The following is a 56,449-nucleotide window of genomic DNA, read 5'->3' as shown; positions in this document are numbered from 1 at the left end:
CTGCTGGTCGTACCCGCCCTGCGGGTGCTGGCCCCAGTCGCCGTACTGCTCCTGCTGCGACTGCTGCGGGTAGTGCTGCGGCTGGCCGCCGTAGGGGGACTGCTGGCCCACGTGGGCCTGCTGTCCTCCCCACCCGTCGTCCCCGTACAACGGGTCCTCCGGGTGCCACGGTTCGGAGCCTGGGCCCCGGCCATACTCAGTCATCGATCCCCTAGAGCCGCGAGGCGGCGCGTCACGCGGCTGGTGGGCCGACCGACCGTTCCGCCTCTTGCTGTGCGGTGGCTGTTCGAAAACCATCGCATCGCGCGGAACGTTACCGTATCGCGATCAGATGACTACTTCGACGCCCTCGCCGGGTGGTTTACCTGACACCCGTTCGGATTCCAGCGCCTGCTGGAGGATGATCACAGCGGCTGCCTGGTCGATGACCGAGCGCCCCTTCTTGGATTTCACCCCCGAGGCCCGTAGCCCCTGACTGGCCGTCACGGTCGTCATCCGCTCGTCGACCAGCCGGACCGGCACCGGTGTGACGCCCTTGGCCAGCTCCTGGGCGAAGGCCCGGACCTTGACGGCGGCCGGGCCCTCGCCCCCCTTGAGGGAGCGCGGGAGTCCGACGACTACCTCGACGGGTTCGTACTCCTCGACCAGTTGCCGCAGCCTGCGATGGGCCGCCGGGATGTCCCGGCCGGGGACCGTCTCGACCGGGGTGGCGAGGATCCCGTCGGGGTCGCACGAGGCGACCCCGATGCGGGCGTCCCCGACGTCGATCGCGAGTCGACGTCCTCTGCGCATTTCCGACCGTTTCCTTACTTGGCGGTCTCGGTCACGAGGCGTTCGACGGCGTCGATGGCCTCGCCGACCGCGGCCGGGTTCTGGCCGCCGCCCTGGGCGACGTCCGGCTTGCCGCCACCGCCGCCGCCGAGCGTCCTGGCGGCGGCACGGACCAGGTCACCGGCCTTGAGGCCGCGGTCGCGGGCGGCGTTGTTGGTGGCGATGACCGTGAGCGGCTTGCCGTTGTTGACCGTGAACAGGGCGACCACGGCGGCACGTCCGCCCTGGATGCGCCCGCGCACGTCGAGGACGAGCTTGCGCAGGTCGTCCGCGGTGGTGCCGTCCGGGACCTGCCCGGTCACCACGGCGATGCCGCGGATGTCCTTGGCGGCCTCGACGAGACCGCCGGCGGCCTGGAGCACCTTCTCGGCACGGAACTTCTCGATCTCCTTCTCGGCGTCCTTCAGCTTGCCGAGCATCGCGGAGACCTTCTCCGGCAGCTCCTCCGGACGGCCCTTGATCAGCTCCTGGAGCTGGGCGACGACCGTGTGCTCACGGGCCAGGAAGTTGTAGGCGTCCACGCCGACGAGGGCCTCGATACGGCGTACGCCCGAGCCGATCGAGGACTCGCCGAGCAGCTTCACCAGACCCAGCTGGGAGGTGTTGTGCACGTGGGTGCCGCCGCACAGCTCCTTGGAGAAGTCGCCGATGGTCACCACGCGGACCCGCTCGCCGTACTTCTCGCCGAACTCGGCGATGGCGCCCTGCTTCTTGGCCTCGTCGATGCCCATGATGTCGGCGCGCACGTCGAGGTCGCGGGCGAGCACCTCGTTGATCTTCTGCTCGACGTCGGTCATCACGGCCGTCGGGACGGCGGACGGCGAGCCGAAGTCGAAGCGGAAGCGGCCCGGCTGGTTCTCGGAACCGGCCTGGGCGGCCGTCGGGCCGAGGGCGTCGCGCAGCGCCTGGTGGGTGAGGTGGGTGGCCGAGTGGGCGCGGGCGATGGCGGTCCGGCGCCGGGAGTCGATCGTGGCGTGGGCCTTGGCGCCGACGGTCACCTCGCCGACCTGGACGACGCCCTTGTGGACGTAGACGCCCGGGACCGGCTTCTGGGTGTCGCGGATCTCGATGACGGCACCGGAGTCGACCCTGATCCGGCCGGTGTCGCCGATCTGGCCGCCGCCCTCGGCGTAGAACGGGGTGCGGTCCAGGACGATCTCGACCTCGTCGCCCTCGCCGGCGGCCGGGGAGGAGACGCCGTCGACGAGGATGCCGACGATCGTGGTCTCGCCCTCGGTGTCGGAGTAGCCGATGAAGTCGGTCTCGCCGGTCTTGTCGGCGATCTCGCGGTAGGCGCCGGCGCCGGCGTGGCCGGTCTTCTTGGCCTGGGCGTCGGCCTTGGCGCGCTCCCGCTGCTCCTTCATCAGACGGCGGAAGCCCTCCTCGTCCACCGAGAGGCCCTGCTCGGCGGCCATTTCGAGGGTGAGGTCGATCGGGAAGCCCCAGGTGTCGTGGAGCAGGAAGGCCTTGTCGCCGGCGAGCACGGAGCCGCCGGACTCCTTGGTCTCGGTGACGGCGGTGTCGAGGATGTTGGTGCCGGCCTTCAGCGTCTTGAGGAAGGCGTTCTCCTCGGCGACGGCGACCTTCTCGATGCGCTCGCGGTCGGTGACCAGCTCCGGGTACTGCTGGCCCATCATGGCGATCACTGTGTCGATCAGGTCGAGCACGACCGGGCCGGTGGCACCGAGGAGCCGCATGTTGCGGATGGCGCGGCGCATGATGCGGCGCAGCACGTAGCCGCGGCCCTCGTTGCCGGGGGTGACGCCGTCGCCGATGAGCATGACCGAGGTACGCATGTGGTCGGTGACGACGCGCAGCGAGACGTCCGAGGCGTGGGCGTCGCCGTAGTGGACGCCGGTCAGCTCGGTGGCCTTCTTGATGACGGCCATGGAGGTGTCGATCTCGTACATGTTCTGCACGCCCTGCAGAATCATGGCGAGACGCTCCAGGCCGAGGCCCGTGTCGATGTTCTTGCTGGGCAGCTCGCCGAGGATCTCGAAGTTGTCCTTGCCGATGCCCTCGCCGCGCTCGTACTGCATGAAGACCAGGTTCCAGATCTCCACGTACCGCTCGTCGTTGACGGCGGGGCCGCCCTCGACGCCGAACTCGGGGCCGCGGTCGTAGTTGATCTCGGAACACGGGCCGCACGGGCCGGGGACGCCCATGGACCAGTAGTTGTCCTTCATGCCGAGGCGCTGGATGCGCTCCTTCGGCACGCCGACGACCTCGTGCCAGATGCGCTCGGCCTCGTCGTCGTCCTTGTAGACGGTGATCCACAGCCGGTCCGGCTCCAGGCCGTAACCGCCCTTGTCCTGGGGCGTGGTGAGCAGCTCCCAGGCGTACTTGATGGCGCCTTCCTTGAAGTAGTCGCCGAAGGAGAAGTTGCCGCACATCTGGAAGAAGGTGCCGTGCCGGGTGGTCTTGCCGACCTCTTCGATGTCGGGGGTGCGCACGCACTTCTGCACGCTGGTGGCGCGCGGCCACGGCGGCTTGACCTCACCCAGGAAGTAGGGCTTGAAGGGCACCATGCCGGCCGGGACGAGGAGCAGAGTCGGGTCGTCCGCGATGAGCGACGCCGAAGGGACGACGGTGTGCCCGCGCTCCTCGTAGAAGCTCAGCCAGCGGCGGCGAATCTCGGCCGACTCCATCAGTGGTCCTCATTCCGGTTGTACGAGTACGTCGTCCTGTCATCGGCGTACTTCGGGTTGCTGCGGTTCTCGATGGCGGCGAACCGCCGGGGTGCGGGGAGTTCGGGGTCCGCGTTGATACCGAGCGCGTCGCCCAGTTCCTCCTCCCGCTGTGCCATGTTGTCGCGGACGTCGAGCGCGAAGCCGACCGCCCGGTCCTTGATCCGGTGCCCGGTCTCCAGGGCCTTGTGCGCGGCGGTGGCGGCGAGGCTCTCGGGGGTCAGCTGCCTCAGCTTGCGGTTGACCTTGGTGGTGGCCCACACTCCGGCGGCGACACCGGTGGTGAACCAGAAAGTACGGCGGAACATATGACCTGGCTCCTACTTTCGCCGGTTCTTCCGCCGGGCGGCCGGGACCGTCCGGCCCACGATCACCGTACGCCCGGGCTCCTTCACGGGCACGTCCGCCTTGCGGCCCGCCAGTGCCCGGCGCACGCCGTAACCGAAGGCCGCGACCTTGACCAGCGGGCCGCCGAAGGTGGAGGCGACCGTGGTGGACAGCGCGGAGGCGTTGGACGTGACCTCCTGGACGTCGGAGGCGATCGCGTCGACCCGGTCGATCTGGGTCTGCGCGGAGCGTACGGCCGCGGAGGCGTCGGCGAGCAGCGGGACGGCCTGGTCGGTCACGTCCGCCACGAGTTTGGTGGTCGCCTTGAGCGTCTGGGCCAGCCTCACGAGTGCCACCGCGAGGAAGGAGACCAGGATCGCCCAGAAGACGGCCACCAGGATCCCGGCCACCTCTCCACCGGACACCGCGCGCACCCGCTTCCCGCTCTTCCACGAAATCGATCGAGCACTGAGCCTATCGCGCGGGACGCAGGGCTCCGTACCGGATTACCGCGCGCGAGCGGCGCAGTTGCGCGGAAGCAACTGTACGGACCGAACACACTTAAGTACGCTCCGTGTCCCATGCGAGTTCCTCAGCGCCCCGGCCCTTCGGCGGACGGCAACCTGCCCCTGGAACTGACCCCGTTCGTGGGCCGCTCGGCCGAACTCGGCGAGCTGTCCCGGGTCCTGGAGTCCGGCCGGCTGGTGACGGTGACCGGAGCGGGCGGGGTGGGAAAGTCCCGGCTGGCGGCGCGGGCGGCGGCCGGCGCGGCGCCCCGGGACGGCGTCTGGCGGGTGGACCTGGCGCCGGTGCGCGATCCGGAGTTCGTGGACCAGGCGGTCGTGGAGGCGCTCGGGCTGACCGACCACACCACCCGGCTGCCGCACGAGACACTCGTCGACCAGCTGGCCGGCCGCCGGATCCTGCTGCTGCTCGACGGAGTCGAGCATCTGGTCGACGCGTGCGCGGAGCTGGTGACCGGGCTGCTGCGGCAGCTGCCGGACCTGGCCGTGCTGGCGGTGGGCCGGCGGTCGCTCGGGGTGGCCGGCGAGCGGCTGTTCCCGCTGGGGCCGCTCGGCGAGGACGAGGCGGTGGAGCTGTTCGCCGAGTGCGCCGGGCGGCAGGGCCTCCAGGTGCTGGACTGCGCCGAGGTGCGGGAGGTGTGCCGGCGTCTGGACGGGATCCCGCTGGCGGTCGAGCTGGCGGCGGGGCGGCTGCGGGCGCTGTCGCCCGGGCAGTTGCTGGCCCGGCTGGACGACCGGTTCCGGCTGTTGACCGGTGGCGGGCAGGACGCGCTCCCCCGCCACCGGACCCTGCGCACCGCGATCGGCTGGAGCCACGAACTGTGCACGCCCGCGGAGCGGTTGCTGTGGGCCCGGCTGTCGGTGTTCGCGGGAACCTTCGACCTGGAGGCCGCCGAGTACGTGTGCAGCGGGGACGGGCTGGCGGCCGAGGAGGTCCTGGACGTGCTGGCGGAACTGCTCGCCCAGTCGGTGGTCTGCCGTGCGGAGGCGGGCTCGGGCGTGCGCTACCGGATGCTCGGCACCGTGCGGGCGTACGGCGCGGACTGGCTGGCGGCCGCGGGGGACGCGGGGCGGCTGCGGCGCCGGCACCGGGACTGGTACATGGGGCTGGCGACCTGGTGCGAGCTGGAGTGGTTCTCGCCCCGGCAGGGCGAGGTGGCGGCGCGGGTCGAGGCCGAGCTGGCGAATCTGCGGGCGGCCCTGCACCACTGCCTGACCGAGCCGGACGAGGCGCATCTGGGGCAGTACCTGGCCGGCTCGCTGTGGTTCTGCTGGGCGGGCTGCGGGCGGCTCTCGGAGGGGCGGCGCTGGCTGGAGCGGAGCCTGGAGCTGGACTCGGAGTATCCGCAGTCCCGGCTCAAGGCGCTGTGGGTGCTGGGCTATGTGGCGATCCTCCAGGGCGACGCGGTGCCCGCCCTCGCCGCTCTCCGGGAGTGCCGGGCGGAGGCCGAGCTGGCCGCCGACCCGACGGCGGTGGCGTACGCGGAGCACCGCGCCGGCTGTCTGGCGCTGGTCACGGACGACATGGCGCGTGCGGAGACGCTGCTGCGCTCGGCGCTGGTGCGCTACCAGGAGATCGGCGAGCTCAACAGCAATGTCCTGATGGGCCAGGTCGAGCTGGCGATGGCCAGGGCGTTCCTCGGCGATCTGCCGGACGCGGTGCGGCTGTGCGAGGACGTGCGCCGGGTGTGCGAGGACCACGGCGAGCGCTGGGCCCGCTCGTACGCGCTGTACGTGCTGGCGTACGCGGCCTGGCAGGACGGCGAGCACGCGGCGGCCCGGAAGCTGCTGACCGACTGCCTGGGCCATGCCCACGGTTTCCGGGACCTGCTGGGTTCGGTGCTGGCGATCGAGCTGCTCGCCCTGGTGACGGCGGCGCAGGGCGACCCCACGGAGGCGGCGGTGCTGCAGGGCGCCGCCGGGCGGATGTGGCCGTCGGTGGGGCTGCCGTTGTTCGGCTCGGCGTACTACAACGCCCCGCACCAGCTGTGCGAGGCGACGGCCCGGCGGGCGCTGGGCGACGAGCGGTACGCGGAGTGCGTACGGCGGGGGGCGCTGCTGGACCGGGAGGCGGCGGTGGCCCGGGCGCTGGACTACTTCGGCGTGCGGGCGCTGGACGCGCTGTCCGCGCCGCGCGGGCCGGTGCGGCAGCGGCGGGAGGGCGGCGACATGCGGAAGCCCGCCGCCTCGCCCACCCGGAAGGGCGGGGAGACGGCGGGCTGACGCTGAGGTGCTACCCCCGGCCGGTGATCAGCGGGCGTAGTACTCGACGACGAGCTGCTCGTCGCAGATGACCGGAACTTCCTTGCGGTTGGGCTCGCGGTCCAGGCGGAACGCCAGGGCCTTGAGGTTCACCTGCAGGTAGCGGGGGGTCTCGCCGTCGGGGGCGAAGCCGCCCTCACGGGCGATCTGGAAGAGCGTCTTGTCCTTGGAACGGTCGCGGACCTGCACGACGTCGTCCGGGCGGACCCGGAAGGACGGCTTGTCGGTCTTCTGGCCGTTGACCTGGATGTGGCCGTGGACGACCATCTGGCGGGCCTGGTAGATCGTGCGGGCGATGCCCGAACGCAGGACCAGCGCGTCGAGGCGGCGCTCCAGCTCGACGATCAGCGCCTCACCGGTCTTGCCCTGCACCTTGGAGGCACGCTCGTAGGCGCGGACCAGCTGACGCTCGGAGATGTCGTACTGCGCGCGCAGACGCTGCTTCTCCAGCAGACGGACCTTGTAGTCCGAGTTCTGCTTGCGGCCGCGGCCGTGCTCACCCGGCGGGTAGGGACGGGCCTCGAAGTACTTGACGGCCTTCGGGGTCAGCGCGATGCCGAGGGCACGCGACTTCTTGACCTTGGGGCGGGACTGGTTCGCCACTGTCTCTTTCTTCCTTCTGATATTCGGCTTGTCAGGGTTGAGGGAGGTCGCAATCCGCAGCCGGGGAAACCCTCCGGATCCCGTTGCCGGGTCTGGTGGGCAGCCGCTCCCCTGGTCTGGGCACATACGTGCAGCACGCGAGTGGCCCACCGACCGGGCCCGTCGTCTGTGACCCGACGGATGGTGGTGGGCTGCCCGCGACACCGTTCGACGGTGCGCGACGCTCCTGGATCCCCCTGACGGGGGTTCCGGCCGGTTGTCCCGCTCTGACTGCGCGGGACTCGGCGCTCGGGGAAGTCTACAGGCTGCTCAGGACCGCCTGCGACCGAGGTGCTTCCTGGTCCACTCGACGGCGTCGGCGTACCGGGCCTCGGAGCCGTGCCGGGTCGGGGTGTAGTACTCGCGGTCGCGGACGGTGTCCGGGGCGTACTGCTGCTCGGCGATGCCCTCGGGCAGGTCGTGCGGGTAGACGTAGCCCTGCGCGTGGCCGAGTTTGGCGGCGCCCTTGTAGTGGCCGTCGCGCAGGTGCGGGGGCACCTGGCCGGCCAGGCCCTTGCGGACGTCCTCCAGGGCGGCCCCGATCGCGGTGGTCGCGGAGTTGGACTTGGGGGCCAGGGCGAGGGCGATGGTGGCGTGGCTGAGGGTGAGGGCGGCCTCGGGGAAGCCGATCATGGCGACGGCCTGGGCGGCGGCCACGGCTGTGGGCAGGGCGTTCGGGTCGGCGAGGCCGATGTCCTCGCTGGCCGAGATCATCAGGCGGCGGGCGATGAAGCGGGGGTCCTCACCGGCCTCGATCATGCGGGCCAGGTAGTGCAGGGCCGCGTCGACGTCGGAGCCCCTGATGGACTTGATGAGGGCGCTGGCGACGTCGTAGTGCTGGTCGCCGTCGCGGTCGTACTTCACCGCGGCCCGGTCGACGACCTCCTCCAGGGTGCCCAGGCCGATCTCGGTCCCGCCCTTGTCGAGGGCGGCCCCGGCGGCGGCCTCCAGGGCGGTCAGGGCGCGGCGGGCGTCACCGCCGGCGATGCGCAGCAGGTGCTCCTCGGTGTCCGTGGGGAGGGTGACCGCCTCCTTGAGGCCCCGCTCGTCGGTGAGGGCGCGGCGCAGCAGGCCCCGGACGTCGTCGTCCGTGAGCGGTTCGAGGGTGAGGAGCAGGGAGCGGGACAGGAGCGGGGAGATCACCGAGAAGTACGGGTTCTCGGTGGTCGCGGCGATCAGGGTGACCCAGCGGTTCTCGACGGCCGGGAGCAGGGAGTCCTGCTGGGCCTTGCTGAAGCGGTGGATCTCGTCGAGGAAGAGGACGGTCTCCTTGCCGTAGCCCCCGGTGGCGCGGCGGGCGCCGTCGATGACCGCGCGGACCTCCTTGACGCCCGCGGTGATCGCGGAGAGCTCCACGAACCGCTTGTCGGTCGCCTTGGAGACGACGTACGCGAGGGTCGTCTTGCCGGTGCCGGGCGGCCCCCAGAGGATCACGGACGACGGTCCGGCCGGGCCGCCGGAGCCCGCGCCGACCAGTCTGCGCAGCGGGGATCCCGGCTTGAGCAGATGCTGCTGGCCCACCACCTCGTCGAGGGTGCGTGGGCGCATCCGCACCGCCAGGGGGCTCCCGGTCGGGTCCTTCTCCTGGCGTTCTTCTGCGGCGGCGGTGAACAGGTCGGGTTCCACGCTGAAACCCTAAGTCACGGCACTGACAATCCGGTCCGGGCCGTCTGCGGCCCCCGTCGTCAGCTGGTCCAGAAGTCCCACCAGCGGGTCAGGATCAGCATGCCGATGATGCCGACGTGCAGGACCGGCAGCACCCAGGTGAACTCGCCGAAGAACGACTTCAGCCAGTTCGGCGTCGGCAGGAAGCCCTTGCGGATGTTGAAGGAGGTCACGTACCAGAACATGGTGATCGTGGCGACCCAGGCGAGCGAGCACCACAGGCACAGCGCGTTGATCCGGTACAGGGACTGGAACTGCAGCCAGGTGCAGAAGCCCACCCCGAAGAGCGTGCCGAAGTTGAAGGTGAGCCAGTACCAGCGCGGGAAGCGGGCGCGGGCCAGCAGGCTCATGCCGACGCAGATGACGATGCCGTAGCAGACCAGGCCGAGCATCGGGTTCGGGAAGCCGAAGGCGGCGGCCTGCTTGGACTCCATGACGCTGCCGCAGGAGACCACCGGGTTGAGGCTGCACCCCGGGGTGAACGTCTTGCCCTCGACCTTGGCTTCCAGCAGCTTGAACTTGTCGATCGTGATGACCCAGGCGGCCAGCAGTCCGGCGGCGCCGGTGATGATCAGCAGCAGCGCGAAGGCCCGGCTGCCGCCCTCGGTGCGCGGTGCCGCGGAGGCGTGCTCGGGCTCGGGCTCGGTGGAGACGTCCTTGACTGTCGTCTTGCTCATCACGCCGATTCCGTCTGTTTGAGAGTTGGAACTCCTTCGGGCAGGGGCCATTGTGCCGCACGAGGCGCCCTGTCCACCGTTCGGTGGACATAAGGAAGTACGCACGGACGTCACGGAAAGTTCGGTTCCGGCCGATGCTCGGGGACGTGACAGCACACGGATGCGAACTCGCGGTGGACGTCCGCGGGCTGCGCAAGCGGTACGGCGACGTGACCCCGGTGGACGGCATCGACCCGCGCATCCGGCGGGGCGCGGTGTTCGGCCTGCTCGGACCCAACGGCGCGGGCAACAGCACGACGGTGGAGATCCTCCAGGGCAACCGGAGCCGGGACGCGGGCGAGGTGTCGGTCCTGGGCGCGGACCCGGCGACGGGCACGCGCGCGTGGCGGTCCCGGGTGGGCATCGTCCGGCAGGACGAATCGGCGCCCGCCGAGTTGACGGTCCGCGAGACGGTACGGCACTTCGCGCGCTACTACCCGAGGCCACGCGACCCGGAGCAGGTGATCGGCCTGGTCGGTCTCGACGCCAAGGCGGACAGTCGGATCAAGGCCCTCTCGGGCGGCCGGCGCCGCCGCCTGGACGTGGCGCTCGGCGTGATCGGCGACCCCGAGCTGCTCCTGCTCGACGAGCCGACGACCGGGTTCGACCCGGCGGCCGGCGGCAGTTCTGGGACCTGATCCGGCTGCTCGCCGACGAGGGCACGACGATCCTGTTCACCACCCATCACCTGGAGGAGGCGGAGGCGCTCGCGAACCGGCCGGCGGTCGTCGCCGGGGGCCGGGTGGTCGCCGAGGGCGAGCCGCAGGCACTGCGGGACCGCTTCGGCACCGGCGCCACCGTGCAGTGGACCGAGCCCGACGGCACCACGCGCGCGGAGCACACCCAGACCCCGACCAGGACGGTCGCGGAGCTGATGCGCCGCTTCGACGGCGAGATACCCGGGCTGCGGGTGAGCCGCCCCACCCTGGAGGACGTCTACCTCCGGCTCACCGGACAGGAGAGCGCGCGATGACCACGACGACCACCGCCTCCGTGCGGGCCCGCGGCGCCGACGCCCGCCTGCCCGGCGCCTGGCCCCTGGGCCTGCGCCGGGGCGCCCTGGAGATCAGGCAGTTCTTCCGCCGGCGCGACCAGGTGGTCTTCACCTTCGCCTTCCCGGTCGTCTTGCTCTTCCTGTTCGCGTCGATCTTCCACGACGACGTCCGGGGCAGCGGCGTCACCGCGTCCCAGCTGTACGTGCCCGCCATGATGGCCTCCGGGATCATGTCCACCAGCTTCCGGTCGCTGGGCATCTCGATCGCGGTCGAACGCGACGAGAAGGTGCTGCGCCGGCTGCACGGAACGCCGATGCCGCCGTCGGCGTACTTCCTGGGGAAGATCTGGCTGGTCCTCTTCACGGGCGTGCTGGAGACGGCGATCCTGCTGGCCGTCGGCACCACCCTCTACGACGTCTCGCTCCCGACGGACGCGGGGCGCCGGCCGGACTTCGCGTGGATCTTCGTGCTGGGGCTGACCGGGTGCGCGCTGCTCTCGGCATCGCGATCAGCTCGGTGCCCAAGTCGGCGAAGAGCGCCAGCTCGGTGGTCGTACTCCCCTTCCTGGTCCTGCAGTTCATCTCCGGCGTCGACATCTCGGTGGAGACGATCCCCGGCTGGATGCTGGACGTCGGCGCCCTGTTCCCGCTGAAGTGGCTGTGCCAGGGGCTGCGCGGGGTGTTCCTGCCGGATTCCGCGAGGGTCCTGGAGCAGGCGGGCGACTGGGAGTTCGGGCGGATCGCCCTGGTGCCGGCCGCCCGGTGCGTCGGAGGACTGGTGCTGTGTCTGCTGACCTTCCGGTGGAAGAACCGGCGCGACGGATGACCGGCCGGGGTCCGGCGCGCGAGGCGCACGGGCGCGAGGCGCACGCGCGCGAGGCGGCCGGGCGCTAGGCGGCCGGGCCTGCCGGACCGGCCTCCCGCCCACCCGGCTCGGTCGGTTGAGCAGCGAGGTCGAGCTCTTCCCCGCACGTCCCCGGCAGACAACGGACCCAACGCCTCACCCACCCCACACCCCGGCCCGGCGTCCTCGTTCCTGCCCTCGCCCGGTCGACAGGGTCGGGTGGCGGGTGGGCGGGGGCGCAGGGGCCGGCCCCTGGAGACGGGACGGGCGGGGGCGACGAACGCCCCCGCCCCCGGTCGGTCCGCCGTGGTCTCAGCCCAGGCGGGATTCCAGCTCCGCCACGATCTCGTTCACGCCCACCGCCGACTGCTCGCCGGACTCCATGTCCTTGAGCTGGACGACGCCCTCGGCGAGGTCCCGTTCGCCGGCCACGATCGTGTAGCGGGCGCCGCTGCGGTTGGCGTTCTTCATGGCGCCCTTGAGGCCCTTCGCGCCGTAGGAGAAGTCCGCCGCGATCCCCACCCGGCGCAGCTCGGTGACCTTCGCGAAGAGCACGCGCCGCGCCTCCTCGCCGAGCGGCACCGCGAAGACGCTGGTGGCGGAGGGGATGTCGAGTTCGATCCCCTCGGCCTCCAGGGCCAGCACCGTGCGGTCGACGCCCAGCGCCCAGCCGACGGACGGCAGCGCGGGGCCGCCGATCATCTCGGAGAGGCCGTCGTAGCGCCCGCCGCCGCCCACCGCGGACTGCGAGCCCAGACCGTCGTGGACGAACTCGAAGGTGGTGCGGGTGTAGTAGTCCAGGCCGCGGACCAGCTTCGGGTCGTCCTCGAAGGCGACGCCCGCCGCCGTGATCAGCTCGCGGACCTCCTCGTGGTACGCCTTGCAGGCGTCGCAGAGGTAGTCGCGCAGGAGGGGCGCGTCGCCGAGCTGCTTCTGGACCGACTCCCGCTTGTCGTCCAGGACCCGGAGGGGGTTGATCTCCGCGCGGCGGAGGGTGTCCTCGTCCAGGTCCAGGCCGCGCAGGAACTCCTGGAGTGCCGCGCGGTACACCGGTCGGCACTCCCTGTCGCCCAGGCTGTTCAGCAGGATGCGGAAGTCGCGCAGCCCCAGCGAGCGGTAGGCCTGGTCGGCCAGGATGATCAGCTCGGCGTCCAGGGCCGGGTCCTCGGCGCCGATCGCCTCTGCACCGACCTGCGAGAAGTGGCGGTAACGGCCCTTCTGCGGGCGCTCGTAGCGGTAGTACGAGCCGGAGTACCAGAGCTTGACGGGGAGGTTGCCGGTCTTGTGGAGGTTCGCCTCCAGGGCGGCACGCAGGACGGAGGCCGTTCCCTCGGGACGCAGGGCCAGTTTGTCGCCGCCCTTCGTCTCGAACGCGTACATCTCCTTGGTGACGATGTCGGTGGACTCGCCGACACCGCGCGCGAAGAGCTCGACGTTCTCGAAGCCCGGGGTCTCGATGTAGCCGTAGCCGGAGTTGCGCAGCGGTGCGGCGATCGCCTCGCGGACGGCCAGGTACTTGGCGCTGTCCGGCGGGATCAGGTCGTACGTGCCCTTCGGGGCCTGAAAGGTGCTCACGGAAGTTCTCGTCACATTCCTCGTCGGGGAGCGTCGGCTTGCGCTCCCTGGCCGGCGGCCACCTGCCGCAAGTAGGCGTTGGTGGCGCGCTCCTGGCCGATGGTCGTCTGGGGGCCGTGGCCGGACAGCACCACGGTCGAGTCGTCGAGCGGCAGGCACACGCGGGCCAGCGAGGCCAGCATGTCGTCCATGGAGCCGCCCGGCAGGTCCGTGCGTCCGATGGAGCCGGCGAACAGCAGATCGCCCGAGAAGAAGACCGACGGGATGTCGGTCGTCTCGGGCATCCGGAAGGTCACCGACCCCTTGGTATGGCCCGGCGCGTGCGCGACGGAGAACTCGAGTCCGGCCAGCTCCAGCCGTGCGCCGTCGGCCAGTTCGAGGACGTCGTCCGGCTCCCCGACGGTCAGCTCGCCCATCAGCGGCATGCCGATGGACCGGCCCAGCGCCTTCTCGGGGTCGCTCAGCATGTACCGGTCCTCGGGGTGGATCCAGGCCGGTACGTCGTGCGCTCCGCAGACGGGGACGACCGAGGCGACGTGGTCGATGTGGCCGTGGGTGAGGACGACGGCGACGGGCTTGAGCCGATGCTTCAGCAGTGCTTCCTCGACGCCTTCGGCGGCCTGGTGGCCGGGGTCGATGATCACACACTCCTCACCGGCGGCGGGGGCGACGAGATAACAGTTCGTCCCCCAGGCCCCGGCGGGGAACCCGGCAATGAGCACGATCGTCCTTCGTTGTGTCGATTCGGGTGGCTGCAAGCTGTGGTCCAGAGCCTACCGGCGCTGCCGTTTCCTCAGCGAACCCATATACGGTACGGGGCGACACGCAGTGGTCGGCTCACACAGCGCACAGGACGCACGCGCACCGGTCGACATACGACACGCATGAGGAGAGAACCCGGTGGTCAGCCAGGAGCAGCGGCGGCGTCAGCTCGCCCGGGAGAAGTTCTTGCGGCAGCAGCAGCGGCGTACCAGCGCACGACGCAAGACACGCATGCGCAACTCCGTGATCGCGTCGGTGCTCGGCGTGATCGTGATCGCGGGCGTCGGGCTGTACACGACCGGCGCGTTCAAGAACGACGACAAGGCGAACGCCAGCTCGGAGACGACGCCCAGCGCCGCGCCCAGCGCCAGCAAGGCACCGGACCCGTGCGAGAAGGCCGCGGCCGGCTCGGTGAAGAAGATGAGCTGGAAGAAGGAGCCGGCGATGACGATCGACACGTCGGCGAAGTACACGATGACGCTGTCGACGACCTGCGGCGACATCGGCATCGCGATGAAGACGTCGGCGGCCCCGCACACCGTGAACTCGTTCGACTTCCTCGCGTCGAAGGGCTACTTCGACCACACCAAGTGCCACCGGCTCACCACCAACGGCATCTACGTGCTGCAGTGCGGCGACCCGACGGGCACCGGAAGCGGCGGTCCCGGCTACACGATCCCCGACGAGAACCTGAAGGACAAAAGCCTGAAGGGCGGCGTCTACCCGGCGGGCACGATCGCGATGGCCAACACCGGCCAGAAGCACACCGGCGGCAGCCAGTTCTTCCTGGTCTACCAGGACAGCCAGTTGCCGCCCAGCTACACCCCGTTCGGCACGGTGGACGCGGCCGGGATGAAGATCCTCAAGAAAATCGCCGCCGCGGGTGAGAACACGGGACAGGGCGACGGAGCCCCGAACGCGACGGTCGTGATCAACAAGGCCACGGTCACGAAATCCTGACCACGAACTGCGAAATTTCGGTCGCGCGGGATGCGGACAGGCAACCCGCCGGTCGCCTATGTTGGCCGTGACGAAACTGTGGACGATGCCCGGGGGCGCTGAGGCCCCTCGCGGGCATCATGTGGAGGAGGCGCTGTGAGCAGCGACCCGTGGGGCCGCGTCGACGAGACGGGGACCGTGTACGTGCGTACGGCCGACGGCGAGCAGGTCGTCGGTTCCTGGCAGGCCGGCTCCCCCGAGGAGGCGTTGGCCTACTTCGAGCGCAAGTACGAGGGCCTGGTTGTCGAGATCGGCCTCCTCGAAAAGCGAGTACAGACCACCGACCTGTCCGCGAAGGACGCCCAGGTCGCCATCGACCACCTGCGCGAGCAGGTGGAGGCGCACCACGCGGTCGGTGACCTGGAGGCGCTGCGCACCCGGCTGGGCGAGCTGGTGAAGACCGTGGACTCGCGCCGCGAGGAGCGCAAGGCGCAGCGCGCCAAGCAGTCCGACGAGGCCCGTCAGGCCAAGGAGGACCTGGTCGCCGAGGCCGAGCAGCTGGCGCAGTCCGACCAGTGGCGGGCGGCCGGTGAGCGGCTGCGGTCCCTGGTGGACACCTGGAAGGGCCTGCCGCGCCTGGACCGCAAGTCGGACGACGAGCTGTGGCATCGCTTCTCGCACGCCCGGTCGGCGTTCTCCAAGCGTCGCAAGGCGCACTTCGCGCAGCTCGACGCGCAGCGCGAGGACGCCCGCAAGGCCAAGGAGAAGCTGGTCGCCGAGGCGGAGTCGCTGTCGGACTCGACGGACTGGGGTCCGACGGCCGCGCGCTACCGCGAGCTGATGGCCGAGTGGAAGGCCGCCGGCCGCGCCCAGCGCGAGCACGAGGACGACCTGTGGAACCGCTTCCGCGGCGCCCAGGACGTGTTCTTCGCGGCGCGCGGGTCCGCCTTCGCGGAGCGGGACGCCGAGCAGACGGAGAACCTGAAGCTGAAGGAGGAGCTGGCCGGCGAGGCCGAGAAGCTCCTGCCGATCACGGACCTGAAGTCCGCGCGGTCCGCCTTCCGCTCGATCAACGAGCGGTGGGAGGCCATCGGCCATGTGCCGCGCGACGCGCGTCCGAAGGTCGAGGGCCGGATGCACACGGTCGACCGGGCCATCCAGGAGGCCGAGGAGGCCGAGTGGCGCCGGACCAACCCGGAGGCACGCGCGCGTGCCGCGGGCCTGACCGGTCAGCTGCAGGCCGCCGTCGACAAGCTGCGGACGCAGATCGACCAGGCCCGCGCCCAGGGCAACGCGTCGAAGGCGGACAAGCTGGAGCGTGAGCTGGAGGGCCGCCAGGCGCTCCTGGACCAGGCCCTGAAGGGCCTCCAGGAGTTCGGCGGCTGAGCAGGACGGTTCTGCGAGAGGGGCCCCGTACACGGCGTACGGGGCCCCTCTCGTCGTATGTCCGGGCGCCGCTACGACCGGTTGCGCGCCGAGGTGACCCGGTAGACGTCGTACACGCCCTCCACGCCCCGTACGGCCTTCAGGACGTGGCCCAGGTGCTTGGGGTCGCCCATCTCGAAGGTGAAGCGGGAGGTGGCCACCCGGTCGCGGGAGGTCTGGACGGCCGCGGACAGGATGTTGACGTGCTGGTCCGACAGGACGCGGGTGACGTCGGACAGGAGCCGGGACCGGTCCAGGGCCTCGACCTGGATGGCGACCAGGAAGACCGAGGACTGGGTGGGCGCCCACTCGACGTCGAGGATGCGCTCGGGCTCGCGGGACAGCGACTCGACGTTGACGCAGTCGCTGCGGTGCACCGAGACCCCGCTGCCGCGCGTGACGAAGCCGATGATCGGGTCGCCGGGCACGGGGGTGCAGCAGCGGGCCAGCTTGACCCAGACGTCGTCGACGCCCTTCACGACCACCCCGGGGTCCTGGCTGCTGCGCCGCTTGCTGCGGCGGCCGCGGGTCGGCGGGACCGACTCGTCGATCTCCTCGGTGGCCGCCTCCTCGCCGCCGAGCGCCTGCACCAGCTTCTGCACGACGTTCTGCGCGGCCACATGGCCCTCGCCGATCGCCGCGTACAGCGAGGAGATGTCCGGGTAGCGCATCTCGTGCGCCAGCGTGACCAGCGAGTCGCCGGTGAGGATGCGCTGGATCGGCAGGTTCTGCTTGCGCATCGCGCGGACGATGGCGTCCTTGCCCTGCTCGATCGCCTCGTCCCGGCGCTCCTTGGAGAACCAGCCGCGGATCTTGTTGCGGGCGCGCGGGGACTTGACGAAGCCGAGCCAGTCGCGGGACGGTCCGGCGCCGGTCGCCTTGGAGGTGAACACCTCGACCAGGTCGCCGTTGTCCAGCGTCGATTCGAGGGGGACGAGACGGCCGTTGACCCTGGCCCCTATCGTCCGGTGGCCGACCTCGGTGTGCACCGCGTACGCGAAGTCCACCGGGGTGGCGCCGGCCGGGAGCGCTATGACGTCGCCCTTGGGCGTGAAGACGAAGACCTCGTTGCGGGACAGGTCGAAGCGCAGGGACTCCAGGAACTCGCTGGGGTCCTCGGTCTCCTTCTGCCAGTCCAGCAACTGCCGCAGCCACGCCATGTCGTTGAGGTGGTCGTCCTTGCCCTTGCCGGACGACTTCGGCACGTCGGTACGGACCTTGGAAGCGCCGGCGACGGCCTCCTGCTTGTACTTCCAGTGCGCGGCGATGCCGTACTCGGCACGGCGGTGCATGTCGAACGTCCGGATCTGGAGTTCGACGGGCTTGCCGTTGGGGCCGATGACCGTCGTGTGCAGCGACTGGTACATGTTGAACTTGGGCATCGCGATGTAGTCCTTGAAGCGCCCCGGAACCGGGTTCCAGCGCGCGTGGACGGTGCCCAGGGCCGCGTAGCAGTCGCGGACGGTGTCCACCAGGACGCGGATGCCCACCAGGTCGTAGATCTCCGCGAAGTCCCGGCCGCGGACGATCATCTTCTGGTAGACGCTGTAGTAGTGCTTCGGCCGGCCGGTGACGGTCGCCTTGATGCGGGCGGCGCGCAGGTCGGCCTGGACCTCGTCGGTCACTATGGCGAGGTACTCGTCCCGCTTCGGCGCCCGCTCGGCGACCAGCCGGACGATCTCGTCGTACATCTTGGGGTAGAGGATCGCGAACGCGAGGTCCTCCAGCTCCCACTTGATGGTGTTCATGCCCAGCCGGTGGGCGAGCGGCGCGTAGATCTCCAGGGTCTCGCGCGCCTTCTTCTCCTGCTTCTCGCGCTTGAGGTAGCGCATGGTGCGCATGTTGTGCAGGCGGTCGGCGAGCTTGATGACCAGGACGCGCGGGTCCTTGGCCATGGCGACGACCATCTTGCGCACGGTCTCGGCCTGCGCGGCCTCGCCGAACTTCACCTTGTCCAGCTTGGTCACGCCGTCGACGAGCAGGGCGACGACGTCGCCGAAGTCGCGGCGCAGGTCCTCCAGGCCGTACTCGGTGTCCTCGACGGTGTCGTGCAGCAGGCCCGCCATCAGGGTCGCCGGGTCCATGCCCAGCTCGGCGAGGATCGTGGTCACCGCGAGCGGGTGGGTGATGTACGGGTCGCCGCTCTTGCGCTTCTGGCCGCGGTGCCAGCGCTCGGCGACCTGGTAGGCACGCTCGATCTGGCGCAGCGTGGCGTTCTCGATCTTGGGGTCGTTGCTGCGGACTATGCGCAGCAGTGGCTCCAGGACCGGGTTGTACGGGTTCGCGCGCTGCACGCCGAGACGGGCCAGGCGGGCGCGAACGCGGTTGGAGGAGCCGGAGCGTGGGGGCTGGCCGCTGTTGGGGCGGGCCGCGGGGCGCTCGGGCGGGGCCGGCTTGGGGCGCGAGGTCTCCGCCGACTTCTCCACCGGCGCGGACTGGGCGTGCTCGACCGGCCCACGGGTGTCGTTCTTCGTCTGCGACACGTTCGGCGCGGGCTTGGCCGCGGGCGCCGAGGCGGACTCGGGCTTGGCGGCTGTCAGTGGCTGGGCCTCGTCTGGCAAGAGGGCTCCTCGTGCGCGATCCGGGTCCCCCGGTCAGGCTCCGGAGTGCCCATGGTAGCGATCCTGGGCCATGTCATCGCCTGCAGGCCGGAGGGAGAACCGTATACGGGAGGAACACCGGAGGCTGCCGTGGGATTCCGCGGGGGTGTCGTGCGGGTGGCCCGGGGCCCCGTGGAACGCGCACGGCCGCCCCCGAAGGGGCGGCCGCCTGGTCGGTGGTACGACGCTCAGACCTGGACGCTCAGACCTGGAGGAGGGCCTCCAGCGGCGCTCCCCGCAGGGCGGGCTCCAGGCGGCCGCGGCCGCCCAGGAAGCCCAGCTCCATCAGGACCGCGACGCCCGCGACGTCGGCGCCGGCGCGGTGGATCAGCTGGATCGCGGCCTCCGCGGTGCCGCCGGTGGCGAGCACGTCGTCGACGATCAGGATCCGGTCGTCCGCCCCGAGGTCCTCGGCGTGCACCTCGATCTCGGCCGAGCCGTACTCCAGCTCGTAGGCCTGGCGGAGGGTGGCTCCGGGGAGCTTGCCCGCCTTGCGGACCGGGATGAAGCCGAGGCCGGCGCGGACGGCGACCGGGGCGCCCAGGATGAAGCCCCGGGCCTCCAGACCGACGACCTTGGTGGCGCCGGTGCGCTCGGCGATCTCCGCGAGGGCGTCGGTGAGCGCGGTGAACGCGGCCGGGTCCGCGAGGAGCGGCGTGATGTCCTTGAACATCACGCCCTGCTCCGGGTAGTCCTCGACGTCCCGGATCCGGCTGAGCAGCAGTTCCTTGATGTCGGTCACCGGCGCTTCCCCGACGGGCGGCCGCGGCCGCCGCGGTTGCGGGACGCGGGCTGGTTGCGCGGGCCGACGACGGCCGGAGCCGCGTCGTCGGGGCCTTCGTCGGAGTCGCCCACCCGGGTCTCGGCCATCTCGTCCTCGGCCGCGGCCTGGGCACGCTTGGCGAGGACGCGCTTCCTGAGCGCCTTCATCTGCGGCTCGGCCTCCTTGAGGTCGGCGACGAGCGGCGTGGCGATGAAGATCGACGAGTAGGCACCGGCGGCGAGACCGACGAACAGCGACAGCGAGATGTCGTTGAGCGTGCCCGCGCCGAGGAAGCCGCCGCCGATGAACAGCAGGCCCGCGACCGGCAGCAGCGCGACCACCGTGGTATTGATCGAACGGACCAGGGTGCCGTTGATCGAGTGGTTGGCGATGTCGCTGAAGGTGAAGCGGGTCTGCTTGGTGATGTCCTTCGTCTGCTCCTTGAGGCTGTCGAAGACGACGACCGTGTCGTAGAGCGAGTAACCGAGGATCGTCAGCAGACCGATGACCGTGCCGGGCGTGACCTCGAAGCCGACCAGGGCGTAGATACCGGTCGTGATGGTGATGTCGTGGATCAGCGCGACCAGGGCCGCGACCGCCATCCGCCACTCGAAGGCGATCGCCAGGTAGATCACCACGAGGACCATGAAGATGCCGAGGCCTTCCCAGGCCTTGTTGGCGATCTCGTCACCCCAGCTGGGGCCGACCAGGTCGGAGTTGATGGACTCGGGGTCCACGTTCATGTCCTTGGCCAGCTTGGCCTTGGTCGCGTCCGACTTCTCGGTGTCCATGCCGGCGATCTGGATGCGCAGGCCGCCCGTGCCGAGCTTCTGCACGACCGCGTCGTGGCCGGAGGCATCCTGCGCGTAGGTCTCCGCCTGGGACACCGAGACGCTGGTCTTGGAGGTGGTGAAGACGGCGCCGCCCTGGAAGTCGATGCCCATGTTCAGGCCGCGCACCGCCAGGCCGACGATGGCCGTGATGGTGATCAGGATGGAGATGCCGTACCAGATCTTGCGCTTGCCGACGAAGTCGTAGCTGATCTCGCCGCGGTGCAGTCGGGCGCCGAGGTTGCCGAGTTTCGACATCGCTCACGCTTCCTTCGGGTCGACAGGGCCGGCGGTGGGGCCGGCGGGACGGCGGGTGCGGCGCAGCGGGGCCTTGGCGCCCAGGCCCTTCGGGTCCAGGCCCGACCACTTGTGGCCGCTCGCGAAGAACTTACGCCGGGCGAAAATCGTCATCAGCGGCTTGGTGAAGAAGAAGACGACGACCACGTCGAGCACGGTGGTCAGACCGAGGGTGAACGCGAAGCCCTGGACCTTGCCGACGGTCACGATGAACAGCACGGCGGCGGCCAGGAACGACACGAAGTCGGAGACCAGGATGGTGCGCCGGGCGCGCGGCCAGGCCCGCTCGACGGCGGGGCGCAGCGTGCGGCCCTCGCGGATCTCGTCCCGGATGCGTTCGAAGAACACGATGAACGAGTCCGCGGTGATGCCGATCGCGACGATCGCACCGCAGACGGCGGGCAGGTTCAGCGCGAAGTGGATCGTGGGGCCGAGCAGCGACATGATCGTGTAGGTCAGGATCGCGGACACCAGCAGCGAGGGGATCGCGATCAGCGACAGGCCGCGGTAGAAGGCCACCAGGTAGATGATGACCAGCGCGAGGCCGATGGCACCGGCCAGCAGACCGGCGTGCAGCTGCTGACCACCGAGGGCGGCGGTCACCGTGGTGACGCTCTCCGTCCTGAAGGAGAGCGGGAGCGCGCCGTACGACAGCACGTTGGCGAGGCTCTGGGCCTCTTGCTGGGTGAAGCTGCCGGAGATCTCCGCCGAGCCGCCGGTGATGGACTGGCTCACGGTCGGGCTGGAGACGACCTCGCCGTCGAGGACGATGCCGAACTCGTTCGTCGGCTGGGTGGTGTTCTTGGCGAGCTCGCCGGTGACGTCCGCGAACTTCTTGGAACCGCTGCCGGTGAAGGTCATCTGGACCTGCCAGCCGGCGGCACCCTGCGTGTCGAAGACGGCCTGGGCCTTCTTGACGTCGGTGCCGTCGACGCGGGCCGGGCCGAGCACGTACTTGAACCAGGCGTCGCCGATCTTGCCGCAGGCCACGGTGGTGTCGGTCGGCTTGGCGCTCTTACCTGCGGTGGCGCGCTGGGCGGCCTTGGTGCAGTCCAGCGCGGTGTACTCGGCCTGAAGCTTCGAGGCCGCGGCGGAGGCACTGGCGGAGGCGCTCGCGTCGGCAGAGGAGGTGGCGGAGGGGCTCGCCGAGGAGGAGGCGGACGCCGAGGACGACGGCGTGGAGCCGGCCTTCAGGGCGTCGGTGACCGCGCGGCCCTGCGAGGTGGCCGAGGAGGACGGCGAGGCGGACGACCCGGTCGCCTTCTGGGAGCCGGACGCGCTGCTCGACGGGGAGGCGCTCGGGGAGGAGCTGGAGCTACCGCCGGCGGACGCGCTCGGGGAGGCGCTCGGCGAGGCGGCGGCGCTGGCCTCCTGGGCCAGGACCGGGCGGAAGTACAGCTTTGCGGTGGTGCCGACCTGCTGGCGGGCCTCTGCGGAGTTGGTGCCCTTGGGGATGTTGACGATGATGTTGCTGGTGCCCTGGGTCTGGACCTCCGCCTCGGACACGCCCAGACCGTTGACACGGCGGTTCATGATCTCGACCGCGGTGTTCATGTTGGTCTTGTTGATCGCGTTGGGCTGGCCCGGCTCGTTCCTCGCCTGCAGCGTGATGCTCGTACCACCGGCCAGGTCGATACCGAGACGCGGAGTGGTGTTTCCGGAGGCGAACATTCCGCCGGTGAGCGCCACGATGGCGATCAGGATGAGGGCCAGCGAGCGCCCTGGCTTGCTCTGGGCGCTCGCGCTCCGGCCCCTCTTAGGTGCTGCCACCTTCTCGTACTCCCTCTCGGGCCGCCGCGCGCCTGGTCGGTGCGGTCGGCCATCACATGGTGTCGGGATCCCGTGCGGGAAACAGACGCGCCCGGGGTGCGAGGTGCGTGTGGGATCTACGCACCGCTCCCCGGGGCACGGCTACTTCGCGTCGGAGTCGCCGTCGGTCTTCTTCGGCTCTTCGTCGGCCTTCGCCTCGGCGGTCACGGACTCGGCCGGCCCGTCGGTCTTCTCCGCGGCCTCGGCCTCGTCCTCGGCGGCGTCCTTCTTCCCGAGGTCGACGGCCTTGTCGTCGGAAGCGGCGGCAGCGTCGGCAGGCGCGTCGTCGGTCTCGGTGAGGGAGGAGGCGTCGTCCGGAACGACGTCGCTGTCGGACTTCAGGTCGTGCTCGATGCCGTGCACGATGCGGTTGTACTCGTCGTCCGTGAGGATGGCGCCGATCGCGTTCTTGGCGAAGAGGAGGTCGACGCCCGGGCCGGCGTCGAGGAGGACCGTGTCCTCGTTGACTTCCTTGACCGTCGCGTACATGCCCCCGATGGTGCGGACCCCGTTGCCGGGCTGGATCTCGTTCCGCATCTGCGTGGCCTGCTGCTGACGCTTCCGGGTGGAACGCGTCATCAGGAACATGGCCGCGATGAGGACGATGAACACGAGAAGAGGCAAGCTATTCACGGGACGGAATTTCCTTCGCGCAGCCGCGGCGGTGAGCGGCCTGGATGATGGGGGTGTGGTCGGCGCCGCCCGCAAAGGCGGCATCGGCGGAGTCTAAGCGAGTCCGCGCGCATGGAACAACGCTCAGCATGGCACCTGGGTTCCTGGGCCCGCCAATGCCCCGCCGTCACGAAGCGATCACGTCTGCGGCCGGAGCCTGGTCGGCGGGCGGCGGTCCGTCCGGGTGGGGAGTGGCCGGAATCCGGCAGCCGGGCCCGGTACACCGGGGGCTCGGCACGTTCTCACCGGCAACGGTTCGGGAGCCGCAGGGCGCGGCCACGGTCGTCGGCCGCACCGAGGACCGGGCACCGGACGCGCGCGGACCCGGACGCCGGGTTTCCGGGACCGGGGACCAGGTTTCCGGGACCGGGGGTTTCCGGGGCCGGGGATCGAGTTTCCCGGACCGGGGGTTTCCGGGACCGGGGGTTTCGGGGCCGGGGGTTTCCGGGGCCGGGGATCGAGTTTCCCGGGCCAGGGGCCACCTTTTGGGATCGGGATTCCTGGACCGGGCACCGGTTCTTCGCAGACCCGGACCCCGGATGTCCGCCGGGCCGGAGCCCAGCGGACAGTCTGTGCGCAGACCTCGCGGCCCTCTCAGACCTCGCCGCCGTCGCCCCCGGCTCGGTGTCAGGTGCCGAACAGGTCCTGCTGGCCGGTTCCGCCCGCCGCGCCGCGTGGGGCGGTCAGACCCAGGTGGGCCCAGGCCGCGGGGGTGGCGACGCGGCCGCGTGGGGTGCGGGCCAGCAGGCCCTCGCGGACCAGGAAGGGTTCGGCGACCTCCTCGACCGTCTCCCGCTCCTCCCCCACCGCGACGGCGAGGGTCGACAGGCCGACCGGGCCGCCGCCGAACAGCTTGAGCAGGGCCTCCAGGACCGCGCGGTCCAGCCGGTCCAGGCCGCGCTCGTCCACCTCGTAGACGGCGAGCGCCGCGTGCGCGATCTCGGGCGTGATCAGCCCGTCCGCCTTGACCTGCGCGTAGTCGCGGACCCGGCGCAGCAGCCGGTTGGCGATGCGGGGCGTGCCACGGGAGCGGCCGGCGATCTCGGCGGCGCCGGCCGGCTCGATCTCGACGTCCAGCAGATTGGCCGAGCGGTGCACGACCCGCTCCAGCTCGCGCGGCTCGTAGAACTCCATGTGCGCGGTGAAGCCGAAGCGGTCGCGCAGCGGGGGCGGCAGCAGCCCCGCGCGCGTGGTCGCGCCGACCAGCGTGAACGGGGGCAGCTCCAGGGGGATGGCGGTGGCACCCGGCCCCTTGCCCACGATGACGTCGACGCGGAAGTCCTCCATCGCCATGTACAGCATCTCCTCGGCGGGCCGCGACATGCGGTGGATCTCGTCGAGGAAGAGGACCTCGCCCTCCTGGAGGGAGGAGAGGATCGCGGCCAGGTCGCCGGCGTGCTGGATGGCGGGGCCCGAGGTGATGCGGATCGGGGCACCCATCTCGGCCGCGATGATCATGGAGAGGGTGGTCTTGCCCAGGCCGGGGGCGCCGGAGAGCAGCACGTGGTCGGCGGTGGCGCCACGCGCGCGTGCGGCGCGCAGCACCAGGTCGAGCTGTTCGCGGACCTTCTCCTGACCGATGAACTCGCCCAGGTCCTTGGGGCGCAGGGCGGCCTCGACGGCCTGGTCCTCACGGTCGGCGACGGCGCCCACCAGCCGCTCCGCGTCGGTGCCGGTGTCGCTCGGGTCGTCCCAGTTCATAAGTGATGTGCCTCAGCGGTGGTGGGGTCAGCGGGCGCGGTTGAGGGTCTGCAGGGCCGCCTTGAGCAGGCGGCCGACCTGGGGCGGGCCGTCGGCGGCCTCGGCCTGCGGGGCGACGGCGGTGACGGCCTCGTCGGCCTCCCGGGTCGCGTAGCCCAGGCCGATCAGGGCGGCGTGCAGCTGGTCGCGCCAGCCCTGGCTGACCGGAGCGCCGATCGCGGGCGCCCCGACGGGCTCGCCGAGCCGGTCCTTCAGCTCCAGCAGCAGCTTCTGGGCGCCCTTCTTGCCGATGCCGGGGACGGCGATCAGCGCCTTCTCGTCACCGGTGGCGACCGCGCGGCGCAGCGCGTCCGGGCTGTGCACGGCGAGCATCGCCTGGGCCAGCCGCGGCCCGACCCCGCTCGCCGTCTGGAGCAGCTCGAAGACCTGGCGCTCGTCGTCGTCCACGAAGCCGTAGAGCGTGAGCGAGTCCTCTCGTACGACCAGGGAGGTGGCGAGCTTGGTGGGCTGGCCCATGCGCAGTCCCGACAGGGTGTTGGGGGTGCACTGGACGGCGATGCCGATCCCGCCCACCTCGACGACCGCGGAGTCCGGGGCGAGGGCGGCGACCGGGCCGCTCACGAAGGCGATCATGCCGTACGGCCTTTCGTTGCGTTGGCTGCGTGCAGGGCGACGGCCTGCTGGAGTCGGTTCTGCGCGGGGGCGCGCCAGATGTGGCAGATGGCGAGCGCGAGGGCGTCGGCGGCATCGGCGGGCTTCGGCGGGGCGCTGAGCCTGAGCAGCCGGGTGACCATGGCGCCGACCTGGGCCTTGTCGGCGCGCCCCGAACCGGTGACGGCGGCCTTGACCTCGCTGGGCGTGTGCAGCGCGACGGGGATGCCCCGGCGGGCGGCGCACAGCATGGCGACGGCGCTGGCCTGGGCGGTGCCCATCACGGTCCGTACGTTGTGCTGGCTGAACACCCGCTCCACGGCGACGAATTCGGGCCGGTGCTGGTCCAGCCACTGTTCGATGCCCTGCTCGATGGCGACGAGGCGACGGCCGAGTTCGGCGTCCGCGGGGGTCCGCACGACCCCCACACCGACCATGGTGAGCGGCCGCCCGGCAACGCCTTCGACGACCCCGACCCCACACCGGGTCAACCCGGGGTCCACCCCCAACACGCGCACCGCGCCCCTCCCTTCGGTCACCTGTTTGTGCAGGCTAGCGGGTGCCACCGACAACGGCCGACATGACGACGGGCCGACGGGTGTGTCCCGTCGGCCCGCTCGGTCGGCTCAGCCCGCGGCGGCGCTACGCGTCGACCTTCTCCATGACCTCGTCGCTGACGTCGAAGTTGGCGAAGACGTTCTGGACGTCGTCGCTGTCCTCGAGGGCGTCGATCAGCTTGAAGATCTTCTTGGCGCCCTCCTCGTCCAGCTCGACCTGCATGGTCGGGACGAAGTTGGCCTCGGCGGAGTCGTAGTCGATGCCGGAGTCCTGCAGGGCGGTGCGGACCGCGACCAGGTCGGTGGCCTCGCTGAGGACCTCGAAGGACTCGCCCAGGTCGTTGACCTCCTCGGCACCCGCGTCCAGGACGGCACCCAGGACGTCGTCCTCGGACAGCTCGCCCTTGGGGACGATCACGACGCCCTTGCGGTTGAAGAGGTACGACACCGAGCCCGGGTCGGCCATCGAGCCGCCGTTGCGGGTCATGGCGACGCGGACGTCGGAGGCGGCGCGGTTGCGGTTGTCGGTGAGGCACTCGATGAGCACCGCGACGCCGTTCGGCCCGTAGCCCTCGTACATGATCGTCTCGTAGTCGGCGCCGCCGGCCTCCAGGCCGCCACCGCGCTTGACCGCGGAGTCGATGTTCTTGTTCGGGACCGACTGCTTCTTCGCCTTCTGGATGGCGTCGTAGAGGGTCGGGTTGCCCTCGATGTCGACGCCGCCCATCCGGGCCGCGACCTCGATGTTCTTGATCAGCTTCGCGAAGAGCTTGCCGCGCTTGGCATCGATCACGGCCTTCTTGTGCTTCGTCGTAGCCCATTTAGAGTGGCCGGACATCTGCCTGTCTCCTTCGCGTAACCCATCCAAACAACGAACGCCAGAGATCCTACTAGGACTCCGTCGCCCGGTAGGCGTGCACCATGTCGACGAACAGGGAGTGCACGCGGTGGTCGCCGGTCAGTTCCGGGTGGAACGACGTGGCGAGCGCGTTGCCCTGGCGGACCGCGACGATGTGGCCCTCGTGCTCGGCGAGCACCTCGGCCTCCGCGCCGACGGACTCGACCCAGGGGGCGCGGATGAACACGCCCTCCACCGGGTCGCCGCCGATCCCGCGGACGTCGACCGCCGCCTCGAACGACTCGTTCTGCCGCCCGAAGGCGTTGCGGCGCACGATCATGTCGATGCCGCCGACGGTCTCCTGGCCCGAGCGCGGGTCGAGGATCTTGTCGGCGAGCATGATCATGCCCGCGCAGGTGCCGTAGACGGGCAGTCCGTCGCGCACGCGCGCGCGGAGGGGTTCCATCACGCCGAACAGGACGGCCAGCTTGGAGATGGTGGTGGACTCGCCGCCGGGGATGACCAGGCCGTCCACCTCGGCGAGTTCCTCGGGGCGCCGGACCGGCCTGGCCACGGCGTCCGCCGCGGCCAGGGCGATGAGGTGCTCCCGTACGTCGCCCTGGAGGGCCAGGACGCCTATGACAGGAGTGTTCATGGGTTACCAGCCGCGGTTGGCGTAGCGCTCGGTCTCGGGGAGGGTGTCGCAGTTGATGCCGACCATGGCCTCGCCGAGGTTGCGGGACGCGTCCGCGATGATCTTCGGGTCGTCGTAGAAGGTCGTCGCCTTGACGATGGCGGCGGCGCGCTTGGCCGGGTCGCCGGACTTGAAGATGCCCGAGCCGACGAAGACGCCCTCGGCGCCGAGCTGGCGCATCAGGGCCGCGTCGGCCGGGGTGGCGACGCCGCCGGCGGAGAACAGCACGACCGGCAGCTTGCCGAGCTCGGCGACCTCCTTGACCAGCTCGTAGGGGGCGCGCAGCTCCTTGGCCGCGGCGTACAGCTCGTTGTTGTCACAGCCGCGCAGCTTGGCGATCTCGCCCTTGATCTGGCGCAGGTGGCGGACGGCCTCGACGACGTTGCCGGTGCCGGCCTCGCCCTTGGAGCGGATCATGGCCGCGCCCTCGGCGATCCGGCGCAGGGCCTCGCCGAGGTTGGTGGCGCCGCAGACGAAGGGGGTGGTGAAGGCCCACTTGTCGGAGTGGTTGACCTCGTCGGCCGGGGTGAGGACCTCGGACTCGTCGATGTAGTCGACGCCGAGCGACTGCAGGACCTGGGCCTCGACGAAGTGGCCGATCCGGGACTTGGCCATGACCGGGATGGAGACGGCGTCGATGATGCCCTCGATCATGTCCGGGTCGGACATCCGGGCCACCCCGCCGTCCTTGCGGATGTCGGCCGGGACCCGCTCCAGGGCCATGACGGCGACGGCGCCCGCGTCCTCGGCGATCTTCGCCTGCTCCGGCGTGACGACGTCCATGATCACGCCGCCCTTGAGCTGCTCGGCCATGCCGCGCTTCACACGGGCGGTGCCGGTCTCGGGGGCCTGGTTCTCACTGGTGGACACGGGTGACCTCACTCGCTGAAAGAGGGTTTCTGCAAACACCGAGGAAACGCGAGCGGACCAGTCCACAGCAAGGGCCAATGAGAAGGCGGTGGATCGTTTTCGGGTCAGGCCGCGCGCTCGACCAGCGCGGCAGGCGGTTCGTCGTCCATCTCGAAGGCCAGCGGGAAGGGGGCGTGCCCGGCCAGCCGGAACCAGCGGACCTTGCGGTGTTCGCGCAGCCGGCGGGCGGCGCCGACGGCGTCGTTGTGGAAGCGGCGGGCCATCGGGACCCGGCGTACGGCCTCGGCCAGCTCGCCCGCGGCAGCGTCGCCGCCAGGGGCCACCCGGACCTCCTCGACCTGCTGCGGATGCTCGAAGACGGCCCGCAGTGCCTGGCTCAGCTCGCTCTCCGCGACCTCCCGCTGCTCCTCCTCGGCCTGCCGGGCGGCGTGCGCGGCCTCGTACAGCACGATCGAGGCGGCGGGATCCAGCACCCCCGAGGTCGCCAGTTCCTGGGCCACCGAGGCCCGCCGCAGCAACTGGGCGTCGAGAGCGGCCCGCGCCGCGTCGATCCGCGCGTGCAGCCGGTCCAGACGGCCCGCGGTCCAGCTCAGGTAGAGGCCGATCACCACGAGGGCGGCGAGAATCCAGAGGGTCCAGACGAGGGAAGCGCTCACGGGCGGAACGCTATAGGACGCGCCACATCGCCGGCCCCCGCAGGACGCCCCCGGACCAGCGCCCCTTCGGGGCGCTGGGGGTACCCCCGGCCGAAGGCTGGGGGAGGAACTGCGCGACCAGCCCCGACGGCGCCGCACCCGTCAGACGGCATAGCGCGGCCCCCCGGACACGGCGGTCCTCCCGGCGAAGCGGCTAGTCCCGCGCCAGTCCGAACCGCGCCCGCAGCCCCGACCGCTCGTCGGCCGCCACCGCCGCCGCGCCCGCCGTCACCGTCTCGTAGACGGACAGGATGTCCGCGCCCACGGTCGACCAGTCGAAGCGCCGCACGTGCACGCTGCCGTGCTCGCGCAGCCCGGCCCGGCGCTCCGGGTCCTCCAGGAGCCCTACCGCGGCCCGGGCCAGCGCGTCCGCGTCCTCGTTGGCGAACAGCTCGCCGGCCGCCCCCTGGTCGAGGACCTGGGCGAAGGCGTCGAGGTCGGAGGCGAGGACGGGGGCGCCCGCGGACAGCGCCTCGACCAGGATGATCCCGAAGCTCTCGCCGCCCGTGTTGGGCGCGATGTACAGGTCGAGACTGCGCAGGAAACGGGCCTTGTCCGCGTCGCTGATCATGCCGAGGAACTCGACGCGGGGGCGCAGCTCGGCGGGGAGGGACTCCACCGCGGCCTCCTCGTCGCCCCGGCCGGCCACCAGGAGCCGCGTCTGCGGGCGGGCGGCGAGGATCCTGGGCAGGGCCTTCATCAGGACCGGGAGGCCCTTGCGGGGCTCGTCGATGCGGCCGATGAAGCCGATGGTGTCGCCCTGCCACTCGGGGCGCGGCTCGGCCTTGGCGAAGAAGTCGACGTCGACGCCGTTGGGGATCACTACGGCGTCGCCGCCGAGGTGCTCGACCAGGGTGCGGCGGGCGTACTCGCTCACCGCGATCCGGGCGCTGATCTTCTCCAGGGCCGCCTGGAGGATCGAGTACGCGGCGATCATGGCGCGGGAGCGCGGGTTGGAGGTGTGGAAGGTCGCCACCATCGGGCCCTGCGCCGCCCAGCAGGTCAGCAGGCCGAGGGACGGAGAGGTCGGCTCGTGGATGTGGACCACGTCGAACGCGCCGTCGTGCAGCCAGCGGCGCACCCGCGCGGCGGACAGGAAACCGAAGTTGAGGCGGGCCACCGAGCCGTTGTAGGGCACCGGGACGGCACGGCCGGCCGAGACGACGTAGGGCGGCAGCGGGGTGTCGTCGTCGGCGGGGGCGAGGACGGAGACGTCGTGGCCCAGGCGGATGAAGTACTCGGCGAGGTCGCGGATGTGGAACTGGACGCCACCGGGGACGTCCCAGGAGTAGGGGCAGACGATGCCGATCCTCACGACGGTTCCTTCGCGGGGTCGAGGTCGGCGAGCCACAAGCGCTGGAGCATGTGCCAGTCCTCCGGATGGTCGGCGATCCCGGTGGCGAAGGCGTCGGCCAGCGCCTGTGTCATGACAGACGTCTTCGCGGCCCGGTCACCTGACTCGGGTACCTCGATCGGGGCGTGCACCCGGCCCTGCAGGATCGGGGTGTCGTCGTACCAGAGCGTCACGGGCAGGAGGAGCGCGCCGGTCTGCTGGGCCAGCAGGGCCGGTCCGGCGGGCATCCGCGCGGTGTCGCCGAAGAAGCCGACCTCGATGCCGGAGGCGGACAGGTCGCGGTCGGCGACCAGGCAGACCAGGCCGCCGTCACGCAGCCTGCGGGCCAGGGTTCCGAAGGCGGAGCCGCCGCTGTGCGGCAGGACCTCCATGCCGAGGCCTTCACGGTAGGTGACGAAGCGGTCGTAGAGCGTCTCGGGCCTGAGGCGCTCGGCGACCGTGGTGAACGGCGTCCGCAGTTCGGTGGTGACCCAGGCCCCGGCCAGGTCCCAGTTGGCCAGGTGCGGCAGCGCGAGGATCACACCGCGGCCGGAGGCGAGGCCGTCGGTGAGGTGGTGGACGTCCTTGGGGACGAAGCCGGTGCGGATCCGCTCCTCGCTCCAGGACGGCAGCCGGAAGGACTCCATCCAGTAGCGCAGGTAGGAGCGCATGCCCGCGCGGGAGAGCTCGCGCAGCTGTTCCGGGCTCGCGTCGGGCCGCACGCGCGCGTAGTTGGATTCGAGCCGCTGGACGCCCTTGCCGCGCTGCTTCCAGGCGAGGTCGGCGACGGAGTTGCCGAGGCGCACCGCGACCGGTTCGGGGAGCTTCCTGACGGTGCTCCAGCCGAGACCGTACAGAGCGTCGGTGACCCGGTCGGCGGCGGTCACTGCCCGGCCTCGCTCCCGTGCGAGGCCTTCTCGCGCTCGGCCGCGGCCTCCGCCTCGGCGGACTCCCGGCGGACCGTGACGACCCGCTGGACCAGGGTGACCAGGCTGCCGACGGCGACGATCCACAGGGCGATCGGGAGCAGGATCTGGATGTGCGGCACACCGAACTTGTGGAAGCCGGCCAGCCCGGCCGCCACCAGCGAGATCACCAGGCGCTCGGCGCGCTCCACGAGGCCGTTGACCGCCACCGGCAGCCCGATCGACTCGCCGCGCGCCTTGGTGTACGACACCACCTGGCCGCTGGCCAGGCAGAAGATGGACACCGCGCACAGGACGTCGTTGTTCCCGTTGCCCGCGTACCAGAGGGCGAAGCCGCCGAAGATCGCGCCGTCGGCGACCCGGTCCAGGGTGGAGTCCAGGAAGGCGCCCCAGCGGCTGGTGCGGCCCAGCTGGCGGGCCATGTTGCCGTCCACCAGGTCCGAGAAGACGAACAGCGTGATCACGATCGTGCCCCAGAAGAACTCGCCCCGGGGGAAGAAGACCAGCGCGCCCGCGACGACTCCGGCCGTGCCGAGGAGCGTGACCGTGTCCGGGCTCACGCCCCGGCGGATGAGAAACGCGGCGAACGGTGTGAGGACACGCGTGAAGAATGCACGCGCGTACTTGTTCAGCATGGCCTTCCCGACGGTCGTTGCGCCGTGCGGCCCCTGCTGGCCACCCCGGCTGGCCCATCGTAGCCACGCGCGCGTGTGTGCGACGGGTGGGCACTCGCAGTCGGGACCGGCGGCCCGCCGGGAAGGGTCCCGCAGGCGCGATCACGTCCTTCGTATGGACGCACCGTGACGGGAGTGGAAAGCTCGAATAACCGCGGGCGTCATCGGAGCCGCCACCGCACGCGGCCCGCCATGCTCGCCCGCGCCCACAGAGACCTCACCGTGCACGGGAGGCAAAACCATGGGCGACAAGGTCAAGGAACACCCCGGAGCCGCCGGCAGGGCAAGGGCGGCCGACCACCCCGCGTCTGTACGGAATGTGGTGCTGGTCGGCCACTCCGGATCGGGCAAGACCACCTTGGTGGAGGCGCTCGCGCTGACCGCGGGAGCGGTGAACCGGGCGGGCCGGGTGGAGGACGGCGGGACCGTCTCGGACTACGACGACATCGAGCACCGGCAGCAGCGCTCCGTACAGCTGTCGCTGGTTCCGGTCGAATGGAACGGAATCAAGATCAACATCCTGGACACCCCGGGATACGCCGACTTCGTCGGTGAGCTGAGGGCCGGTCTGCGCGCGGCGGACGCGGCCCTCTTCGTCGTCTCGGCCTCGGACGGGGTGGACGGCTCGACCCGGATGGTGTGGGAGGAGTGCGCGGCCGTCGGCATGCCGCGGGCGATCGTCGTCACGCACCTGGAGGCCGCCCGCGCGGACTTCACGGAGATGACCCGGGTGTGCGCCGAGGCGTTCGGCGCCGACGACCCCGATGCCGTGCTCCCGCTCTACACGCCGCTGTACGGCCCGCAGGGCCCGGACGGGCACGCGCCCGTGACCGGACTGGTCGGGCTGCTCACGCAGAAGCTGTTCGACTACTCCACCGGGGAGCGCAAGGAGTCCGAGCCGGGCCCCGAGCAGCTGCCGGACATCGAGGACGCCCGCAACCGGCTCATCGAGGGGATCATCGCGGAGAGCGAGGACGAGACGCTCATGGACCGCTACCTGGGCGGCGAGCAGATCGACCTCAAAACACTGATCGAGGACCTGGAGCGGGCCGTGGCACGCGGGGCCTTCTTCCCCGTCCTGGCCGCCGCCCCGGCCGCCGACGGCGCCCGCCAGGGCCTCGGCACGGTCGAGCTCCTGGAGCTGGTCACCGGCGGCTTCCCGACCCCGTTCGAGCACCCCACACCCGGGGTGACCACCCTCGACGGCACACCGCGCGAGATCAAGCCGTGCGACACGGGAGGCCCCCTGGTCGCGGAGGTCGTGAAGACCGCGTCCGACCCTTACGTCGGCCGGGTCTCGCTGGTCCGGGTCTTCTCCGGCACCCTGCACCCGGACGAGACGGTCCACGTCTCCGGGCACGGCCTCGCCGACCGCGGCCACGAGGACCACGACGTCGACGAGAAGATCGGCGCGCTGTCCACGCCGTTCGGCAAGCAGCAGCGCCCGGTCACCCATGTCATCGCCGGTGACCTGGCGTGCGTGGCGAAGCTCGGCCGCGCGGAGACCGGCGACACCCTCTCGGGCCGGGACGACCCGCTGCTCATGGAGCCGTGGGAGATGCCCGACCCGCTGCTGCCGCTCGCCATCGAGGCGCACAGCAAGGCCGACGAGGACAAGCTCTCGCAGGGCCTCGCCCGGCTCGTCGCCGAGGACCCGACCATGCGGCTCGAACAGAACCAGGACACGCACCAGGTGGTGCTGTGGTGCCTCGGCGAGGCGCACGCGGACGTCGCCCTGGAGCGGCTGCGCAGCCGGTACGGCGTCCAGGTCGACGTCGTCCCGCACCAGGTGTCCCTGCGGGAGACGTTCGCCGGGAAGTCCGGCGGGCGCGGCCGGCACGTCAAGCAGTCCGGCGGGCACGGGCAGTTCGCGATCTGCGAGATCGAGGTCGAGCCGCTACCGGGCGGCTCCGGCATCGAGTTCGTCGACAAGGTGGTCGGCGGCGCGGTGCCCCGGCAGTTCATCCCGTCGGTCGAGAAGGGCATCAGGGCCCAGGCCGTCAAGGGGGTCGCCGCCGGGTACCAGTTGGTCGACGTGCGGGTCACCCTGCTCGACGGCAAGGCGCACTCGGTGGACTCCTCCGACGCCGCCTTCCAGACGGCGGGCGCGCTGGCCCTGCGGGAGGCCGCGGCGGACGCGAAGATCCACCTCCTGGAACCGGTGGCCGAGGTGTCCGTGCTGGTCGGCGACGACTACGTGGGCGCGGTGATGAGCGACCTGTCCGGACGGCGTGGCCGGGTGCTCGGCACCGAGCAGACCAGCGGCGGGCGCACCCTGATCAAGGCCGAGGTACCGGAGTTCGAGATCGGCCGGTACGCGGTCGACCTGCGCTCCCTGTCGCACGGCACGGCGCGTTTCAGCCGCTCCTACGCCCGGCACGAACCAATGCCACCGCAGATCGCCGAAAGGATTCGCGAACAGGCCAAAGTCACCTCCTGACCGGTGTCGGCGCACGTGTTCGGCGGGCGGCTTCGGCCGTCCGCCGACGGTTGCCGGTGGCTGGGGATACTCTGACTACTTGATCAACAGGTGTGCGGAGTACGGAAGTCGGGAAGGCCGCAGGAGCGGGACGGCGGCAAGTGGGGGCGGGAATGAGCTTCGAGGACTTCTTCGGGCCACAGGTGCCCAGGCCGGGCGGCGAGGCGCAGGCCCCGACCTACGCCCTGGCGTCGGCGGCCTACCGGGACACGCCGATGGAGGAGATCAAGAAGGCCGACAACGAGTGGCACCAGTCCACGGTCACCGAGGGCCGCAAGTGGGCCAAGATATTCCGGCCCAACTTCGGTGAGGCGTACTCCCAGGCGGTCATCGACCGCATGCTGGGCGTCGGCCGCAAACCCCTCATCCAGTCCTTCGGCAGCGAGCCCCAGGTGGTCGTCGAGCACTGCCTCGCCGCCAACCGCATCCGCCGGGAGCGCGACAACCGGCTCGCCGCCGTCATGTTCCTGTTCGGCGTGCTCTTCCTGCCCGGACTGCTGGTCTGGCTGGGCGTCTTCCAGCTCCGGGCCACCATGCTGAAGGCCGACAACAAACGGGTCTCCGGGCTCGGCAGCGCCCTGCTGGCCGCCGTCGGCGTCCTCGCGGTCGTCTTCCTGATCCGGATGCCCCTGGCCGGGTTCTGGGGCTGGTACGCGCGCGGCTGCATCGTGCTTCCCGTCGTCGGCTGGTACCTGGCCAAGCGGCTGTGCGAGCGCACCGCGCGGGACCTGCGCGAGGCCTGGGACGGACTGCTCTCCGGCGGCAGCGTCGGCGCGAAGGTCCCCGAGGCGGTGCCGACCAGCCCCGACCAGGCCGCGGCCGAGCAGCTGCGCCAGTCCCTGGCCCGGCTCAGCGCCGAACAGCAGTCCAACTCGGTCTTCTACGCCGGCCCCAAGGGCATACTCGGCATGGGCACCCGCTGGGGCTCCTGGCACCTCGCCGAGGAACTGGTCCCGCTCGATCCGGTCAAGGGCATCCACGAGTTCCGTGCGTGGACGGTCGTCCGGGAGATCGAGAAGGAGCTGAGCGTGCTGCACCGGCAGCACCTGAAGACCGGCGGCTTCCCGACCCCGCAGGTCAGGCACTGGATCGTCACCCACGTCGGAGAGGGCGCCAAGGCGGTGTCCCGGCCCGAGGGGACCGACTACAAGGTGGGACCGGCCGACGTGGAGCGGATCTGCAACAGCAACCACTTCGACAAGGGCGAGCGGCACTACCTGGGCGTGCAGTGGCCGCACCTGTGGGACGGCGGCCTGATCATCACGATGATGGCCACCGTGACCGTGCTGAAGGAGACCCTGCGGATCGAGGTCACCGGACACGCCCTCGGCCCGGTCAACGGCCTGTTCAGCGGCAAGCCCGAGGCCCCCACCAAGACGGTCGCCAAGACCGTCCGGTTCTGGGAGACCCGCACGGTCAAGCTGCCCCTGGTCACCCCGGACGAGGTGGTGCGGCTCGCCGCGCGGGCGGCGGTCAGCTGGTATCCGCCGCTGCTCAAGTGGCTCGGTGGTTCCATCGGCCTGCCCGAGCCGTTCGGCCTCCGGCACGCCTGGGCCGACCAGCCGTGGAAGCACCGCTTCATGGCCGACGACGCGCTGCGCGCGGCCACGCCGGTGCTCCGGGCGGTGCACCGGGCCGCGTTCACCGTGCTCAAGGAGCACGACGTCAACATGGACAAGTTCAACGCGCGGGCCGGGGCGCTCAGCGGGTCGGTCCAGGAGGCTTCGCCGAAGAAGGCCGACACCTACGACGCGTGAGCCTCCGGTGGTTCGGCCGAGGAGGCGGGGCGGGCACCGGCCCCCGGGGGCAGCCGCCCCCGGACCCCCGCTTCGGCCTGGACGGCCGCGTCCTCAGACGCCGGACGGGCTGCTCAAGGTGACGTCGGCCAGGCCTCGGCCAGCATCTTGCGGGTGTCCGCCAGGAGCTGGGGCAGTACCCGGGTGTGGCCCACCACCGGCATGAAGTTCGTGTCGCCGCCCCAGCGGGGCACGATGTGCTGGTGGAGGTGGGCCGCGATGCCGGCGCCCGCCACCGTGCCCTGGTTCATGCCGATGTTGAAGCCGTGGGCGCCGGACGCCGTGCGCAGCGCGGTCATCGCCTGCTTGGTCAGCTCGGCCAGTTCGACCGTCTCCGGCCCCGTCAGGTCCGTGTAGTCGGCGACGTGCCGGTACGGGACCGTCATCAGGTGGCCGCCGTTGTACGGGTAGAGGTTGAGCACCGCGTAGACGTGCTCGCCGCGCCGGACGATCAGCCCGTCCTCGTCGGACTTGGCCGGGATCGAGCAGAAGGGACAGCCGTCGTCGGCGCCCGGACCGGTCGGCTTGTTCTCACCCTGGATGTAGGCCATCCGGTGGGGTGTCCACAGGCGCTGGAACGCGTCCTGCGTCCCCACTCCGATCTGCTGCTCCGGCTCACTCGTCATGCTAGGCAGCATATGGCTTCGCCCGTTCGCGGCGTGTCGCCGGGGCCGCGGGAAAGCTCCCGGCGGCGAAGCTGGGCGGATGGACGACGACAGCCGGCTGAACCGCTGGGACCGGGGTACCGACCTGGTGCTCGGCATCGCGTCGCTGGTCTTCCTCGGCTCGTACGCGGTGCACGTGCTGCTGCCCCGGCTGCCGGACGCCGCGCACGTCTTCTTCCTGACGCTGCTGTACACGGCCTGGGCGATGTTCGCCGTCGACTACACGGTGCGCTGGCGGCTGAGCGGCGAGGGACCGCGGTTCGTTCGACGGCACTGGCTGGACACGCTCGTCCTGGTCCTGCCGCTGCTGCGGCCGGTGCGGGTGGTGCGGACCTACGAGTCGATCCAGCGCCGGCGCGGGGAGCCCCGGCTCTCGCTGCACGCGCGCGTGGCGGCCTACTCGACGCTGTCGATCTCACTGCTGGGCTTCTCCGGCGCCCTCGCCGTCTACCAGGTCGAACGCTCGGCCCCGCACGCCAGCATCCGCACCTTCGGCGACTCCGTCTGGTGGACCTGCTCGACCCTCTCCACGGTCGGTTACGGCGACTACGTCCCGGTGACCACCCTGGGGCGGTTCATCGCCGCGGGGATGATGGCCTGCGGTCTGGCCCTGCTGGGCACGGTCACGGGGTCGTTCTCGTCCTGGATGCTGCAGCGGTTCGCGCTGAGCGAGAACGGCAGGAGGCCCCCGGAGAACTGATCTCCGGGGGCCTCCGAGGGAACCGGATCAGACCTGGGTCCGGTCCTCGACCACCTTCACGATCTTGGCGATGGCCTCGTCGAACGGGATGCCGTTCTCCTGCGAGCCGTCCCGGTAGCGGAAGGAGACCGAGCCGGCCGTCATGTCCTCGTCGCCCGCGATGACCATGAAGGGCACCTTCTGCTTCTGGGCGTTGCGGATCTTCTTCTGCATCCGGTCGGAGGACGCGTCCACCTCGACCCGCAGGCCTTTCTTCCTGGCCTCGGCGGCGAACTTCTGCAGGTACTCGACGTGTCCGTCGCCGATCGGGATGCCGACCGCCTGGACCGGGGCCAGCCATGCCGGGAAGGCGCCCGCGTAGTGCTCCAGGAGCACCGCGAAGAACCGCTCGATGGAACCGAACAGGGCGCGGTGGATCATCACCGGGCGCTGCTTGGAGCCGTCGGCGGCGGTGTACTCCAGGTCGAAGCGCTCGGGCAGGTTGAAGTCGAGCTGGACGGTCGACATCTGCCAGGTGCGGCCGATGGCGTCCTTGGTCTGCACGGAGATCTTCGGGCCGTAGAAGGCGGCGCCGCCCGGGTCGGGGACGAGCGGCAGGCCCTGCTTCTCGGCGACCGCGCGGAGCGTCTCGGTCGCCTCCTCCCAGACCTCGTCGGAGCCGACGAACTTCTCCGGGTCCTTGGTGGACAGCTCCAGGTAGAAGTCGGTGAGGCCGTAGTCGCGCAGCAGGTTCAGGACGAAGGTGAGCGTCTTGTCGAGCTCCTCCGCCATCTGCTCCTTGGTGCAGTAGATGTGCGCGTCGTCCTGGGTGAAGCCGCGGGCCCGGGTCAGGCCGTGCACGACGCCCGACTTCTCGTAGCGGTACACGGTCCCGAACTCGAAGAGCCGCAGCGGCAGTTCACGGTAGGAGCGGCCGCGCGCGTCGAAGATCAGGTTGTGCATCGGGCAGTTCATGGGCTTGAGGTAGTAGTCCACGCCCTCGTCGAGCTGCATGGGCGGGTACATGCCGTCGGCGTACCAGTCCAGGTGCCCGGAGGTCTCGAAGAGCTTCCCCTTGGTGGCGTGCGGGGTGTAGACGAACTCGTAGCCCTCCTCCTCGTGCCGGCGGCGCGAGTAGTCCTCCATGACCCGGCGGATCACGCCGCCCTTGGGATGGAAGACGGCGAGGCCGGAGCCGATCTGCTCCGGGATGGAGAACAGGTCCAGCTCGCTGCCCAGCTTGCGGTGGTCGCGCTTCTCGGCCTCGGCGAGGAAGTCGAGGTACGCCTTCAGCTCGTCCTTGGACGGCCAGGCGGTGCCGTAGATGCGCTGGAGCATCGGGTTCTTCTCGCTGCCGCGCCAGTAGGCGGCCGCGTTGCGCATCAGCTTGAACGCGGGGATCAGGCGGGTGGAGGGCAGGTGGGGACCGCGGCAGAGGTCCTTCCAGCACAGCTCGCCGGTCTTGGCGTCCAGGTTGTCGTAGATCGTCAGCTCGCCGGCGCCGACCTCGACGTCCGCGCCGTCGTCGCTGGACGCGGAGCCCTTGAGGCCGATCAGCTCCAGCTTGTACGGCTCGTCCGCCAGCTCCTCGCGGGCCGCCTCGTCGGTGACGACACGGCGGGAGAACTTCTGCCCGCGCTTCTGGATCTCCTGCATCTTCTTCTCGATGGCCTTGAGGTCATCGGGGTGGAACGGCTTCTCGACGTCGAAGTCGTAGTAGAAACCGTCCTTGACGGGCGGGCCGATGCCGAGCTTGGCCTCGGGGAACAGCTCCTGCACGGCCTGGGCCATGACGTGCGCGGTGGAGTGGCGCAGGATGTCGAGTCCGTCCTCGGAGGAGATCTCGACGCCCTCGACGGTCTCGCCGTCCCGGACCTCGTACGCGAGGTCCTTGAGCTCGCCGCCCACCCGCGCGGCGATGATCGAGCGCTCGCCGGCGAAGAGCTCGGCGGCCGTGGTGCCCGTCGTCACCACGCGCTCGTCCCGCTCGGAATCGCGTTGGATGATCACACGGACGTCTGACACCGGTCTCTCCTGACTGAAGGTGGGTGCGGCGCCATACCAGGAGCGCGCGCATTACGGGATCGTACCGACCCCGGCCCTCCGTCCGCGAAACGGTTACCGACCGTCCGCGGTCAGTCGCAGTCGTCGCCGGTGCACGCCTCCTCGAAGAAGTCGAGATTCTCCTGGAGGGACTTCATCAGCCGGTCCCGCTCGGCCTCCTCCACCTGGACCGGCGAGACCCCGTAGGCACCGGTCAGCCGCCGGAAGCCGCCCCGGCTCTCCAGCCGCCCGTGCACCCGCACCGGCAGTCCGACGAGGTGGGCCTGCCCGGCGATCCGGTAGTCCTCCTCGTCGAGGGTGACCCGGAGGTACGGCACCTCGGCGCCGGCGATCACCCGCAGCCGTACCGCGCCGTCGCCGCGCGGCTCGGAGCGGCGCATGCGGACGACGGTGCCGGTGACCCGGACCGCGACCGAGGGTTCGGCGCGCAGGTAGCGGGCGCCGGCCTCGCGCAGCACGGGCAGGTCGCCGGGTGAGAACTCGACGGGCTCCGTGGTGGCCGCGCAGTCGTCGGGGACCCCGGCGCCCGGCGCCCACTCCACGGAGACCCGGGCGCCTTCCGTGCCGCGCACGAGGGTCACCAGGGCGTCGGTCAGCTCGCGGCTCACGCCCGCCTCGACGGCGCCGTCGAAGGCGTCCATGCCGCCGGTGGCCCGCTGGTAGTCGATGGCCTCGCGGGCCGCGTACAGGGCCTGGTGGAGGCGGACGGCGAGGGGCCGGCCGGTGCCGACGGGCACGAAGGCGGCCAGGCCGCGCCCGCCGTCCGCCGAGCCGACGAGGACGGACTCCAGCATCGCGGCGGCGGCGCGCTTGTGCCGGGCGCCGTAGTAGCCGGCCCGCGCGCGGGTGGCGAGCGCGCCGGCCAGCAGGGTCTGCCGGGCGGCGGTGCGCAGCTGCTCCTCGGCCGTCCAGGACGCGGCGTCCGCCGGTCCGCCGGGCACGTCCCGCCACCAGCGGATCTCGTCGCTGGGCACGGCGAGCCCGACCAGCACCTCACGCGCGGCGGGCGTGCCGCTGCGCACGAGAGCGGTGAGCGCCTCCCCGAGCAGGTCGTCACTGTCCGGGAAGGCGCGGCTCTCGGGTACCAGCAGGCTGGTGCCGGTGCTGCCCGGCCCGGGTGGGGTCCAGCGGCCGTAGCGTCCCGGTGCTCCCCCGCGGCGCCGCCAGCCGTGCCGGCGCAGCAGGGCGCCGAGCACGGCCGGGTCGACCTCGGCGGGCTCGGGGGGACGGTTCCAGTGGGGCCCGTGGAGATCGTCGGGATGCGGCCGGACCTCCCGCAGCTGCTCCTCGTACGGACGGTGCCTCATGGCCTGCCTCCCGTCCCGACCCGCGTCATGATCTCGCAGAGCGCCCGGTCGTCGAAGATGCGCGAGGTCGGAACCCGCACGGTGGTCCGGTGCCGGCCGGTGATCGGGTGCCCTGCCAGGTTGACCCAGTAGCAGCAGTGGCGCAGATCGAGCCGGTCGTGGCTGGCGCGCAGCCAGTCGTCCTGGGAGCGCGGTACCAGCATCACCACCAGGATCTTGTGCACCGACACCGGTGTGCGGGCGAGCTTGCGCAGGTGGTCGTTGTCCAGCGTGAAGGAGAAGAAACGTCCCGGCGGGTTGGGGGCGATCTGGTACGTGCACTTGAGCTGCACCTTTATCGTCACCTCGTCGTCGACGGTGTGACCGGGCGAGCCGTGGCTGACGTGCCAGTCGATGCCGTTGTCCGGGAACGGCTGGGACAGCGAGCAGCCGGCCGCCGCCGCGACGGCATGCAGATAGCCCACCTGCAGTGTCTCCATGCAGGCGGTGGTCGCGAGTGTGCCGCGATGGGGGCCCGTACGTTCGGGCAGCAGCCCGCCCCGTTCGGGCTGCGCTATCGCCATGACCAACAGCCTTCCCAGCCAAAGAGTTTCCCCGTGGCGGGCCGCTGAACTGCAAAGACCCGCACTCCTGTTGTGTCCTTCCGGCGTACGCCGCAAACAGCCCGGGTATCACCAAACGGGCAGAAGACGGAACGTCATCTGCCGTGGGTGAACAAGGAGTTGTATTGGCATGACGTGCTGGTACGAGGGGCCCCTGGCGGCCTTCGACACGGAGACCACGGGCGTGGACGTGGAGACCGACCGCATCGTGTCCGCCGCGGTCGTCGTCCAGGACGCCCCGGGCACCCGGCCCCGGGTGACCCGCTGGCTGGTCAACCCGGGTGTGGCGGTGCCGGAAGCGGCGACGGCGGTGCACGGGCTGACGGACGAACACCTGCAGCGCAACGGCCGCTGGCCGGCGCCGGTGATGCATGAGATAGCCGAGGAACTGGCCGAGCACGCGGCGATGCACCGCCCGCTGGTGGTGATGAACGCGCCGTTCGATCTGACGCTGCTGGACCGGGAGTTGCGCCGGCACCGGGCGTCCGCGCTGGACCGGTGGTTCGAGGCGAGCCCCCTGCTCGTCCTCGACCCCCGGGTCCTGGACAAGCATCTGGACCGCTACCGCAAGGGCCGCCGGACCCTGACCGACCTGTGCGCGCACTACGAGGTCACCCTTGAGGGCGCGCACGACGCGGGGGCGGACGCGCTCGCGTCCCTGGAGCTCGTACGGGCGCTGGGCCGCCGTTTCGCGACCCGTCTGGAGCGCCTGACCCCGGCCGAGCTGCACACCCTGCAGACGACCTGGCACGCGGCTCAGGCCCGCGGTCTCCAGGCGTGGTTCACCCGCAGCGGCACACCGGAGACGGTGAGCACGTACTGGCCGCTGCGGCCGGAACTGCCGACGGCGGCGTGACGGGCGGGGCGCCGGCACCGGCGCCCCGCCCGATCAGGCTCGCGTGATGGTCCGTCCCGGCATCGGCTCCGCCAGCGCCACCCGCCGGTCCGGCGCGCCGAAGGGGTCGGCGAAGTACTGCGTCTCGTGCGCCACGCTCCCGTCGGCGAACTCCATGATGCTCACCGAGTACGACGGCACCCCGTCGTAGGTGATGACGCATTCGCTGACCCACACGCCGGCGTGGCCGGTGATCCGCAGGACGGTGAAGTGCCGGTCGGCAGGGTGGCCGCCGCGCTGGGCAGCGATGGCCTCGCGGCCCCGGAAACGCTCGCCCGACTGCGGGTAGTCCAGGATCGCGTCGGCGGCGTAGACGGCGTGCTCGGCGTCGATGTCCCCGCGTTCCGACGCCCGCCAGTGCTCCTCGATCGCGGCCTTGATCCGGGAATCAGTATCCATGGCACCGCCCTTCCGTGACGGTGCCACCCTAGGCACCTCGCACGCGACCGGCCGGGCGAAAGGCGGGCACGAGCCACGGAGTCCACCGTTCGGCCGGGTCCCGGAACGGCAGAAGGCCGGTCCACTGAGGTGGACCGGCCTTCCCGGTGGTGGGCGATACTGGGTTCGAACCAGTGACCTCTTCGGTGTGAACGAAGCGCTCTCCCACTGAGCTAATCGCCCGGGAACGGAGAGAACGATACAGGTACCGGCGGGTTCCGTTCAAACCGCTTGGAGGTGGCGGAGCAGTCCCCGCCGTCCCGCCCGCATCATCCACCGGTGGTTTGCGCGGAAGAACGGCCGCCCGGGGACGGCGAGTCGGCGCAGCAGCGCCTTGTTCACGTCGACCACCTGGTCGTAGCGGGCGAGGCTGCCCGCGCCGTCGGCGGCGACCGTCCAGCGGGACCAGCCCTCGATGTCACCGGTCATCGCGGCCTCCAGCACGCCGGCCCGCGGATCGCGTCGCGTCTCCCGCGCCGTGAACGTCATGTCGTAGGGAAGGACGGAGCGGATCGTGACGACCCCCGTCGTGTCGTTCAGTCGGCTCACCGACCGCACCTGCGGCCACCAGCCCGGATAGTCCTCGACCCGCTCCAGCGCGTCGTAGACGACGGTGAGCGGCACCGGCAGGGACCACAGGCTGCGGAAACGGTAGTGGGTCCAGTCCATGGACGGAGTCTGCCCGGCCGGCCGAACTGAGTACGCGTACTCATGCCCGCACGGCGTGACCTGCACCACACTCGCCGGTGCGAGCGCCGCCGCCCGTGCGACGGCGCTCCCCCACCCCCGCTACGAGGGCATCCTGTCGCCGAGCAGGGCCAGGTTCTCGATGGCGGCGAGCCCGTAGAGCGCGGTGTCGTTGGACGACACCCAGCTCGCCTCGCTGCCCGCGACGAGCGTGACCGGTCCGGAGAGCGGCTCGGTCCTCCAGGGCGAGGACTCCGTGTAGCCGTCCGAGCTGTAGAACTTCGTCCACGCGCGCTTGGCGAGCGTCGCGTCGCCGGTCTGTACGGCGGCGTAGGCGTCGAGACGCGAGTGGCCCTGGAACAGCAGCAGGGTGCCGAAGGTGGAGCCGTAGCGTGCCGCCTGTTCCGTCTTGGTGGCGTTGAAATAGCGGCAGTAGTCGAAGTACGCCTCGTTGAACTCCGGCATGTCGACGAGGTGGATCAGTTCGGCGCAGAGCTCGTTGAGGCCGAAGACCGCCGAGAGGTGGGAGACGGAGACCACCGGGGTGGTGGCGGTCGCGAACCTGCCGGTGTCGAGGTCGTACAGGCCGCTGCCCTGGACGAAGCCGTTGGGCTGTGCGGCGATGCCCGCCATGGTCGACAGGACCCGGGCCCTGGCCTTCTCCCACTTGGGGCCCTTGCGTTCCCACTCGGTCAGCCAGGCCGAGACCAGGCCGCTCCAGTCGGTGCCGAAGCCGATGGAGAGGGCGTGCCGGTCGGGGGTGTAGGGGTCGGTGCGGACCTTGCGCTGCGGGTCGAGGACGAGGAACGTCTCGTCGGAGTCGACGTTGGCGGCCATGAGGTCGCCGACGCGTTCGTCGGCGGTGAGGAAGTAGTAGAAGCGCCGGTAGGTGGTGTTGGCGATGCGCTGTTGTTTGGCGCTGTCGGCGTAGTGCTGGATGCCGTGCCGGGTGCCGAGCCCCGCCCACTGGCCGATGTGGTAGACGTCCACCTCGCCGGTGTGCCGGGTGAGCGCCTCGGCGAACCGGAAGATGTCCGAGCGGCCGCTGCGGAGGTACGCGTACCAGAGCCACAGGTCGGGCGAGAGCTCGGAGTTGTCCCAGGCGTAGCCGCCGATGTCGTACCGCCACTGGTGGCGCACGGTGTCGTAGGTGTGCATGAAGTCGCCGTAGTCCCAGAAGCCGTACCAACGGCGTTGCTCCACCTGGTCCTTGTAGTAGGTGAAGAGGAAGTCGAGGTGGTCCTCGATCTTCGCCTTGGCGGCGGTGGAGCGGTCCGGCTCGGAGAACAGGCCGGGGCCGAAGACCTTGGCCTTGACGAGCTGCCGGGGCGGGGCGGCGAGCTGCGGCAACGTCCGCACCGCCGCGACCTGTTCGGCCAGGACGTCCGCCGACGGGGTCGACTCGTTGGCCCAGAAGAGGAGTTCGGAGGTCCGGGCGATGCCGTACGGGGTGCCGAACTCGGGCTCGTAGTCCTCGTAGGTGATCTCAAGGCCTTCGAGCTGCTTGGCGTAGGTGTCCTGGCCCATGCCGTCGTGGTAGAAGCGCAGGTCCATCGGCTGGGCCTCGGGCGACCAGAGCCAGAGGGTGACCTCGGCCGTGTCGGTGTGGGCGTCGCGGATGTCGAGCTGGGCCGGGAACTTCTCCCAGAAGTCCCGCAGGCCGAAGGAGAGTCCGCCGCTCGCCCCGCCGACGTATCCGAACCCGGAGGCCCGCCTGCCGCCGCCGGCCGCGATCCAGCCGTACCCCTTCTTCGTGCGCTTGCGCAGGGTGAAGCCGTCGGCGGAGAGCTGGGCGAGGGTGTAGTCGCCCCAGTGCGGGATGTACTGGAGGCGGGTGGTGACGCGCTGGTCCCAGGTGGACGGGTCGGCGAGCCGCTGCCCGGCGTACTGGGCCGCCTGGACGGTCGCGCCGGGGTCGCGGCGCAGGCCGGTGATGCCCTGGACGGCCTCGCGCAGCAGGCCCGTTCCCTCACCGCCGATCCGCACGTGCCGGTCGTACGCCTCGTCGCGCATCGGTACGCTGAAGCGGACGCCGAGCCCGCGGATGAAGTCGCCGCTCGCCCTGCCCGGCTCCTGGGTGCCGTCGTAGGTGATCGTGTGGACCATGCGGAAGGAGTCGGCGCCCCCGTAGAAGTAGAGCCGGATCGAGAACGGCAGCCAACTCCGGCTTCCCCTGCGATGCTTGCCGTCGACGCGGACGACGGCCCGGACCGGGCCGTCCTGTTCGACGGTGACGGAGTCGATCGCGCCGTCGAAGCGCTCCGTCCTGACCGTGCCCTGGTCCTCGTCCTCGATCTCGGGCTGGCGGACGAGGACGAGCCGTCCGTTCCTGGCGATCTCCGTCGAACCCCGGGTGACGGACCTGACGATCGTGGCGCCGTTCCTGCCGATCTTCACGGTGATCACACCGGTGGAGACGTCGATCGTGCCGCCGTGCCGGTCGACGGTGACCTGCCGCGCCGGGGCGGCCGGGGCGCCTGCCGCGAGGGTGAGCTTGCCGTTGCCCGAACTCACGGCGTGGGCCGTCCACTTGAGGGAGCCGTCGGGCCAGTGGGCGAGCGGCCAGGACTGGACGGGCACGTCCTTGCCGTCCTCGTCGGTCAGTGCGAAGGCCTGGTCTTCCTGGAACGCGCCCATCGGCCAGGGCACGCCGACGGTCGAGCCGGGCGCGGCGCCGAGTCCGCCGCCCTCCAGCCAGTCCAGGGTCACCGGGTCCGCGTCGGCGGCCTCGGCTCCGGGCGCGGCCTGCGCGTCCGGCGCTCCCAGCGACCAGCTGAAGTGGGCGGCGGCGCCGGCGACGGCGGCGGCCTTGAGGAGGGACCTGCGGGGGATGGGAGACATGGTCCGCCTTTCCGTGCGGGTGCGGGGGAATGGAGCGTCGTGAGCGGCATGATGATCAGGTGCATGACAGGTACACGCACGGCGCGAGGCGCCGGACCGGGCGCGGGGCAGGTCAGCCGCGGCGGCGCCGGTACCGCTCCTCGACCGCGACGGCCGCCGCCGCCACGGCGCCGAGCACGGGCACCGCGAGCGGTGCGATGAGCAGCGCGGAACAGACCACGAGGACCGCTCCCCCGACGAGCAGGAAGGATCCGCCGGGGTCCCGGACGGTACGGCGGCCGGCCGCCGCGAGCAGGGTGCGCCATCGGTCGCCGGGCACCCAGACGGCCGCCGCGCGCAGCCCCGTGACCACGAGGCCGATCACCGCGAACAGGCCCAGCGCACCGACGAGCGGCCCGCCGGGCAGCCCGGCGCGCACGGCCCGGACGTCCACCCAGGCGGCGGCGACCGCACCCCAGCCGGCGAGCCCGACGACCCACCCGCCGCGCAGGGCGGCCCGGAAGTCGGTCGCGAACTCCCGCCGCCCGCCGCCCACCTGCCCGGTACGGCGGCGCAGGTGCCGGGCGCCGGCGGCGAAGGCGGCCGGGTAGGTGACCACCCCCAGGGACGCGACCGCGATCCACACCCCGGTGAGCAGGCACTCGGCGAAGACTCCGAACCGCTCCGCGAAGACGGACGGCTTTGCGCGCACGTCGGCCACGACGTCATCAGCCCTTCAGTCCTGAGGTCGCCATCCCGTCGATCAGATAGCGCTGGAAGGCGAGGAAGAACAGCAGCACCGGCAGCAGCGCGACCAGGGACATGGCGATCATCCCGCCGTAGTTGGCGGCCACGCCGTCGGAGTCGCGGAACATCATCAGGCCCAGCGAGACCGTGTACTTGCCGGGTTCGTTCAGGTAGATCAGCGGGCCCATGAAGTCGTTCCAGGCGTTGATGAAGGTGAAGATCGCGCTGGTGATGAGGGCGGGCCGGCACAGCGGCAGCACGATCGACCAGTAGATGCGGAAGTGCCCGCAGCCGTCGAGCCGGGCCGCCTCGTCGAGTTCCCGGGGCAGGTTCCGCATGAACTGCACCATGAGGAAGACGAAGAACGCCTCGGTGGCGAGGTACTTGCCGATCAGCAGCGGGGTGTAGGTGTTGATCCAGCCCAGCTTCTGGAACATCACGTACTGCGGGATCAGGAGCACGTGGTACGGCAGGAGCAGGGTGCCGATCATCAGGGAGAAGAGCAGGTTGCGGCCGGCGAACCGGATGCGGGCGAAGGCGTAGGCGGTGAGGGAGCAGGAGACCAGAACGCCGACGACGGCGCCGACCGCGTAGAAGAGGGAGTTCTCGAAGAACGTCCAGATGCTGATGTCCGCTATGCCGTCGGCGAGGCCCTTGAAGTTGGACAGGATGGGGTGGGCCGGGAACAGCCGGAGACTGTTGATGATGTCCTTGCCGGGTTTGAAGGACGCGCCGATCACCCAGACCACCGGGTAGAGGATGACCGCGAGGATCAGCAGGGCGCCGAGGTGCCAGCCGAGGGATCCGGCCCGGCGGCGGCCCGGCAGGGACGGCTTCGTCGTGGCCGCGCTCATCGGGCGTCCTCCTCGTAGTGCACCCACTTCTTCTGGGACCAGAAGAGGACGGCCGTCACGAGCGCCACGGCCAGCAGCAGCATCCAGGCCATCGCGGCGGCGAAGCCCATCTGGGCGTTCTTGAAGCCCTGCTCGTAGAGGTAGCAGGTGTAGACGAGGGTGGCGTCGGCCGGTCCGCAGGTGCCGTTGGAGACGACGTACGCCGAGCCGAAGATCTGGAAGGAGTGGATGGTCTCCAGAAGCACGTTGAAGAACAGCACCGGGGAGATCATCGGCAGGGTGATGTTCCAGAACCTGCGCAGCGGCCCGGCACCGTCCATCTCGGCCGCCTCGTAGAGCTCCTTCGGCACCTGCTTCAGGCCCGCCAGGAAGATGACCATGGGCGCGCCGAACTGCCACACGGTCAGCGCGACCAGGCTGTACAGCACCCAGTCGGCGTTGCCGACCCAGCCGCCGACGTGCCAGCCGAAGAAGGACTGGGTCCGGTCCACGATCGCGTCGTCGGAGAACAGCGACCGCCAGACGAAGCCGACCGAGACGCTCGCGCCGATGAGCGAGGGGGCGTAGAAGGCGGCCCGGTAGAAGGCCTGACCCCGGCGGCTCTGGGCGAGGAGCAGGGCCACCCCGAGGGCGAGCAGCAGCTTCAGCGGGGTGCCGACGACCACGTACTTCGCGGTCACCTCCACCGACTTCTGCCAGCGGGGGTCGCCGAACATCTTGGTGAAGTTGTCGAGCCCGACCCACTTCGGGGTGTTGAAGAGGTTGTAGTCCGTGAACGCGAAGTAGAGGGAGGCGACCATCGGGCCCGCGGTCAGCAGCAGGAAGCCCGCGATCCACGGGGACATGAAGAGGTAGCCGGCGAGGTTCTCGCGCCGGCGGCCGGGCCGCCGCCCCGTGGTGGCGGAGGCGGCCGGACGCGTCTTGCGGGCGGCGGGCGGGGAGTCGTTGACGAGCGTCACGGCAGGTCCCCTCAGGCCTGGAAGGCGGCCTCGGACTCGGTGAAGAACTGCTTCACCGCGTCGGAGACCTTGCTCTTGCCCTGGCCGAGGTCGCCGCCGATGCGCAGGAAGGCGGCCTCGATGGTGTCGGCACCGGAGGGGTGCGGGGTGATCGTCCCGAGGACGCCGGCCTTGGCGGTGTCGTCCTCGTACTGCGCGATCTCCTTGTTCACGGCGTCCGTCGGCCGGTACGCCGTGTACTGCTCGGTGCTCGCGAGGATGCCCCGGTCGTAGCCCATGATCTTGCCGACCTCGGGGTCGTGCACCATGAAGTCGATGAACTGCGCGACCTCCTCGGGGTGGGCGGTGCGGGCGGAGGCGCTCAGCATCAGGGAGGCGAGGTACTGCCCGGTGTGCTTGCCGTCCATGGTCGGGATCGGCGCGAGGCCGTAGGTGCTGTCGCCCTCGGCGGAGTAGCGGACGGTGAAGTTGTCCCAGGTGAACTCCGATCCGCCGTGGCCCGCGGAGAGGGAGGACTTGGGGAAGTCCTGGGCCACGACCTTGGGGTCGGTGACGATGCCGGCCTTGACGCGGCTGTAGCCGTCGGTCCACCACTCCGTGAGGTCGGCCTTGTCGAAGCCGAGTCCGTCGGCGGTGTAGAAGGCCTTGCCGTTCTGGCGGAGGTAGAGGTCGTACAGGTACATGATGGTGAAGTAGCCGGTGTCCCCCGCGACCTTCGTCCTGTCGTGGACGGTCTTCAGGGCCTTGAAGTAGTCGTCCCAGGTCCAGCCCGGGTGTGGCTCGACGCCGGCCTTCGCGAAGAGCTTCTTGTCGATGACCAGCGCCATGGTGTTGGAGCCGACGGGGATTCCGAGCTGCTTTCCGTCGACCTCGCCGACCTTCGTCACGCCGGCCCGGAAGTGATCCAGGCTCAGATTTCCTGCCTGCACCTGTGACTTGAGGTCGAGCAGAATTCCGCGCTTGTCGTACTTCCGGAGAAAGGTGACGGCATTTTGGAAAACGTCCGGGGGATTTCCGCCGGCCGCCTGGGTCTGGAACTTCTCCCAGAACGATGCGTACGTCTGAAAGTCGGTCTTGACCTTGATCTTCGGGTACTTCTTCTCGAAGAGCGCGATGGTCTTGTTGATCTTCTGGGCGCGCTCCTCGGCACCCCACCACGAGTAACGGATCGTCACCGTCCCGTCCCCGGAGCCGGTGCCGCCTCCGCACCCGGCCGTCCCGGCGAGGCCGAGCGCCACAGCCGAGGCCCCGGCCGCCTTCAGGATGGTCCGTCTCTCCACGTTCCTGCTGGTTCCCACAGTCGGGCCCCTCCCCGCAGCGTCGCCGACGCCTGCATGAATCGTTTCAAGTAAGCGCTTGCTGGCACAAGTTACGGAGGGGCCGGTGAGGCGTCAATGATTCGGACAGGAATTTCTTGTGGGCGGGAGCGGCTGGGCGGAGCGGGACGGGGCGGCGGCGGGAGGCCGGGGGCGGGCGACGTCGCAGGTGAGGGGCGTGCGGTCGAGGGGCCGAACGTGAAGTGGCCCACGGGAGAAGGCGGTTACGGGTTGGCTTCGGCGAGCGCGACGGGGGCGGCGGGGGCGGCGGGGTGCGCCGAGGCCGGCAGTGGTCGGAGGTGTGCGCCCCGGCAGCGGCACGGATTTTTTCCCCCCCCCCCCACGGATTCCCGCGCGGATTCCCCGCACGGACGCACGGCGGAGCCGCCGGGGCACGCCCTCGCCCCGGGCCGCGCCGACAGCCGTTCACGAGCCCCTGGCGAGAGCCCGGAGCGGCCGGGCCGGGCTGGGCCGGGCCGGGGCCGGGGCTGGGCCGGGGCTGGGCCGGGCCGGGGCTGGGCTGGGCCTGCAGCGGGACGGGCGGAGATCCGAGAACCCGACGGCTCAGCGGCCCACCGGAGCGCCGCACCCCGGGCCGCCAGGAGCTACGGGGCTCCACCGGCACGCACCCCTCGGGCCCGCCCGCTCGCGGTCCCGCACCGCAGGGGCAGCGCGGTCTTCCCGCGGCGCCCACTCGCGCACGGACCCGGCCGCAGCCCGCTCGCCGCGGTCGGCCGGCGCCGCGGCGAACGCGGCGGCCCTCCCCGAGGCACGAAACGACCGCGGCCCACCTGCTGTCTCGCAGGTGGGCCGCGGTTCCGGGTGGGCGATACTGGGTTCGAACCAGTGACCTCTTCGGTGTGAACGAAGCGCTCTCCCACTGAGCTAATCGCCCGGGCGCAGGAAGAACATTACCCCATGTCAGGGGGTGCCCCCGACCAGTCGCCGGGGGCCCGGGCCGGCGGCCGGATCACTCCTCGATCTTCCAGGGCACCACGATGCCGAACCTGGAGAGGTAGACCCCGGCCCCGGCGGCCACGACCACCAGGCCGATCGTCGTGAGCGTGATGTTGCGGCGGCGCACCTTGGGGTCGAAGGCCTTCTGGGCCGCCTCCGTGACCTTCCGTTTCGTCCAGCGAAGCACCAGCTGGGCCCAGACGAACTCGGTGGCCCAGATCGCCATGCCGGCGAAGATGATCACCCAGCCGGGCCCGGGCAGCGGCAGCAGGACGATGCCCACGGCCACCACCGCCAGGCCGATCGCGAAGACCCCGACCTGCCAGCTCAGGTGCAGCACCCGGCGCGCCCTGACGAACTCGGGCGCCCGCGATCCGAGCCCGCGCTCGTCGCGTGCCGGTCCCGCCGCCGTCCCGTCCGTCCCGTCCGCCCCGCCGCCGTCCGAGGCCACGGCGGCCTCGCCCGGTTCGTTACTCCCCGTATTCATACGACCAAACCCTACCTGAGCGATTCCGGTCACCGGAATGGTCGTAGATCGCGTCCGGGTTCTCGGCCGGAAGAGTTACGTAAACACACGCAAAACACTCAGAGGGGTTTACAACGGCACCGTAGGTGGCATGTCGATTTCGCCGACGTGCGAATCCCCGAGCGCACACTGAGCGAAAGGCCCTGGCGCTTATGAACACCACGGTCAGCTGCGAGCTGCACCTGCGCCTCGTTGTGTCGAGCGAGTCATCCCTGCCTGTCCCCGCAGGCCTGCGGTACGACACGGCCGACCCCTACGCCGTGCACGCCACCTTCCACACCGGAGCCGAGGAGACCGTCGAGTGGGTGTTCGCCCGCGACCTCCTCGCCGAGGGGCTCCACCGCCCCACCGGCACCGGAGACGTCCGCGTCTGGCCGTCCCGCAGTCACGGTCAGGGCGTCGTGTGCATCGCCCTGAGCTCTCCGGAGGGAGAAGCCCTACTGGAAGCCCCTGCGCGGGCTCTGGAGTCCTTCCTGAAGCGGACGGACGCCGCCGTGCCCCCGGGCACGGAACACCGCCACTTCGATCTCGATCAGGAGCTCTCGCACATCCTGGCGGAGAGCTGAGGGCACACCCCCTCCAAGCCGCCCGGCGCCGTCCACTCGGGGAGACGGCTCGGGCCTAGACAACCGCATACGGCAGCACCGGCGCCGCCACCGTGTTGGGTCACGGGGCGGCACCGGTGTGTCCGCATGCCCGTGGAACCGCCGGGGGGCGGTGCGCGTTGTACCGGTCAGTCACGAGTGGGACAGGGCACGGTGCGGGGCCGCCGTATGTCGCTACCATCGGCCACCATCGGCGGGCGCCCGCCCGACCCTCAGGCCAGGGAGCGAAACGTGCTGATCACCCACGACACCCGGTGTTCTCTCGACGCCGTGGTGGATCTGGTGAACACCGTGCCGGAGGACGACGCGGCGGTGGACGGGCTGCCCGACGTCGCGGCCCTCCGTGATTTCGTACGAAACCACGACATCAGCGATGTGGGGGTGCTGTCGGAGTTCGATCTGTCGGCGGTGCGCAAGATCCGCGGCCGGTTCGCGGGCATCTTCGCCGCTCCGGACCCCAGGACCGCCGCCGGGATGATCAACGAGCTGGTCGCGGCCGCGGGCACCACGCCCCGGCTCACGGACCACGACGGCTATGACTGGCACGTGCACTACTTCGCGCCCGGCGCCTCGGTGGCCGACCACCTCGCCGCCGACTGCGGGATGGCGCTCGCGTTCTTCGTCGTCGCCGGGGAGCAGGAGCGGCTGCGGCGCTGCGAGGCCCCGGACTGCCGGCGCGCCTTCGTCGACCTCTCCCGCAACCGTTCGCGCCGCTACTGCGACAGCCGGACCTGCGGAAACCGTCTGCATGTCGCCGCGTACCGGGCACGCCGCAAGGAGGCGGCGGGCTGATCGGGGAGACGTCGACGGGAGGATCCCCGTGGCCGGAGCACCGGCGGAGCGCCGGGGGGATGCCGACGCCGGTCCCGGCGGGTGGCGCCGGGACTGGCGGGTACGGCTCACAGCCACAGCAGGTCGTGCAGCGCAGCCATGAGAATCAGACACCCGATCACCGCTAGGAAGATCATCAGCGGTGGCTGGGAAAGGGCGAAGAGGCACCCGCGGGGCTCGTCCTTCGGCGGCGCGGCCTCGCTCTGTTTCGTGTCCAGCATCTCGCGGTGATGATGTCCCAGTGGGCACCCGCCACGCGATCAACACGCCCGGAATGGGCAGGAGTTCGCCGAATTCCGCGATGTCCGTTTCGCTTCCGCTCGCCTTCTGAACACTTCCGCGCGGGCCGTAGGCGCACTGTGTCGTTTCAATGCCTCATGTGATTGTCATATGCATGCGCCCGCAACCCGGCTGAACTGCGCCGCGCCCCGCGCCCCGCGTGCTGCCGGGCGCCGTCCCCCCGTGCCCGGTCCGCCGCCGCGGTGTGTCATATCCCGTGCTTCTTGAGGATGGCCTCGATGTCGCTGAAGTCGTCACCCGAACCGGTGCCGCGGGGAGCCGCGGGCCTGGCAGCCGGGCGGGTGGCCGGGCTCAGGGACGGCGCCGGGGCGGCGGGTGCGACGGCGTCGCGCTCAGCCCCCCGGGCGGCCGCCTTCCGCTCGGCACGGGTGCCGCGGGTGCCCCCGCGCCGGCGCTCCACGGCGCGGGTGGCGGCGAACAGCGCCCAGGCCGCGCCGAGCACGCCGAAGCCCGCCCAGGCGGTCGGGCTGAAGGCGGTGTCGGCGAGCCAGCCGACCACGCCGGTCATCACCAGGCCGATGGGAACGAGGGAGTAGGCGGCGGTACGGGCCGCCGCCAGGTACCGCTTGCGGTAGGCGGTGACCACGGCGATGCCCAGGCCTGCCGCGGACACGGCGGAACAGACTGTCTCGGCAATCATCCGGTCCTCCTGCGGGCTGGGTCGGGCGGAGTGCGGGCGCTGCTCCGCCCCTTCCATCGTGCACCGCCCGGCCCGTGCGATCCATGTCCAGGCCCGACAATCAGGGGCATCTCGGGGTCCTCTCGGGGGCACCTCCACCCCAGGGACGAGCCGCGGCCCCACCCGGCGCCGCCGGCCGCCCTCGCCCGTCTCGATTGGGTGGACGGAGCACGGCCTGGAAGACTGGCCGCCATGAACGACTCCCCCGCGCGCGCCGACGCCCCGGTCCTCGACGTCTGGTGTGAACTCCAGTGTTCCGACTGCCGCAGCGCCCTGGACGACCTCCGCGCCCTGCGGGCCCGGTACGGCGACCGGCTGGAGCTGCGGCTGCGGCACTTCCCGCTGGAGAAGCACAAGCACGCCTTCGCCGCCGCGCAGGCCGCCGAGGAAGCCCTGGTGCAGGGCAGGGGCTGGGAGTACGTGGAGGCGGTCCTCGGCCGGGTCGAGCGGCTGGACCGCGAGGGCGAGCCGTTCCTGGTCGAGGTGGCCGGTGAACTGGGTCTGGACGCCGAGGAGTTCGACACCGCACTGATCGACGGCCGGCACATCCTGATCGTGGACGCCGACCAGGCCGAGGGCAAGGCCATCGGCGTGACCGGCACCCCGACGTACGTCATCGGCGGCGAACGCCTCGACGGCGGCAAGAGCCAGGAGGGCCTGCGCGAGCGGGTGACGGAGATCGCCGACCGGTTGCTGGCCGAACGGGAGTGACCCGGCCGGAGAGCCGGGGCCGGGAGCGGTCCGCGGAAACGGCCGGGCGGAAGTGACCGGGCCTCAGATCAGGTTCTTGTAGTAGATGCCGGAGACCGTGACGTACCCCAGGGACTCGTAGAGCCGCTCCGCCGGGGTGTTGCCGGCGAACACGTTGAGGCCGAGGACGGGTCTGCCGGCCGCGATCGTCTGGTGCTCCGCCAGCAGCATGAGGGTGCGGCCGTGCCCCCGGCCGCGGTGCGCGGCGTCGGCCTCGACGTCGTACACCCAGGCCCGGTCCTGCCCGAGGGACAGCCACAGGGTGCCGACGCGCGTCCCCTCGTGTTCCAGGATGCTGAACCGCATGTCCGCGGTGGCGCGCCCCCGGGGCAGCAGCCGCTCGTGGTCACGCCGCACCTTCTCGCGCGCCTCGGCTTCGGGCAGGCCCCGCTCGGTCCACGAGCGCGCGTGCGCCTCGGACTCGTGCGCGAGCCACCCCTCGAACTCCTCCCCGGTCATGGCGCGGCCGAGGCTGCCGGCCGGCAGGGCGGGCGGGGTGTCACCGAGGTGCTTCTCCAACCTGCGGTTGCGCGGGACGTACCCGAGCGCCGTGACGAGCCGCAGCGCCGGCTCCGCCGTGGCCGGGACGGCCACCTCGATCTGCCGGCAGCCCCAGCCCCGTGCCACCTCCTCCGCGGCGAGCGCGGCCACGGTGCCCCGGCCCCGGTGCCGGTCGGGCTCCTCGATGCGCAGGTCGGCGATCCGGGCCACCCCGGCTCCGAGACGGGGCGAGGTGCCGAGGCGTAGGGCGCCGACCGGGCGGCCGTTCACGCACACCTGGAAGTGGCGGGACGGCGCCCCGTCGGCGCCGTGCTGGAGCGGCTCGGTCGGCCGCAGGGTCGTGGTCATCAGCCGTGTTCTACCCGCCCGGGAGGCTGACGTCAGCCCGGCGGGGCCCGGTCCGGCAAAGTCCCGTGCGGCTCTCAGGGATCCAGATCGTCACCCGAACGCTCGTCGAAGACGCGCATGGCCTTGGCGGTCACCGGGCCCGGGGCACCGGGGAGCGCACGGTCGTCGACGCGGTGCACGGCCTGGACGTCACGCAGGGTGGAGGTGAGGAAGATCTCGTCGGCCTGCTCCAGGACGTCCAGAGACAGGTCGGTCTCGCGGGCGCCGGTCCACTCGACGGTCAGGGCGCGGGTGATGCCGGCCAGGCAGCCGGAGGAGACCGGCGGGGTGTGGATCTCGCCGTCGAGGACGACGAAGACGTTGGAGCCGGTGCCCTCGCAGAGCTGCCCGACCGTGTTGGCGAACAGGGCCTCGGAGGCGTCGTGCCGGTGGGCGTGGGCCAGGGCGACGACGTTCTCCGCGTAGGAGGTGGTCTTCAGGCCGGTGAGCGCGCCGCGCTCGTTGCGGGTCCAGGGGACCGTGATCACGGCGGTGGAGTCGG

The 56,449-nt window shown here is 71.0% G+C and carries 51 protein-coding genes, 2 tRNA genes and 2 pseudogenes (2 of these 55 running past the window's edge); 12 read left to right on the top strand and 43 right to left on the bottom strand.

All coding sequences use genetic code 11. From position 1 onward, the window contains the following. From mltG to AB0472_RS04295, 5 genes are all read right to left on the bottom strand, one after another. Positions 1-204, bottom strand: partial view of an endolytic transglycosylase MltG gene (mltG, locus tag AB0472_RS04315; protein WP_366353242.1) — the beginning only. Its footprint begins 1,536 nt before the window's first position; only the first 204 of its 1,740 coding nucleotides appear in the window; it begins with the start codon at positions 202-204; the stop codon falls past the left edge of the window. A gap of 123 nt (positions 205-327) precedes the next feature. Next, positions 328-792, bottom strand: coding sequence for a Holliday junction resolvase RuvX (gene ruvX, locus AB0472_RS04310; protein WP_351704496.1), 465 nt, complete (start codon positions 790-792; stop codon positions 328-330). Positions 793-806: 14 nt separating this feature from the next. Beyond that, on the bottom strand, positions 807-3,479 hold the full coding sequence (gene alaS / locus AB0472_RS04305) for an alanine--tRNA ligase (RefSeq protein ID WP_366353240.1): 2,673 nt from the start codon (positions 3,477-3,479) through the stop codon (positions 807-809). Continuing rightward, positions 3,479-3,826, bottom strand: a complete 348-nt coding sequence (locus tag AB0472_RS04300) for a hypothetical protein (protein WP_366353239.1) — start codon at positions 3,824-3,826, stop codon at positions 3,479-3,481. The genes alaS and AB0472_RS04300 overlap by 1 nt, the downstream gene beginning before the upstream one ends. Positions 3,827-3,838: 12 nt before the next feature. Next, entirely contained in the window at positions 3,839-4,279 is a 441-nt protein-coding gene (locus AB0472_RS04295; protein ID WP_366353237.1) for a DUF948 domain-containing protein, read from the bottom strand. A 147-nt stretch (positions 4,280-4,426) separates the two neighbouring features. Between AB0472_RS04295 and AB0472_RS04290 the strand changes: the two genes are divergently transcribed. Then, positions 4,427-6,592 carry an AAA family ATPase gene (locus AB0472_RS04290; RefSeq protein ID WP_366353235.1) on the top strand — a complete coding sequence of 722 codons (2,166 nt, stop codon included), beginning with the start codon at positions 4,427-4,429 and terminating at the stop codon, positions 6,590-6,592. 27 nt (positions 6,593-6,619) lie between these two features. Here AB0472_RS04290 and rpsD read toward each other — a convergent pair whose 3' ends face one another. From rpsD to AB0472_RS04275, 3 genes are all read right to left on the bottom strand, one after another. Continuing rightward, positions 6,620-7,234, bottom strand: a complete 615-nt coding sequence (gene rpsD, locus AB0472_RS04285) for a 30S ribosomal protein S4 (RefSeq protein ID WP_093505354.1) — start codon at positions 7,232-7,234, stop codon at positions 6,620-6,622. A 309-nt stretch (positions 7,235-7,543) separates the two neighbouring features. Next, positions 7,544-8,899, bottom strand: coding sequence for a replication-associated recombination protein A (locus AB0472_RS04280; protein ID WP_366353233.1), 1,356 nt, complete (start codon positions 8,897-8,899; stop codon positions 7,544-7,546). A gap of 59 nt (positions 8,900-8,958) precedes the next feature. Next, a complete protein-coding gene (locus AB0472_RS04275; protein ID WP_366353231.1) occupies positions 8,959-9,615 on the bottom strand; it encodes a vitamin K epoxide reductase family protein in 657 nt (218 codons plus the stop codon). A 146-nt stretch (positions 9,616-9,761) separates the two neighbouring features. On the opposite strand from AB0472_RS04275, the pseudogene AB0472_RS04270 reads away from it, so the two are divergent. Together AB0472_RS04270 and AB0472_RS04265 are read left to right on the top strand one after the other, a co-directional pair. Continuing rightward, positions 9,762-10,627 (top strand): annotated as a pseudogene (locus AB0472_RS04270) (ABC transporter ATP-binding protein). Beyond that, positions 10,624-11,474 (top strand): annotated as a pseudogene (locus tag AB0472_RS04265) (ABC transporter permease). The pseudogenes AB0472_RS04270 and AB0472_RS04265 overlap by 4 nt, the downstream one beginning before the upstream one ends. 330 nt (positions 11,475-11,804) lie before the next feature. Here the strand turns inward: AB0472_RS04265 and hisS are convergent. Both hisS and AB0472_RS04255 read right to left on the bottom strand, forming a co-directional pair. Then, entirely contained in the window at positions 11,805-13,067 is a 1,263-nt protein-coding gene (gene hisS, locus AB0472_RS04260) for a histidine--tRNA ligase (RefSeq protein WP_366353230.1), read from the bottom strand. An 11-nt stretch (positions 13,068-13,078) separates the two neighbouring features. Then, positions 13,079-13,789: an MBL fold metallo-hydrolase gene (locus tag AB0472_RS04255; protein ID WP_366353228.1), complete on the bottom strand. Its 711-nt coding sequence runs from the start codon at positions 13,787-13,789 to the stop codon at positions 13,079-13,081. A gap of 178 nt (positions 13,790-13,967) precedes the next feature. On the opposite strand from AB0472_RS04255, the gene AB0472_RS04250 reads away from it, so the two are divergent. Then, positions 13,968-14,789, top strand: a complete 822-nt coding sequence (locus AB0472_RS04250) for a peptidylprolyl isomerase (protein WP_366353227.1) — start codon at positions 13,968-13,970, stop codon at positions 14,787-14,789. A 135-nt stretch (positions 14,790-14,924) separates the two neighbouring features. After that, positions 14,925-16,154, top strand: a complete 1,230-nt coding sequence (locus tag AB0472_RS04245; protein ID WP_366353225.1) for a DUF349 domain-containing protein — start codon at positions 14,925-14,927, stop codon at positions 16,152-16,154. 71 nt (positions 16,155-16,225) lie between these two features. Here the strand turns inward: AB0472_RS04245 and AB0472_RS04240 are convergent, their stop codons facing one another. From AB0472_RS04240 to pgsA, 15 genes are all read right to left on the bottom strand, one after another. Continuing rightward, the gene (locus tag AB0472_RS04240; RefSeq protein ID WP_366353223.1) at positions 16,226-18,754 is read right to left on the bottom strand and encodes a bifunctional (p)ppGpp synthetase/guanosine-3',5'-bis(diphosphate) 3'-pyrophosphohydrolase; all 2,529 of its coding nucleotides are present in this window, start codon (positions 18,752-18,754) and stop codon (positions 16,226-16,228) included. 241 nt (positions 18,755-18,995) lie between these two features. Beyond that, entirely contained in the window at positions 18,996-19,535 is a 540-nt protein-coding gene (locus AB0472_RS04235) for an adenine phosphoribosyltransferase (protein WP_366353221.1), read from the bottom strand. After that, complete coding sequence (secF, locus tag AB0472_RS04230; protein ID WP_366353220.1) at positions 19,532-20,644, bottom strand: protein translocase subunit SecF; 1,113 nt, start codon at positions 20,642-20,644, stop codon at positions 19,532-19,534. The genes AB0472_RS04235 and secF overlap by 4 nt, the downstream gene beginning before the upstream one ends. A 3-nt stretch (positions 20,645-20,647) precedes the next feature. Next, entirely contained in the window at positions 20,648-22,453 is a 1,806-nt protein-coding gene (gene secD / locus AB0472_RS04225) for a protein translocase subunit SecD (protein WP_366353218.1), read from the bottom strand. A 141-nt stretch (positions 22,454-22,594) separates the two neighbouring features. After that, on the bottom strand, positions 22,595-23,125 hold the full coding sequence (gene yajC, locus AB0472_RS04220) for a preprotein translocase subunit YajC (protein ID WP_366353216.1): 531 nt from the start codon (positions 23,123-23,125) through the stop codon (positions 22,595-22,597). A gap of 666 nt (positions 23,126-23,791) precedes the next feature. Next, positions 23,792-24,865, bottom strand: a complete 1,074-nt coding sequence (ruvB, locus tag AB0472_RS04215) for a Holliday junction branch migration DNA helicase RuvB (RefSeq protein WP_366353215.1) — start codon at positions 24,863-24,865, stop codon at positions 23,792-23,794. A gap of 27 nt (positions 24,866-24,892) precedes the next feature. Then, the gene (gene ruvA / locus AB0472_RS04210; RefSeq protein WP_366353213.1) at positions 24,893-25,498 is read right to left on the bottom strand and encodes a Holliday junction branch migration protein RuvA; all 606 of its coding nucleotides are present in this window, start codon (positions 25,496-25,498) and stop codon (positions 24,893-24,895) included. Continuing rightward, on the bottom strand, positions 25,495-26,034 hold the full coding sequence (gene ruvC / locus AB0472_RS04205) for a crossover junction endodeoxyribonuclease RuvC (RefSeq protein WP_366353212.1): 540 nt from the start codon (positions 26,032-26,034) through the stop codon (positions 25,495-25,497). Before ruvC ends, ruvA begins: the two co-directional genes overlap by 4 nt. Before the next feature lie 124 nt (positions 26,035-26,158). Then, on the bottom strand, positions 26,159-26,911 hold the full coding sequence (locus AB0472_RS04200) for a YebC/PmpR family DNA-binding transcriptional regulator (protein ID WP_133025988.1): 753 nt from the start codon (positions 26,909-26,911) through the stop codon (positions 26,159-26,161). A gap of 52 nt (positions 26,912-26,963) precedes the next feature. Next, positions 26,964-27,566: a pyridoxal 5'-phosphate synthase glutaminase subunit PdxT gene (gene pdxT / locus AB0472_RS04195; RefSeq protein ID WP_366353210.1), complete on the bottom strand. Its 603-nt coding sequence runs from the start codon at positions 27,564-27,566 to the stop codon at positions 26,964-26,966. Positions 27,567-27,569: 3 nt separating this feature from the next. Continuing rightward, on the bottom strand, positions 27,570-28,475 hold the full coding sequence (gene pdxS / locus AB0472_RS04190; protein WP_366353208.1) for a pyridoxal 5'-phosphate synthase lyase subunit PdxS: 906 nt from the start codon (positions 28,473-28,475) through the stop codon (positions 27,570-27,572). 104 nt (positions 28,476-28,579) lie between these two features. Further along, complete coding sequence (locus AB0472_RS04185) at positions 28,580-29,131, bottom strand: hypothetical protein (RefSeq protein WP_366353206.1); 552 nt, start codon at positions 29,129-29,131, stop codon at positions 28,580-28,582. A 193-nt stretch (positions 29,132-29,324) separates the two neighbouring features. Beyond that, positions 29,325-30,485 (bottom strand): glycosyltransferase family 4 protein, encoded by a 1,161-nt coding sequence (locus tag AB0472_RS04180; RefSeq protein ID WP_366353205.1) that lies wholly within the window; start codon positions 30,483-30,485, stop codon positions 29,325-29,327. Continuing rightward, positions 30,482-31,390 carry a phosphatidylinositol mannoside acyltransferase gene (locus tag AB0472_RS04175; RefSeq protein WP_366353203.1) on the bottom strand — a complete coding sequence of 303 codons (909 nt, stop codon included), beginning with the start codon at positions 31,388-31,390 and terminating at the stop codon, positions 30,482-30,484. The genes AB0472_RS04180 and AB0472_RS04175 overlap by 4 nt, the downstream gene beginning before the upstream one ends. After that, a complete protein-coding gene (gene pgsA / locus AB0472_RS04170; RefSeq protein WP_366353201.1) occupies positions 31,387-32,064 on the bottom strand; it encodes a phosphatidylinositol phosphate synthase in 678 nt (225 codons plus the stop codon). The genes AB0472_RS04175 and pgsA overlap by 4 nt, the downstream gene beginning before the upstream one ends. Before the next feature lie 280 nt (positions 32,065-32,344). Between pgsA and AB0472_RS04165 the strand changes: the two genes are divergently transcribed. After that, positions 32,345-34,543 carry an elongation factor G-like protein EF-G2 gene (locus tag AB0472_RS04165; protein WP_366353199.1) on the top strand — a complete coding sequence of 733 codons (2,199 nt, stop codon included), beginning with the start codon at positions 32,345-32,347 and terminating at the stop codon, positions 34,541-34,543. A gap of 152 nt (positions 34,544-34,695) precedes the next feature. Next, on the top strand, positions 34,696-36,339 hold the full coding sequence (locus AB0472_RS04160; protein ID WP_366353197.1) for a hypothetical protein: 1,644 nt from the start codon (positions 34,696-34,698) through the stop codon (positions 36,337-36,339). A 113-nt stretch (positions 36,340-36,452) separates the two neighbouring features. Here AB0472_RS04160 and AB0472_RS04155 read toward each other — a convergent pair whose 3' ends face one another. Beyond that, a complete protein-coding gene (locus AB0472_RS04155; RefSeq protein WP_093505304.1) occupies positions 36,453-37,016 on the bottom strand; it encodes an HIT domain-containing protein in 564 nt (187 codons plus the stop codon). A 67-nt stretch (positions 37,017-37,083) separates the two neighbouring features. Here AB0472_RS04155 and AB0472_RS04150 point away from each other — a divergent pair, with 67 nt between their 5' ends. Continuing rightward, the gene (locus AB0472_RS04150; protein ID WP_366353195.1) at positions 37,084-37,743 is read left to right on the top strand and encodes a potassium channel family protein; all 660 of its coding nucleotides are present in this window, start codon (positions 37,084-37,086) and stop codon (positions 37,741-37,743) included. Positions 37,744-37,770: 27 nt separating this feature from the next. Here AB0472_RS04150 and thrS read toward each other — a convergent pair whose 3' ends face one another. The 3 genes from thrS to AB0472_RS04135 form a co-directional block, all read right to left on the bottom strand. Next, positions 37,771-39,747, bottom strand: a complete 1,977-nt coding sequence (thrS, locus tag AB0472_RS04145; protein ID WP_366353193.1) for a threonine--tRNA ligase — start codon at positions 39,745-39,747, stop codon at positions 37,771-37,773. A 110-nt stretch (positions 39,748-39,857) separates the two neighbouring features. Next, the gene (locus AB0472_RS04140) at positions 39,858-41,093 is read right to left on the bottom strand and encodes a hypothetical protein (protein WP_366353192.1); all 1,236 of its coding nucleotides are present in this window, start codon (positions 41,091-41,093) and stop codon (positions 39,858-39,860) included. Beyond that, a complete protein-coding gene (locus AB0472_RS04135; protein WP_093505297.1) occupies positions 41,090-41,656 on the bottom strand; it encodes a DUF4365 domain-containing protein in 567 nt (188 codons plus the stop codon). Before AB0472_RS04135 ends, AB0472_RS04140 begins: the two co-directional genes overlap by 4 nt. Positions 41,657-41,825: 169 nt before the next feature. Here AB0472_RS04135 and AB0472_RS04130 point away from each other — a divergent pair, with 169 nt between their 5' ends. After that, on the top strand, positions 41,826-42,551 hold the full coding sequence (locus AB0472_RS04130) for a 3'-5' exonuclease (protein WP_366353189.1): 726 nt from the start codon (positions 41,826-41,828) through the stop codon (positions 42,549-42,551). 33 nt (positions 42,552-42,584) lie between these two features. On the opposite strand, the gene AB0472_RS04125 is transcribed toward AB0472_RS04130, so the two are convergent. From AB0472_RS04125 to AB0472_RS04080, 10 genes are all read right to left on the bottom strand, one after another. Beyond that, positions 42,585-42,989: a nuclear transport factor 2 family protein gene (locus tag AB0472_RS04125; RefSeq protein WP_366353187.1), complete on the bottom strand. Its 405-nt coding sequence runs from the start codon at positions 42,987-42,989 to the stop codon at positions 42,585-42,587. 147 nt (positions 42,990-43,136) lie between these two features. After that, positions 43,137-43,211 (bottom strand) — tRNA-Val (locus AB0472_RS04120). A gap of 39 nt (positions 43,212-43,250) precedes the next feature. Then, positions 43,251-43,697: an SRPBCC family protein gene (locus tag AB0472_RS04115; protein WP_366353185.1), complete on the bottom strand. Its 447-nt coding sequence runs from the start codon at positions 43,695-43,697 to the stop codon at positions 43,251-43,253. Positions 43,698-43,817: 120 nt separating this feature from the next. Further along, positions 43,818-46,556, bottom strand: coding sequence for a Tat pathway signal sequence domain protein (locus AB0472_RS04110; protein ID WP_366353184.1), 2,739 nt, complete (start codon positions 46,554-46,556; stop codon positions 43,818-43,820). A gap of 112 nt (positions 46,557-46,668) precedes the next feature. After that, entirely contained in the window at positions 46,669-47,247 is a 579-nt protein-coding gene (locus AB0472_RS04105) for a hypothetical protein (protein ID WP_366353462.1), read from the bottom strand. Between the two features lie 16 nt (positions 47,248-47,263). Beyond that, positions 47,264-48,136, bottom strand: a complete 873-nt coding sequence (locus AB0472_RS04100; RefSeq protein ID WP_366353182.1) for a carbohydrate ABC transporter permease — start codon at positions 48,134-48,136, stop codon at positions 47,264-47,266. Beyond that, positions 48,133-49,095, bottom strand: a complete 963-nt coding sequence (locus tag AB0472_RS04095; RefSeq protein WP_366353180.1) for a sugar ABC transporter permease — start codon at positions 49,093-49,095, stop codon at positions 48,133-48,135. The genes AB0472_RS04100 and AB0472_RS04095 overlap by 4 nt, the downstream gene beginning before the upstream one ends. 11 nt (positions 49,096-49,106) lie before the next feature. Further along, positions 49,107-50,393 carry an extracellular solute-binding protein gene (locus AB0472_RS04090; RefSeq protein WP_366353178.1) on the bottom strand — a complete coding sequence of 429 codons (1,287 nt, stop codon included), beginning with the start codon at positions 50,391-50,393 and terminating at the stop codon, positions 49,107-49,109. 841 nt (positions 50,394-51,234) lie between these two features. After that, positions 51,235-51,306 (bottom strand) — tRNA-Val (locus AB0472_RS04085). Between the two features lie 75 nt (positions 51,307-51,381). Next, positions 51,382-51,855 carry a TIGR02611 family protein gene (locus AB0472_RS04080; protein ID WP_366353176.1) on the bottom strand — a complete coding sequence of 158 codons (474 nt, stop codon included), beginning with the start codon at positions 51,853-51,855 and terminating at the stop codon, positions 51,382-51,384. Between the two features lie 191 nt (positions 51,856-52,046). Here AB0472_RS04080 and AB0472_RS04075 point away from each other — a divergent pair, with 191 nt between their 5' ends. Together AB0472_RS04075 and AB0472_RS04070 are read left to right on the top strand one after the other, a co-directional pair. Next, entirely contained in the window at positions 52,047-52,460 is a 414-nt protein-coding gene (locus tag AB0472_RS04075) for an SsgA family sporulation/cell division regulator (RefSeq protein ID WP_004002642.1), read from the top strand. 270 nt (positions 52,461-52,730) lie between these two features. Continuing rightward, positions 52,731-53,291, top strand: coding sequence for a CGNR zinc finger domain-containing protein (locus AB0472_RS04070; protein WP_366353175.1), 561 nt, complete (start codon positions 52,731-52,733; stop codon positions 53,289-53,291). A gap of 107 nt (positions 53,292-53,398) precedes the next feature. Here AB0472_RS04070 and AB0472_RS04065 read toward each other — a convergent pair whose 3' ends face one another. Further along, positions 53,399-53,551 carry a hypothetical protein gene (locus AB0472_RS04065; protein WP_365293315.1) on the bottom strand — a complete coding sequence of 51 codons (153 nt, stop codon included), beginning with the start codon at positions 53,549-53,551 and terminating at the stop codon, positions 53,399-53,401. A 266-nt stretch (positions 53,552-53,817) separates the two neighbouring features. Then, the gene (locus AB0472_RS04060; protein ID WP_366353174.1) at positions 53,818-54,270 is read right to left on the bottom strand and encodes a hypothetical protein; all 453 of its coding nucleotides are present in this window, start codon (positions 54,268-54,270) and stop codon (positions 53,818-53,820) included. A gap of 231 nt (positions 54,271-54,501) precedes the next feature. Here AB0472_RS04060 and AB0472_RS04055 point away from each other — a divergent pair, with 231 nt between their 5' ends. Continuing rightward, positions 54,502-55,020 (top strand): DsbA family protein, encoded by a 519-nt coding sequence (locus AB0472_RS04055; protein WP_366353173.1) that lies wholly within the window; start codon positions 54,502-54,504, stop codon positions 55,018-55,020. A 63-nt stretch (positions 55,021-55,083) separates the two neighbouring features. Here AB0472_RS04055 and AB0472_RS04050 read toward each other — a convergent pair whose 3' ends face one another. Together AB0472_RS04050 and AB0472_RS04045 are read right to left on the bottom strand one after the other, a co-directional pair. Next, the gene (locus AB0472_RS04050; protein ID WP_366353171.1) at positions 55,084-55,908 is read right to left on the bottom strand and encodes a GNAT family N-acetyltransferase; all 825 of its coding nucleotides are present in this window, start codon (positions 55,906-55,908) and stop codon (positions 55,084-55,086) included. A 74-nt stretch (positions 55,909-55,982) separates the two neighbouring features. Beyond that, positions 55,983-56,449, bottom strand: the 3' portion of a protein-coding gene (locus AB0472_RS04045) for an aminodeoxychorismate lyase (protein WP_366353169.1). The gene runs 355 nt beyond the window's last position; the window shows 467 of its 822 coding nt (coding positions 356-822); its start codon lies off the right edge, out of view; the stop codon is at positions 55,983-55,985.

This window comes from Streptomyces sp. NPDC086777 (assembly GCF_040702065.1).
Taxonomy (GTDB): domain Bacteria; phylum Actinomycetota; class Actinomycetes; order Streptomycetales; family Streptomycetaceae; genus Streptomyces.
Note: the sequence above shows the minus strand (reverse complement) of the source record. Positions and strands in the feature narration are given on the sequence as shown.

What these genes read in the sequence shown, in the direction of transcription:
- AB0472_RS04080 (WP_366353176.1), bottom strand. Translation starts at nt 51,855, where the DNA reads ATGAATACGGGGAGTAACGAACCGGGCGAGGCCGCCGTGGCCTCGGAC.
- AB0472_RS04135 (WP_093505297.1), bottom strand. Translation starts at nt 41,656, where the DNA reads ATGGCGATAGCGCAGCCCGAACGGGGCGGGCTGCTGCCCGAACGTACG.
- AB0472_RS04200 (WP_133025988.1), bottom strand. Translation starts at nt 26,911, where the DNA reads ATGTCCGGCCACTCTAAATGGGCTACGACGAAGCACAAGAAGGCCGTG.
- AB0472_RS04160 (WP_366353197.1), top strand. Translation starts at nt 34,696, where the DNA reads ATGAGCTTCGAGGACTTCTTCGGGCCACAGGTGCCCAGGCCGGGCGGC.
- AB0472_RS04115 (WP_366353185.1), bottom strand. Translation starts at nt 43,697, where the DNA reads ATGGACTGGACCCACTACCGTTTCCGCAGCCTGTGGTCCCTGCCGGTG.
- AB0472_RS04125 (WP_366353187.1), bottom strand. Translation starts at nt 42,989, where the DNA reads ATGGATACTGATTCCCGGATCAAGGCCGCGATCGAGGAGCACTGGCGG.
- AB0472_RS04060 (WP_366353174.1), bottom strand. Translation starts at nt 54,270, where the DNA reads ATGATTGCCGAGACAGTCTGTTCCGCCGTGTCCGCGGCAGGCCTGGGC.
- AB0472_RS04300 (WP_366353239.1), bottom strand. Translation starts at nt 3,826, where the DNA reads ATGTTCCGCCGTACTTTCTGGTTCACCACCGGTGTCGCCGCCGGAGTG.
- pgsA (WP_366353201.1), bottom strand. Translation starts at nt 32,064, where the DNA reads ATGCTGAACAAGTACGCGCGTGCATTCTTCACGCGTGTCCTCACACCG.
- AB0472_RS04055 (WP_366353173.1), top strand. Translation starts at nt 54,502, where the DNA reads ATGAACGACTCCCCCGCGCGCGCCGACGCCCCGGTCCTCGACGTCTGG.
- AB0472_RS04155 (WP_093505304.1), bottom strand. Translation starts at nt 37,016, where the DNA reads ATGCTGCCTAGCATGACGAGTGAGCCGGAGCAGCAGATCGGAGTGGGG.
- AB0472_RS04165 (WP_366353199.1), top strand. Translation starts at nt 32,345, where the DNA reads ATGGGCGACAAGGTCAAGGAACACCCCGGAGCCGCCGGCAGGGCAAGG.
- AB0472_RS04150 (WP_366353195.1), top strand. Translation starts at nt 37,084, where the DNA reads ATGGACGACGACAGCCGGCTGAACCGCTGGGACCGGGGTACCGACCTG.
- AB0472_RS04110 (WP_366353184.1), bottom strand. Translation starts at nt 46,556, where the DNA reads ATGTCTCCCATCCCCCGCAGGTCCCTCCTCAAGGCCGCCGCCGTCGCC.
- AB0472_RS04100 (WP_366353182.1), bottom strand. Translation starts at nt 48,136, where the DNA reads ATGAGCGCGGCCACGACGAAGCCGTCCCTGCCGGGCCGCCGCCGGGCC.
- ruvB (WP_366353215.1), bottom strand. Translation starts at nt 24,865, where the DNA reads ATGAACTGGGACGACCCGAGCGACACCGGCACCGACGCGGAGCGGCTG.
- AB0472_RS04075 (WP_004002642.1), top strand. Translation starts at nt 52,047, where the DNA reads ATGAACACCACGGTCAGCTGCGAGCTGCACCTGCGCCTCGTTGTGTCG.
- alaS (WP_366353240.1), bottom strand. Translation starts at nt 3,479, where the DNA reads ATGGAGTCGGCCGAGATTCGCCGCCGCTGGCTGAGCTTCTACGAGGAG.
- AB0472_RS04275 (WP_366353231.1), bottom strand. Translation starts at nt 9,615, where the DNA reads ATGAGCAAGACGACAGTCAAGGACGTCTCCACCGAGCCCGAGCCCGAG.
- AB0472_RS04065 (WP_365293315.1), bottom strand. Translation starts at nt 53,551, where the DNA reads ATGCTGGACACGAAACAGAGCGAGGCCGCGCCGCCGAAGGACGAGCCC.
- pdxT (WP_366353210.1), bottom strand. Translation starts at nt 27,566, where the DNA reads ATGAACACTCCTGTCATAGGCGTCCTGGCCCTCCAGGGCGACGTACGG.
- AB0472_RS04140 (WP_366353192.1), bottom strand. Translation starts at nt 41,093, where the DNA reads ATGAGGCACCGTCCGTACGAGGAGCAGCTGCGGGAGGTCCGGCCGCAT.
- ruvA (WP_366353213.1), bottom strand. Translation starts at nt 25,498, where the DNA reads ATGATCGCCTTCGTGAGCGGCCCGGTCGCCGCCCTCGCCCCGGACTCC.
- AB0472_RS04130 (WP_366353189.1), top strand. Translation starts at nt 41,826, where the DNA reads ATGACGTGCTGGTACGAGGGGCCCCTGGCGGCCTTCGACACGGAGACC.
- ruvX (WP_351704496.1), bottom strand. Translation starts at nt 792, where the DNA reads ATGCGCAGAGGACGTCGACTCGCGATCGACGTCGGGGACGCCCGCATC.
- AB0472_RS04290 (WP_366353235.1), top strand. Translation starts at nt 4,427, where the DNA reads ATGCGAGTTCCTCAGCGCCCCGGCCCTTCGGCGGACGGCAACCTGCCC.
- AB0472_RS04050 (WP_366353171.1), bottom strand. Translation starts at nt 55,908, where the DNA reads ATGACCACGACCCTGCGGCCGACCGAGCCGCTCCAGCACGGCGCCGAC.
- secF (WP_366353220.1), bottom strand. Translation starts at nt 20,644, where the DNA reads ATGTCGAAACTCGGCAACCTCGGCGCCCGACTGCACCGCGGCGAGATC.